The organism is Parvibaculum sp. (assembly GCF_030694575.1).
Lineage (GTDB): Bacteria > Pseudomonadota > Alphaproteobacteria > Parvibaculales > Parvibaculaceae > Parvibaculum.
In genome coordinates, this window is sequence record NZ_JAUYUS010000123.1 from 1 (window position 1) to 57,671 (window position 57,671).

The window sequence follows — 57,671 nt, forward strand, 5'->3', positions numbered from 1 at the left end:
AACAAAGCTGAATGGCAGAAGTATGAGCGCTAGTCCGGCCCAGACCAGATGCGCTGGTCGGATCGGGAGGCGTTCAAGCGTGTGATAGTAGAGGAATGCCAGGACCACGATGAACAGGGAGGCCTTGCTGCCGGTCAGCACCCAATAGAGGATGTTGGCAGCCAGCAGGAGGATCCAGAAGCGTTTGCGTGTAACGATTGCGCAGAGCAGAGCCGCTACTGTTACGATTTCGCGCGGGAGAAAGCGGATAACAAAATTCTCGGAGGCGCTGGTCTGCTTCACGCCGATATCCAGTGCGAGCAGAAGATAGCATATCGCGGTAATCGCGAGGCAGAGCATCTGGAACGAAGTACGCCGAGCGATAATTTCCGTTAATTCGCGGATGCGGGCCCTGTCGATCTTCGCGAGATATGCCGCAAACAGGAATACCACGACGAAAAGAACCAGGCATTGCATGCCTACGAGGAACTCCACGCCGAAATCCATCTGCACCCGCAACTTGCCGGGATAGGCGCCGAGCGCGTTGAGCAGCATTTGCGGCAACACAAAGAACATGAACAGAGCCAGGTTGACGATCACGAAACGTCCGCTCATGTCGTCACCTGAATCTGGCGTCGGATTGCCTGCAGGCTCAAATGTCGCCGCGCGTCGAGCAGTGCCGGCGATATCGCGAGATCGGCAGCGGGCAGAACGGAGCCATCCAGTTGCAGGATCGACCCTGTATGGCCGACCAGTTCGGGTGCTTCCGTCTTGCGGTCGTAGGAAACTAAAATCACCTCTATTCCCCAGTACAGACAGGCTTTGGCCAAGTGGAGCCGGTTGGTGATGACCACTGTACCCGGGTCAAGCGTCAAAGGTGCGGAATTTGGCACCAATGTCAGCTCAACGCGGTTGGACCATTCGTTGGAGATATGTCTGAAGCAGGGTTCAGCGTCATCGACATTTGCCGATGGTGAAACCGTTATTTTATGAATCTCGCGATTCAATGCGACGTGTCTGATCGCGTCCGCAATCCGTGCGGCATTTTGATTGTCGTTATACCCCTGTCCCCGGCCGAAACTGCGGGGAAGGACGATCAGGTGACATGGACCTTGGGGCTGAGCCGGCCCCGGCTCCAGCCGGAACCGGTCCACCGCCGGGAGAGCCCCCCTGCCTGGCGAACCATCGAAGGCCGGGTGCAGATAGAAGAGGTCGACCACCTGCCTTGTCGCTTTCCAGGGCATGACCTGCCGAAGTATGGCCGCGCTCTCTGCTGTGCGCACGGAGATGTCTGCCTTTGCGAGTACCAGCCACTGCAAGAGCCGGGTCAGCCGGCGCCGGGGCATGCCGGACATCTCGATGCTGACGAAGCGGATTGCTTTTCCCATCAGCAGAGCCGGAATCAATACACGGAGGTACGAACCGTGGCGCGGAGCGATGACATGCCCGCCGCACACCACAATCCTTTCAGCCTGCCATAGTAGGCTGAGCAGCTTTCCCATCGGGATTCCGCCCTCGACTATCCTTACGGTGCTGCCGGACAGCAAGCCGGCGGCGGCTTCGATCATCATTTCGTCGCCGAAGTTGCCTTTTCCTGCGTAACCAACAAGAAGGATCAACGAAGAGGAAGTCATCGCTTCAGAACCTTTGCCGTCAGGATCGCGGCCAGTTGCATTAGTCTCCAACCAAAGCCACGGCCTTGGCCCGACGGCCGACGCAAGGCTTGCAATGTGACCAGACACAGACCTGCGCCCAAGCGCCCAAGGTACGGATAGCGCCGGCTCCACTTCGTGTTCTGTTGCGGAGCGAACGGCTGCACTGTCCGGCTGAAGTGGCCGTCCGCCCAATCCGATCTCTCAAAGTTGTGAGGCGTAATCTCGATCGGTTCGGCCCGGCGGGCGATCCCGGCACGTTCGAGGCGTCGCAGCAAGCCGTCGCGATAGCTTTGGCTCGCCAGCTTTTCGTAACGCACAAGCATCAGCCGTTGGCGGCCGTAGTAGCGGGCCAGTCGCGCCACTTCCACATACTGCCGCGCCCAAAGAGCGAAAAGCAGCGCGACGTTGGAGCTGCCCCAAGGAGTGGCCCGGTTGCTCTGGATTACGTCGAAGGGATTGCGTATCAGGAACAACAACAAGGCCTCGGGGAAAAGCCATCTCAATGCGGTTGCGTGTTCGCCGTTGCGCGGGGTCTGCTCCAGAATCTGCCGGCCTTCGGTGTAGTGGTCGGCCGATATCAAAGCCTCGGCGAAGGCGCGAGGGGCGTCCAGAATCCTTCGATGAAGCAACGATCGCGGGAAGAGGATGGAGTGGGGCCTGTTGGCCCCATGCATCAGAAACTTATGCTGTGTGTGCTGAAAGGCCTCAAAGGTCATGGTTCGATGATCGCGGCCAATGCGATCGAGGATGCCCATGACATTGGTTTCCGGCGAACAGCGCAGGTCGAGGTCGCGGGCGAGCAGATGCGACAAGGCCGTTGTACCCGAGCGGGCAGGTGCGATAACGAAAACAGGGGCCGGGAGAGGCGAGGCAACAAATTCCGATGACATTAGCGACAGCGCTTCCCGCTTGCGTGTATCTCAGGCATTTCATCATAAATGGCGGCTCGCCGGAATTGGTTTCCAGACTGGCCCGACATTGAGCATATCGACTAACGTTCACGCAGCGGTCGATCGGATCGCCAGTGGAGCTAATCGCGCTTCAGACGGCCGGACGCCACGTCGCGGCGGCTCTTCAGCAAGACGTCTTTAACAAAAGTTTTTGCGCCTTTTGGCAGTATTGTGGAAATGCGGCCTTTGATTGTCGCCGCCTTTCTTTTTCCTGTCTGCTCAATAACAAAAGACTCCCAAGCCGGGTGCTTGGTTGTACGTGCTTCGTTATACCAGAAATTCCCATAAAGCTGCGTCCGCTGATACTTCAAATGGTCGTATCTAGCCTTCACGCCATGCAATGTATTATTTGCAGGCGAGAATATTACTATGCTGTTATTTTCGTTCTGAATTTTCTTCGTATCGCACCAGCTCCAAGGTACCCAGCACCTGTCGCTGTCCGGATTTCCCTCCCAGTATGACTGCACGTATTTATGGGAGTCCTTGAACTGAAGATAGTGTGTGTGGTGCTCGTTCTTTTCCGACTCGGGATCGGAATTGATGTTGACCATGTAGGTGAGAGCTTTCTTCCGAATGTCGGGGTGCGGGCTTATCTCGTAGCCATCCAGGTATTTTTGAATACCTGCATCGTAGAAGACCTCATCCATGGGAATGCCGAATTTTTCGGCAATCGCCGTGCGGAATTCTTCGCTATTCAGAAACTCCGTCAATTTTTGAATCGCAGCCGACTTGGGTTGCAACAGGCGAAGCGTCACACCGAAGCCTTCACAGGAGGTATTGTTGTATCTGTGGTCTGAACGTTTGTGCTGGTGCCAGTTCAGATAGACATCTTTGTCCGTGATGCAGCCGGGAAATTCGATAATCTTGTAGCCGCTCTTGAACAGCGCGTTGAACAGATCGCTGTCCGAGCTTTGCGGCGCGAGCTTGATCTCCGGCGATGCCGTAATTGCCTTGAAATCGTCTTCGTGGAAAAAATCGTTTATCTGAACATGCGCAAACGGCACATCCTGAACTCGGGCTTTTCGAATCTTTTCCAAAAGATAGGCGTAAGTCACGGATTCGTTCCACACAGGCATATAAAAAGTTACCAAAATATTATAACAGATAAGTATTCGAGCGTGTATTCCATCGGAACTGAATTCAAACGCCTTTCGGCTGGGGCTGCGACACCGGATCCGGCGGCCGGCCAGTTCGCGAGACCGTGATTTTCCATGGTCTGGCGGTCAGAAAATCGAGCTGCCTATGCCCAGCTTTCGACGGATCACAATGGTTAATATGCCCTTGTAGAGCATCAGCGCCGCAAACGTCGCGGTTGCCGCACCTTCGATACCCATGAACCGGATCAGCACGCTGTTCAAAATCAGATTGGCGGCAACCGCGGCGGAGATCGCGGCCAGCGTGATGCGTTCATTGCCGCTCATGTTCATGAGCAGAGCCGTGGACCCCAGGGCGGCGTTGATGGTCTGCGCACATGCGAGAATTACCAGTGCGGGATAGCCCGCCCGGAACGGTTCACCGAAGGCGACGCCCAGCCCCCATTGCCCTCCAAGTACGATCGCCGTGAGAACGCCCAGTGCCAAAAGGAAGGAGCGGCGGGCGTTGCGCTTGAGAAGCTGTTGCAGCTCGGCTTTTCTTCCCGCCGCATAGAGTTTGGCTACCTGGGGCATGATGACCACGGTCACCACTTGTTGTCCGAACAAGGCCAATCCCGCGATCGTCACCACCGGTTTGTATATGCCGACCTCAGTGGCGGACAGAGCCCGCGCGATCATGATGATGTCTATGTTGTTATTGATGGTGGTCAGGCCGGCTACCGCTCCGAGGGCCCCAGTCGCCAGAAGCAGGGCTCGGCCGTCGATTGCTTCAGTCCGCCCCGCTTCCATCGGCGGAGTGTGACGCAGCAGAATGGCTGTCCCGATGATGAAGGTCGCGAACGCCGCCGCAATGTGAAGCAACAATGCGTCAAAAGCCGTAAAGTTCGTTGTTCCCGCGATAACGGTCCAGAGCAGCACGGCTATGTTGAAGAAGAGCGGGCGCAGAATGCTGTCGGGCAGCTGACCGAATACCAAACGCCCCAAACCGCGCAGCGAAGCCCCACGGAGATTGCCGAGCGCGATAAGCGGTACCAGCAGGAGGCCCAGGAGAAAGGTATTTCGCGACGAGATGCCTGTGCCGAAAACGGCTACGGCGGCGATCGTCATAACGGCGATGGCAAAAGACGTGACCAGGATGACGCGATGGGCCCAGCTCCAGATGGCCCGGATCCGGGCCGTGTTTCCGGCCTGTAGGGCGAGAGCGGTTTCGCGGATCACCAGTTGAGGAAGACCAAGCGTCGTCGGGATGGCCAGCATGGTCATGATGGCGTAGACGAACGCATACTCTCCATACCCCTCCACGCCCAGAGTGCGAGCGAGAAGGACTGCCGTCAGAAAGCCCAGGAGTGCGTTGGCAATCTTGATGACGGATGTGATGGCGTTCGGACGCCGTGTTATCCGACCGAGGAGCCCGCGCGGCTTTATGCGGTCGCTAGGCATCGGTCCGCTTCCTTTGCATTCAGCGGGCACCGAAGCCGGTGATCACGGTGCGCAGCGTCTTGAGCAGGATCAGGAAGTCGAGCCAGGGAGAGAAATTCTTGATGTAGTAGAAGTCATAATGCAGCTTCTCCAGCACTTCGTCCGTCGATGCGACATGTCCCTGCATGACCTGCGCCCAACCGCTGATTCCCGGGCGGACGATGTGGCGATAGCGGTAGAAGGGAAGCTCCCTTTCGTACCACTCGGATAGAGGCACGGCCTCGGGGCGTGGCCCGATCCAGCTCATTTCCCCACGCAGGATGTTAATTATCTGCGGCAGTTCGTCGATCCGGGTCCGGCGCAGGAATCTCCCGAAGCGTGTTATCCGCGCATCGTTATTGAGCGTGATGGCCTTTTGGCGGCTGTCACCTTCCGTATCGTCTTCCATCTTCATGGTACGGAACTTGTACAGGGTGAAAATCTTTCCGCCGTAGCCCATGCGCGGCTGCCTGAATATGACGGGGCCCTTCGATTCAATCCTGATGACAATTGCGATAGCGGCAAGGAATATGAAACCGAAAACAATTACAAGCGCGGCCAGGAGCCAGTCAGCCACGCGTTTGAACTTCAGATAGACATCGTTCGGGTTCAGCGCTCCCAGCGTGTTCTCGGATAGATGCTCGATTTCCACCCGGCCCGTGAGTGTCTCGTACATCTGTTTCACGTGGTAGACGGGGGTGCCGACGATGGCCGTTTCCGTAATGAAGCGTTCCCACTCAGGCGGAAAATCCGCACGCAGGTCGGCCACCATCGCGTCCAGCCGGTTTTCCGGGAGCTTGGGTTCCGACAGCGTCTGCCAAATGATGTTTTTGAGCTGAGGCAACCTGTCGGTTTCTCCGCCCGGCACTATGCCTATCCGAAACGATCGAATTCTTGTCAGGACGATCGCGAGCGCCGTAAACCAGACAACCGACAATACGAAACTGGAGCCGAAGAGGTAGCGGCTGTAGTCCAGCCGCAAGAACAGAAACACGACGAGAACGGCCCCATACGACAGCATAAAGACGGGAACCGAATATGAAATTCCGTCGGTACCGGGATAGGAGGCCAAGCGTCCAAAAATAAAGAAGCCTACCGTCATTGCGACGGTCGCTCCGATAATTGTGTTATTCAGGCTCAGTGAGGTAAGGGGCATTTCAAGCAGGTCGAACCGCAGCAGGACCGGCAAGACAACGGCAAACAGAACCCCGCCCAGAAGCTGCGTTCTCTGCTTTAGCAGGGCGCTTTTCAGCACGCCGGAAACAGATAACGGCCCGGCTTCGAACATACTCTTCGACATTTCAGAGGCGGCGCCGTCGTTGTCCACGTGTGGACTTCCTTTCGCAGAATTTACCCCCACTCCTGTCTCGCCTCATGTCATCGAATGCACTATTCCCGCTTTTTGATATTATATAGAGATCGTCTAAAAATCATATCAGCTTCGTCGTGCCTGGCTGGCGAAAAGAGCCATCCGGCAACTCAATTTGGTCCGGCCAAGGCGTTGAGAGGCTGGATCGCGGAAGATTTCTAATCTAGTAATATTATGGGTTGGATCGGCTTCGGTCATCAGCGGAATTCAAGTGGAGATTGTGCCGTGCCGGCGCCATCCCGGACGATTTTCTGCCAATTGTTGTCGCAGCGGTCTCAGTTTTTGGGAAAACCGGCTTTGTCTTCGCCCGGTGTCATGTGGAAGAGACCATTGCCTCTAGTTCAGCCGACACGTCGACATACGCACCTTGTGGGGGACCGTCCCATTGCCCTGATTACCGGCGTGACGGGGCAGGATGGAGGTTATCTTGCGGCGTTGCTGCTTCAGAAAGGATATGTCGTTCACGGAATAGCCCGTGATCTGTCGCGCCTGGACAGGTCACGCTTCGAACATATTCTCGATGTTGATCGACGCCTCCATCTTCATGTCTGCGACATCGTGGACGCCGTCTCTCTTGCACGATTGCTGGATGAGATACGGCCCGACGAGATCTACAACCTGGCGGCGCAGACACATATCCAGACGAGCTTCGAGGACCCGGCCCGCACGACGGACGTGAACGCGACCGGCGCGGTGCGCCTTTTGAGTGCGCTGGTCAAGTCCGATCCAGGCCGGCGAACGAGATACTACCAAGCTTCCAGTTCCGAGATGTTCGGCGATGCGAACGGGCACATTCAGGACGAAAGCAGTCATTTCCATCCCATGAATCCATATGCGGTTTCCAAGCTGGCTGCATATGAGGCGACCGTCAATTTCAGGGAGGCATTCGGGGTGCACGCCTCCAACGGGATTCTGTTCAACCACGAAAGCCCATGGCGCGGTGAGCGTTTTGTGACGCGCAAGATTTCGCTCGCGGTTGCACGTCGCCATTTCGGCGACACCGCACTGCTCAAGCTGGGCAATCTCGATACGCGGCGCGATTGGGGCCACGCGCGTGATTATGTCGAGGGAATGTGGCTGATGCTGCAGCGTGACGAGCCCGACGACTATGTCCTTGCGACGTCAGAACACCACTCGGTCAGGGAATTTGTCGAGATCGCTTTCGGTGAGATCGGGCGCAAGCTTGTATGGGAAGGCGAGGGGGCCGACGAGGTGGGGTTCGATCTGGAGAGCGGCGACCCTCTTGTGGCTGTCGATCCAACCTTCTTTCGCCCGACGGATATCGGTCTGACGCTTGGAGATGCCTCCAAGGCCCGCCAGTTGCTCGGTTGGGAATGCCGGACGAGTTTTGCCCAGCTGGTCAATGAAATGGTGGCGGCCGATATCAGGCGGTTCGAATTGGCTAAGGCGAGCGGCGCGAACCAGCCGACAATCTGATTTGCCACGCAGCAGGTTTGCGGGTGACGTCAGGCTTCGTGTTCGGCGGTCGAAGGTGAAACGGATGAACGCCCTACCGAGTGATATTCGAAGCCGGCCTGGGCCATTTCCTCCAAAGTGTAGATGTTGCGCAGGTCGACAATACGCGGTGTTTTGACCGCGCGGCGAAGACGCTCGAAATCCAGCGCGCGAAACTCGTTCCATTCGGTGAGTATGAGGATCGCGTCGGCACCCGGCATCACGCTGTAGGCGTCTTCCACCCATTCGATATCCTGAAGATATTTCCGGGCTTCTCTCATGCCCTCCGGATCGTAAGCTCGTATACGGGCGCCGGCTTGCTGCAACAGGGGGATAATGTCGAGGCTTGGTGCATCTCGCATGTCGTCGGTATTCGGTTTGAACGTAACCCCGAGGACACCGATCGTCTTGCCCGTCAGGTCGCCGCCGCAGGCCGCGGCGATCTTGTTGGCCATTCTTTTCTTCCGCTCGTTGTTTGCGTCCATGACCGCTTCCACGATCTTGGTCGGACGCCCGGCGCGCCGCGCGGTACCGGCCAGCGCCAGGGTGTCCTTCGGAAAGCAGGACCCCCCAAAACCGGCGCCTGCCTGGAGGAACTTCAGGCCGATGCGGGTGTCGAGCCCTATGCCCCGGGAGACGTCCTGCACATCCGCGCCCACCACCTCGCATATGTCGGCTATCTCGTTGATAAAGGTGACCTTCATGGCGAGGAAAGCGTTGGCGGCGTATTTGGTAAGCTCCGCGGTGGCCACGCCGGTGTACAGGAAGTGCATTTCGCTCAGCATGAGCGGCCGGTAGATTGCCTGTATAACTGCACGAGCGCGCGGGCTGTCGGTACCGATGACGATGCGATCGGGTCGCATGAAATCGTCGATGGCGTTTCCCTCGCGCAGAAATTCCGGATTTGATGCAACGTCGAAGTCCGCATCCGGATTAATCTTGCGAATGATTGCCTCAACCTCCCTTGCCGTGCCGACGGGGACGGTCGATTTGTCGACGACGACTGTGTAGTTCATGAGATACGGGGCGATTTCGGCGGCCGCGGCGTAGACATAGCTCAGGTCGGCATCGCCATCCTCGCGAGGAGGGGTGCCCACGCAGATGAAGACCGCGTCGCTGGATGCGACCGCCGGTCCGGCCTCGCTGGTGAACGTCAGCCGTCCGGCTTCCACGTTGCGGGTGAAGACGTCCTCGAGGCCGGGTTCATAGATCGGAATTTCGCCTTGTTGAAGCCGTGCAACTTTGGCGGGGTCTTTTTCCACGCAAACGACTTCGTGGCCGATCTCGGCAAAGCATGTGCCGGAAACCAGGCCTACGTAGCCTGTGCCAATCATGGCGATCTTCATGCCGTTCTCCAGAGAAGGGCCAGCCGTCCCGATGCTACGATTAGCCGATCAGATTCAACAGAATCTGTCGGAACTTCGGTGCGATATCGGGGCGGTCCAGCGCAAGGGCCACGTTGGCCGTGAGGTAACCGATTTTGTCGCCGCAGTCGTAAGTTATTCCGTTGAAGCGGTAAGAAAAGAAATCCTCTTCGGACATCAGCGCGATCATCGCATCCGTGAGCTGTATCTCGCCGCCGGCTCCGGGCTTCTGGGTCGCAAGCTTGGCGAATATTCCCGGTTGCAGGATATACCGTCCCGAGATGATCAGGTCAGACGGCGCGTCTTCAATCCTGGGCTTTTCCACCATGCCGGTGATGCGATGCGTTTCATTGCCCAGATCTTCGGCGAGCGCCACGACGCCGTAGCGGTTCACGTGTTCATGCGGTACCTGCTCGACCGCAATGACGTTCCCGCCGTGTTTCGAATAGACATCGACCATCTGCGCGAAACATCCGCGCTCACCGTGGATGAGCATATCCGGCAAAGCCAGGGCGAAGGGTTCGTCCCCGACAATATCGCGTGCGCACCAGACAGCGTGACCCAGCCCCAACGGTTCCTGCTGGCGGACGAAGCTCGCGGTGCCGGCCTTCGGGCGGCTCTCCTGCATCATCTTGAGTTCCGCCGTCTTGCCGCGAGCCTTCAGCGTCGCTTCAAGTTCATAGGCAAGATCGAAATGATCCTCGATGGCGCCCTTGCCGCGTCCCGTCACGAAAATGAAATGTTCGATGCCCGCCTCAATAGCTTCGTCCACGGCATATTGGATGACGGGCTTGTCGACCACCGTCAGCATTTCCTTGGGAATTACTTTCGTGGCAGGCAGAAAGCGGGTGCCGAGACCGGCGACGGGAAAGACGGCTTTGCGGATGCGGGGGTAGGCAGAAGTCATAGCTGTTTTTCGCCCTTGGAAGCCCTCGTCGACAACGCGTGACAGGTGTTCTGGTTTCGCATTTATCCGCTTTTCCCGCAAGCGGCCGGCGCGTGGCAAGGCGTCGCTTCGTCGGGACCATGTTGGACCGTGTTAACCAGAAGCGCCGTTTTGAGGATGAATGATCCCCGGAAATCCATTATCGTTCCATCTGGTCCTCCGTCCGAGGGTTTCACGTCATCGGCGGCTTGTTTTAAATGAACTGAACGGTGCGCATGATTTATCCAGTCATTTTGTCTGGCGGTGTCGGCTCGAGGCTTTGGCCGACATCTCGCGCTCTTTATCCGAAGCAGCTTCTGCCTCTGGTGTCCGAGCGCGCAATGCTTCTGGAGACGGTGCTTCGGGTTGCGGCATCCGACACCGTGGCGGCACCTATCATCGTTTCCAATGACGAGCACAGATTCATCATCGCGCAGCAAATGCGCGAGGCCGGTATTTCGCCGCTGGCGCATATTCTGGAACCACAGGGACGGAACACAGCTCCCGCGGCAGCTGCCGCTGCTGTCTTTGTGCAGACCTTCGATCCTTCCGGCATCCTTCTCATTCTTCCCGCGGATCATCATATCGGCGATGTCGCCGCTTTTCACGAAGCTATCGCGCGTGGCGCTCTTCTCGCCGAAGCAGGCAAGCTGGTGACGTTCGGCGTCCTGCCGTCGGCGCCAGAGACCGGTTACGGTTATGTAAAGCGTGGGGCGCCGCTTTTGGACGGTACGGCCTATGCGGTCGACCGGTTTGTCGAAAAGCCCGACCGTTCGACGGCAGAGGCCTATTTGGCAGAGGGCGGGTATGACTGGAATGCCGGCATCTTCATGTTCCGGGTCGATCGCATTATCGACGAAATGCACCGCTATTGTCCGAAGATTGCGGCGTGTGCTGCCGAGTCCGTGATAAAGGGATCGCGCGATCTCGATTTTCTGCGTCTCGACTCGCAATCCTTTGCGGCAAGTCCATCGGACTCAATCGACTACGCAGTCATGGAACACACATCCGACGCGGTGGTTGTGCCTGTCGACATGGGCTGGAGCGACATAGGTTCCTGGTCGGCGCTTTGGGAAATCGGTGAGAAGGACCAGAAGGGAAACGTCTTCGCCGGCGACGTTCTGGCCGAAGGCACGCGCGATTGTTTTGTGAGGGCCGAATCCGGCCTTGTCGCGACGGTTGGCGTTGAAAATCTCATCATCGTGGAAACGGGCGATGTGTTTCTCGTTGCCTCACGGGATAGCGTTCAGGATGTGAAGAAGGTTGTGGAGCGTCTGGCGGCTGCGGGACGAACGGAACATCAGGCGCACAACCGCGTTTATCGGCCGTGGGGTTTCTACGAAAGTCTCGATGCCGGAGACAGGCATCAGGTGAAACACCTCATGGTTCATCCGGGCGCGGCTCTTTCCCTCCAGATGCACCATCATCGCGCAGAACACTGGGTCGTCGTCAAAGGCAAGGCCCAGGTGACGGTGGGCGATGTGGTCCGGATTCTCAATGAGAACGAGTCCACCTATATTCCTATCGGCACCAGGCACCGTTTGGAGAACCCGGGATCCGAGCCACTCAGCATCATCGAAGTGCAATCGGGCTCCTACCTTGGCGAGGACGATATCGTACGCTTCGATGACGTCTATGGCAGGGATATAAAGCCGGCCGCGGAGTAGATGCAGCCGGAAATTCCGGGTTCGCAGTATCGAGTATTTGGATTGCATTTGGACGCCAACAGACTGGCCGGCATCTTGTTGCCCCGGCTCCCCCTCCTCATGAGGCTTCTGATGCTTCTGTGGGCGAGCTCCTGTCTGATGGTGCTTGCCGGTTCGCTGTTGCCGGGTTTTGGTCCGCCATCGCTCTTTCCGTATTTCGACAAGTTGGTGCATTTCGGTGCGTGGCTGGTTCTCGGCGCTCTTACACAGCTTCTTTTCCGTCATGTCCGGTGGCCTCTGATGACGGCCGGTGTCCTTGTGTCGGCGAGCGCCGCGATTGAGATCATGCAGCTCATTGTGCCGGGGCGGTCGGCGTCGCTGGGTGACTTCGCCGCCAATGTCGGCGGCATTGCCATCGGGACCTCGCTGGGGTTTGTCGTTGCGCGCTGTCTGAAGATTCTGCGCGCGCGACAGGAGCGATCGCGCTTCGATCAAAGCGGCACGAATTCCGGGACAGTCGCCTCGCGAACTATTTGATTGCATCGTTCCGGGCCCGCAGTTGGGGGGACTGCCAGGCAGCCGCTTCGGGGTGTCAGGCGCATCCATCGAGCGATGCCGGAGGAAGTCGAATGGAGAGCGCCATGATTGGTCTGAGCGGGAGCATCACCCTCGAAAGGGCGATCGTGATTGCCGCCGAAGCGCATGCGGGCGAAACCGGGAAGGACGGGGGGCCTTATATCCTCCATTGTCTCCGCGTCATGATGGCGGTGGAAGGGCAAGATGCGCGCGTCGTCGCTGTGCTGCACGATCTTCTCGAGCATGCGCCTCAGTGGAATCTCGGTCGGTTGCGAACCGAAGGTTGTCCGGAAGAGGTGCTGGACGCCATTGATGCGATGACGCGCCGCGATGGCGAAGACTATTTCGATTTCGCGAGACGTGCCGCCGCCAATCCTCTCGCGCGGCCGGTAAAGATCGCCGATCTCACGGATAATCTTGCCACCACGCTGAAGCATACCTCGCCGCCTGTGCGCGACGAGAAAGCCGCCCGCTATGCGAAGGCTCTGCGCATCGTGAGAAGCGTTTCCTGAGCGGCGGTCCCAGGAGCGCGACGCCACTACATTCCGAAATCTCGCCATATCGGTTTTTGTTCGAGCCGAATTCGCTCCGTATCGGTTGCGATTTACGGTAACCGAAAGGTTTTTTACATCGCTTCGACGCAAGTTAGTGCATGCGATCGGCGATAGTGGGATATCCGTCTCATGTTCTCCGTACACGAATATAGCCGGCAGTTGCTCGAGGCCCGATCAAGCTTCGGCAGCCGTTGTGTGAAGGCCATTCGTCGAGCGCAGAAACGGGTCATGGGTTATGCGAACAGGAGAAGAGAAGTGACACTCACAAATTCAAACGCGGCGACCGGCTCGGCGACCGGGATCGGCCCCAAGGGCGATGCCGGTCATTCAAGCCGGCAGGATACGCCGGTCCGTCTTTTGAGGGCGGGCAACGAGGATATAACGATCGGAGAGAACAGCGTTCTTGAGGGGTCGTTCGACACGCAAGGCTCCATGTTCGTCGACGGAGCCGCGATCAACGCCGACCTGCGGGCCGCACAATTGTCCATCGGCGCCACCGGACGGGTCGAAGGACAGGCGACGGTGCTTCGCGCCGAAATCGCCGGTACGTTCGACGGCACGCTCATGTGCTCCGGCGAAGTGATCCTGCGCTCCTCCAGCCGGATCAGCGGCGAACTCAAATGTGCGAAACTCGTCACGCATCGTGGCGCGGTCATCGCCGCCGAAATCCGCATCATCAACGATGAGGGCGCCGGCGACGATATGATACCCGGTCTTTCGGGCCTTCCGCCTGCATGGCAGTCTCCTTCATGGAGCCGGCGCCGGGTAAAGAAGGTGCTTCCTTTCGCTTATGGAGCCTTCGCCACCCTGGGTATGGTCGGTATCGGTTCGTTCTTCTTCTGAGTGGCCGGGCGCATCACGCGAGGAATTCGGCGGCCTGGACGAATTCTTCGCGCGCGCTTCCCTTCTCCCGCGGGATGAATTTTCCGGCGGAATTCCGGTCGCCATCACGATAGGATGGCGGCGAAGCGGGCCGTGTTCCGGTTCGCCTTTCGGAGTTCTTCCTCGTGAAAATCGCCGGGCGATGGTTTGAGCGCAAGGAGATGGCTGACGGCGTCACGCTGTTGTGGGAGCCGCATGTCCATCCGCTCATTCGCTGCAATATCTGGTTCGTGCGCGGCCGTGACCGGGACTTGCTGATCGATACGGGCGTCGGCGTCGCATCGCTCAGAGACGAGATCGCCGATCTCATCGACAAGCCGCTCGTCGCGGTGGCGACCCATATCCATTACGATCATGTGGGGTGCCTGCATGAATTCGAGACCCGGCTCATGCACCGGCTTGAGGCGCCGCGCATGGAGCACTACCGGGAATTCGCGGCACTTACCGTTTCAGGCTTTCCGCCCGAACTCCGGGCCAGCCTTTCCGGTTACGGCCTCGGCGATGGCGACGCCGTCCTCCTCGATGCCCTGCCGCATGAAGGTTACGACATAGCCACCTATCGCGTGACCTCGACACGGGCCACGGGCCTCATCGGCGAAGGCGACGTCGTCGATCTCGGTGACCGGCATTTTTCGATCTTCCATCTGCCGGGTCATTCTCCGGGTTCAGTCGGTCTTTGGGAGCAGGCGTCGAGGACGCTCTTTTCAGGCGACGCGATCTATGACGGTCCGCTGCTCGATGAACTGCCCGATTCCGACATCGCCACCTATCTCGCGACGATCCGGCGGCTGCGGGGCATGGATGTGAATGTCGTCCACGGCGGACACGACCCGAGTTTCGGCCGCACGCGGCTCGTCGAAATCTGCGACGCCTATCTCGCGCTGCGCGGCTGATGTCTCAGGCGGCGGACGATACGGCCTGCGACGGCTCCTCGCCATGTTCCGCTTTCCACGCGGCCACAAGTTCGCGGTTGTCGTGCTGCCACGGATGGAAACTCGGGCGGAACCAGTCGAGATAGGCGGGAATCGCCTTCCGCAGCGAGCCCGGATAAATCCAGAGATAGCGGAAGAGCCGGCCCCAAGCGCGCGGGCTCCAGTGCAGCCCATCCGCTTTCAGCAGGTCGCGGATATGCATGAACAGGTTAGCGTTGAAGAAGAGCGTGGTCATCAGCAATGCGCGCACGCGGTTGAGATAAAAGGCGGGCTTCGAGGAGACGGCTTTCAGCACGTCGAAGGCCACAGCCTTGTGTTCCGTCTCCTCCACCGCGTGCCACATCCAGAGTTCGTATTCCTCCGGCGTCGCCTCTGCGCGGAATATTTCCCGGTCCGTCAGCAACTGGTCGGCGAGGATCGCGGTGAAATGCTCCAGCGCGACGGTCTGGCCGAGTTGCGCACGCGGTGGCAGAATCTTCTTCGCCAGCGCCAGCATCCGGGCGGAGCGCGCCTCTATCTTGCGCATCGGGTATCCCAGCTCCGCGATCCGGTCGTTATATGACTGGTGCTCGCGGGAGTGAACCGCCTCCTGTCCGAGAAACTCCCTGATCTCCGCCTGGAGCTTCGGATCGCCGATCCGGTGTTTCTGCATCCGCACCGTGTCGCAGAAGAAGCGTTCGCCGTCGGGAAACATCGCCGACAATGCGTTGAAATAGGCGGTAATGACGGGATCGCCCTTGTACCAGTAGCGTTCCTTCCCTGCGGCGAACTGCCGGTTTCTTGTCTTGAAGGCGAGCTGGCTCCCGCTTTGGCTATCGGCATTCCCGGCGGCGCGCATGAAAGGCTCCTCTGGCGTGAATTTCTCCTCTACATCTTTGTCAGTGGGCGTCTATCTTCAAGAGCGGCCACAAAATCCTACAATCGGAACGCCGGAATCCCGGCCGGCCATGCGTATCTTGCGGGGAGAGGCGATGGCCGACCCGGCGAACCGTGAGTACGGCACATGAAGATCAGGATCGGCAAATATCGCATTCCGGTACCGCGCAGCCGCATCGGCCGCGTCGGCGCCGGCATTGGTCTTGTCATTCTGGGCGTCATCCCGGGTCCGCCGGGACCTGCCGCCATTCCCGTCGGCCTCACCATCCTCACGCTGGATCATCCGCGCGGCCGCCGCTGGCGGCGCATCACGATCGTCAGGGTCGGGCGGCGGTGGCAGACCATGAAGATGAAACGGGAAATGCGCCGCACGGTGAAGCGCGACGCATCCGTCGATATAGGCGTGAAGCCTGAAATCTAGTCCCGCTCAGCAGGCGCCCCGGCGAAGCAGCACGGCGGGGAACGTCTTGAACATGATGGCGATGTCCTGCCACAGCGACCAGTTCTTCACGTACCAGGCGTCGAGTTCGACGCGGCGCATATAGGTCGTGTCGTTGCGGCCGCTCACCTGCCAGAGGCCGGTGATGCCGGGCTTGGCGGAGAGGTAGTATTCAGCGTCCTCGCCATAGCGCAGCACTTCGGAATAGGTGACCGGGCGCGGGCCGACGAGGCTCATCTCGCCGCGGATCACGTTGATGAGCTGCGGCAGCTCGTCAAGGCTCGTCTTGCGCAGGAATTCACCCACCCGCGTCACGCGCGGATCGTTGCGCAGCTTCTGGTCGCGCGCCCATTCGGCGGCGCGGAGAGGATCGTTCTCGAGTACGTCCTTCAGGATCGCTTCGCCGTCGACATGCATCGTGCGGAACTTCCGGCACATGAAATCGCGGCCCTTCTCGCCCACGCGGCGGTGGCTGAAGAAAGCCGGGCCGCCGTCGAGGCGGATCAGCGCCGAAACGGCCCAGAAGAAGGGCGCGAGCAGAACCAGCGCCAGCGAGGCGACGGCGAGGTCGAAGCTGCGCTTCATGATGCGCGCCATCGGCCGGTTCAGGTTGTCGGCGAGCGTCAGCATCACGAGGTCGTGGCTGAAGAAATTGCCGGCTTCGAGCGCCATCACGCCGATGCCCTTCACCGGCGGGATGATCGAGAAGGCGATGCGGGCGCGGTGCAGCGCGCGCAGGATGTGATCGAGGCTCGCCATTTCCTCGGGCGAGGGGGCGAGGACGACGAAGCGGGCGCCGTGGCGATCGCAGGCGAGCTTCAGCGCGGCGGAGAGCTGGCCGCCGGCGCGGTAGAGCAGGCTCGCGGGATTGGCGGCATTGCGCTCCGAGGTCAGTTCGGCAAGGTCCAGCGTGCCCGCCACCTCGTAGCCAAGATAGGGCTCCGACTCGAGCACCTGGGCGGCTTCGAGAGTGTTCTCTTTCGAGCCAATGAGCAGCACCGGCGCGGTCCAGCTTCCGTACCGCTTCAGGACATGTCTCATCGCGATACGTGCCGTCGGCACAAGGATGAGGGCCCAGAGCCATGCCTGGAGCATCCAGAGACGCGAGAAATAGTCCTTGGTCAGGTATTGCAGGAAGCCGTCGACGAGCGCGACAAGGGCGATGCCTTTCACGATTTCCTTCGCTTCCGCCCAGAAGGGGGTGCGCTTCGAATAATGGCCCTTGGCGGCCCACCAGAGGATCGGAAGCATCAGCAGGAAACCGATGCGGATGAGGCGGCTGGTCAGCTCGCCGGCCTCCAAGGCCCCGAATTCCGTATTCAAAACCTGCACATTGATGCCGAATGCGATCGACCCGGCGATCGCCTGCGCCACCGCCAGCGCGCCCAGGTCGCCGACCAGCAGCATGAAACGGTCGGCCAGCGGGGTGAGGCGAGTGCCCGTGCCCGTTTCCTCGCGATAGGTGGCCTCAAGGCCGGCGACGCCCGCCGCCGGGACGGGGGTCCCGGTTTCAAAGGCCGAAATCTGCTTTTCCAGTACGCTCACGATGCCCACGCTGCTTGTATCCGAATGCGACAACTGGTTCGTGAGAGCGCAAAGGGCGCGCCAATACGGACTGTCCCGTTCCGGTTCTTGCGGGCGTGGTTAAGAATTGGTGAGCGCGGCTATAGTGGTGCCGGGCAAACAGGGGAGGCCGATCTGTACACGCTGAGGGAACACCGTCTGCCGGGCGGCCGGGACCTGCTGCTCTACGGCCGCGCCGTTCATGACGAGGCACCCGGCCTGGCGCTCCCGGCGGAGCCGTCCGGCGCGGAGCCTCATCTGCGGTGGCACCCGCTGCAGGGCGAATGGGTCGCCTATGCGGGGGCGCGGCAGGCGCGGACCTTCCTGCCGGAGGCGGCCGCCTGTCCGCTCTGCCCGGCGAAGGAAGGACGGCTGGGCGAAATTCCCTTTACCGGGTTCGAGGTGGCCGTGTTCGAGAACAGGTTTCCGGCCTTGGCCGCGGCCTCCGCCGCGCCGGTGCTGGCGAGCGTCGAAACGGCACCGGCGGCGGGGCGCTGCGAAGTCGTCGTCTTCTCCGCCGATCATACCGGCGGGCTCGGCAGTTTTTCGCTCGACCGGCTGGCGCTGTTGATCGAGGTCTGGGGCGCGCGGGTCGAGGCGCTCGGCAAGACCTATCCCTACATCCTTCCCTTCGAGAACCGGGGCGAGGAGATCGGCGTCACGCTGCATCATCCGCATGGGCAGATCTATGCCTTTCCCTTCGTGCCCGTGCGTGCCGCCCGCGCGGCCGGCGCGCAGGCGGAAGCGCCTGTCGTCGCGCGGCTGATCGAGACCGCCGACTCTGCGCTCGTGCTCGACGATGACGGCGAGGCGCTGGCATTGGTACCGCCCTTCGCGATGTATCCCTATGAGACCTGGATCGTGCCGCGCCGGCGGGTGCCCGGTCCCGCGGCGCTTCGCCCGTCCGAGATCGAGGCGATGGCGCGCCTGCTTCGCCGCGGCGTGCGCCGCCTCGACGGACTTTTCGGCAGGCCGATGCCCTATATCCTCATCGTCCAGACGGCGCCGCGCGGCTTCGAAAACAGTTTCCACATGACGATCGAAATCCGTCCCTTCCTTCGCGACGCGAACAAGCTCAAATACCTGGCGGGCGTCGAGCAGGGCTCCGGCGTCTTTCTCGTCGATGTGCCGCCGGAGCTTGCGGCGGAGCGGCTGCGGGCGGTTTCGCCGGGCGGTGAGGCGTGAGGGAAATCTTCAGCGGGATATTCGGCCGCGACGCGGTGGCGGAAGCCTCGGCGCCCGGCCGCGTCAATCTCATCGGCGACCACACGGATTATGCGGAGGGCTTCTGCCTGCCGATGCCGCTCGCGCTCGAAACGCGTGTGGCGATGGCGCCCGCGCCGGCTTTCCGCGCGCATAGTCTCGATCTCGACGAGACGGCGCCGTTCGATCCCGCCGCGACCGCGCGTGGCGACTGGACGGATTATATCGCGGGTCCGCTTGCCGAACTCCTGCAGGCGGGTTTCGCCATTCCGCCCGTCGAGGTGCTGGTCAGTTCCGACGTGCCGCAAGGGGCGGGCGTCTCGTCTTCGGCCGCGCTCGAGGTCGCCACGTTGCGCGCGGCGCTGATGCTGACCGGCGCCCATCTGCCGGACGTGGAAGTGGCGCGGCTCGCGCAATCCGCCGAGAACGCCTATTGCGGCGTCCAATGCGGCATTCTCGACCAGATGGCGAGCGCCGTGGGCCGTCCGGGTCAGGCACTGCTTCTCGATTGCCGGAGCAACGATACGCGCCTCGTGCCGGTCCCGCCTGAATTTCATTTCGCCGTCATACATTGCGGCGAGGCCCGGCGGCTTGTCGATGGCGCTTATAACGAACGCCGCCGTTCGGTCGAGGAGGCCGCGCGGCTCCTCGGTATCGCTTCGCTGCGCGATGCAGTCCCGGCCGATCTTGCCGCGCTTTCCGATCCGCTGATTCTCAAGCGCGCGCGTCACGTCGTCGGTGAGAATGCGCGGGTAACGGCTGCCGTGGCGGCGCTCGAAATGCGCGACCTGCGCGGCTTCGGCTCCTTGATGACGGAGAGCCATCGTTCGCTTGCGGAGGATTTCGAGGTATCGACGCCGGCACTCGACCGTCTGGTCCGGGACGCGCTCGATGCCGGTGCGTTCGGCGCGCGGCTCACCGGCGCCGGTTTCGGCGGATGTATTGTCGCGCTGCTGCCGGCCGGACGGGAGGTGTGGTGGAAACGGGTTGCCGCGGGCAATCCCGCTGCCTGGCTCGTACAGGCCTGACGGAGATCAGCCGGCGGCCGTCCCGTTCTCTTCCGCATGCTGCGCCAGCCGGTCGAGAAGCCTGTAGAGGAAAGCGCCCGCGAAGATCGCCGCGATGCCCAGCGCCACGGTGAGGTCGACATTCATCGGGACATAGGGATGCGCCGCGACGAGGCGCGCCTTCTCGCCGATTATTTCGTACTCGCGATCCTTGAACGGCCACACGGCAAGCAGCGAGCCGCCAAGCACGCCGATCACCGTCAGCAGCGTCTTCTGGTAGAAGCGGTCAAGCAGCCACGAGATGGCGCGCGAAAAAGTAAGGGCGCCGACAACGACACCGGTCCCAAGCGGCAGCAGGAAGCCGAGGTCCAGCCGGCCGAGCGCGTCGATGGCATCGGTATATTTGCCGAGGATCAGCAGCACGAAAGAGCCCGAAATGCCCGGCACCAGCATGGCGGCGACCGCGACCATGCCGCACAGGAAAATGAACCACGCGGCGTCCGGCGTCTTCACCGGGACAAGGATGGCTGCGAACAGACCGAAGCAGATGCCGAGCGCGATCCATGCCCAGCTTCCAGGGCCGCGTATGTCGACATGCGAGAGCAGGCCCACGATGGAGGCTGCGATCAGTCCGAAAAAGAAGCCGAAGGTCACTTCGGGAAACTCCGCGACCAGCAGCGACAGCGGCACGATACGGCTGAAGATGATGAGCGAAAGCACCACGCCGATACCGAGCGGCAAAACGAACATGAAGTCGATGTGGCGCGCGGCGGCGAGGAATTGCCGGCGCATGAGAAGGTTCAGCATTTCCTTGTCGATATGGGCGATGGCGCCGATCAGGCGTTTGTAGATGCCGAGAATGAGTGCCATCGTGCCGCCGCTGACACCCGGTACAAGGTCGGCGGCGCCCACGCACATGCCGCGCAAGACCTGCCGCGTCGGATTGGGATTGTCGTGGCCCTCGGGGCTCAACTCCGCGACGAAGCGTTGCCAGTGCGAGATCGTCCAGTCGGTCGGTCGCAGCGCCGCCCGGTATATCCACCATGCGACCGGCGTACCACTGGTTAGTGCCAGCGCCAGTATCGCGATTGCGCCGCCGCCGATCAGGGCATCTGTCGGCCAATGCGCACCCGCTGCTATGGGCGGCAGCACGCACAGGAGAGCAAGCGCGGCGCCTGCCAGGCCGAGACGCCATGTGAAGCCGCGCCACCAGAGAACCGCCAGAACGATCGTCGCGGTCATCCAGTTGTCGGCCGAGCTGGAGGCGGATCCTTCTCCTGCCATCGACCAGGGCACCAGCGCCTTGATCGAATGATAGCTGTCGAGAGCAAGAGAGGGAGAGGGGCGCGAATAGGCGACAAGCTCCTGCAGCACGACCGCTGCGAGCACCAGGATCGCGGTGAGGACCGCGAATGCGGCACCGTGCCGGAAGCGCGCAAGGTCCGCGCGTCCGATGAAATAGAAATAGACCGCGAGAATCGTCACCAGCAGGAAGGGACCGAATTGCCGTCCGCCCGTCAACGCCCAGAAGACGGCAATGCGCTCGTCCCGCGCGACTGTGCCGTTGATGGCCCGGAAGACTGCAACATCGAAGATGTCCCAGTAGCCCCGCGTCGGCTGAAAGAGCCATGATGCGACGAGAAGAAGAGCGGCGGCGGTCCAGCCCAGAAGCGGTTTCCACTGCCATTCCTTCGACAGGGGAAAGTCGCTCAGGTTCTTGTTTGGCGCCATGCGTCGTCTCCGGTGGGAGGAATCACGCGATTCTATATTCGCGGGCCGGAAATGACACCGAAATCGGCTTGCGTCACCGGTAGGCGGGCAGCCGGTCGCCATGCGCCTCGATCAGGTCGTCGACGAGCGCCCATATCTGGTCGAGCGAAAGTTCCGCCGCCGTGTGCGGGTCCATCATGGCGGCATGGTAGATATGTTCGCGCTTGCCGGTGGCGATGGCTTCCATCGTCAGCGATTGCACATTGATGTTGGTCTGCATCATGGCGGCGAGATGCGGCGGCAGTGCGCCCACCCGCGTCGGCGTCACGCCGTTCGCATCGACGAGGCAGGGTACCTCCACGCAGGCGCCCGCCGGCAAATTGTCGATGAGGCCGTTATTGGCGACATTGCCGTTGATGACGGTCGGTTTGCCCGACACGACCGCGCGCATGATCTTTGCGCCGTACTCGCCGGAGAACTTCACCTCCAGCCGGTTCGCCGACACGAGTTCGCGCTCCTGCGCTTCCCAGGCCGCGATCTGCTCCTCGCAGCGGCGGATATATTCGTCGAGCGGAATGTTGAACTTCTCTATCAGGTCGGGCCGGTCGCGCTTGATGAACCACGGCACATATTCGGCGAAGTGCTCGCTCGATTCGGTTACGAAATAACCGGTCCGGCGGAGGATTTCGTAGCGCACCTTGTTCCAGCCCGGTTCCTCGTCCCTCGCCGCGATTTCCTTCAGCTTCGGATAAAGGTCTTCGCGCGTGCCGTCCTCGCGTTCGCGTTCGAACTTCGTATAGAAGGCCATGTGGTTGATGCCGGCGCATTGGTAACGCAGCGACTTGTAATCGACATCGAGGTCCTTCGAGAGTTCGTAGGCCGTGCCCTGTACCGAGTGGCAGAGGCCGACATGGTCTATGTCGGGCGCCAGCCGGTTCAGCGCCCAGCAGTTGATCGCCATCGGATTCACATATTGCAGCATCAGCGCCTTCGGGCAGAGCTCGCGCATGTCCTTCGCGATATCGAGCAGCACGGGCACGGTGCGCAGCCCGCGCATGATGCCGCCAACGCCGAGCGTGTCGGCGATGGTCTGGCGCAGGCCGTATTTCTTCGGAATTTCAAAGTCGGTGACGGTGCCGGGCTTGTAGCCCGCGACCTGGATCATCACGATCACGAAGTCGGCGCCCGTCAGCGCCTCGCGCCGGTCGGTCGTCGCCGTGATCGCCGGGGAGACGGAGAGCGCATCGGCGATTTTCCCTGCCACGATGGCGGAGGTTTTCAGCCGCGCCTCGTCGATGTCGTGGAGAGCGATTTCGCAATCCGCGAACATCTCGTTCAGCAGGATGTCGCCCACCAGATTTTTCATGAAGACGGTGCTGCCCGCGCCGATCATGCAGACTTTGGTCATGTCGTTTCCCCTTTTTGGCGGGGCCAGCATTGGACATGAGGGGCGCTCTTGCAAGCGCCCGCATTTCCGGCAATCTGGCGGGAGAGAGGGAGGAACCATGCCGCAAGCCCAAGGCCCCACCGACGTCTCCATCGGCGTCTGCTACTACCCCGAGCACTGGCCGGAGGCCATGTGGGCGGAGGATGCGCGGCACATGCGCGAGGCGGGCATCTCCCGCGTCCGCATCGGCGAATTCGCCTGGTCGCGGCTGGAGCCGGAACCTGGAACCTGCGATTTTGCCTGGCTCGGCCGAGCGCTCGACACGCTGCATGGCGAGGGGCTTCAGGTCATCCTCGGCACGCCGACGGCGACGCCGCCCAAGTGGCTGGTCGATTCGATGCCCGACATGCTGCCGGTGGACAGGCATGGGCGGCCGCGCGGCTTCGCGTCGCGCCGTCACTACTGTTTTTCCCATGCGGGCTACCGGCGCGAATGCGCGCGCATCGTCAGGGCGCTGGCGGAGGCGTTCGGGCAGCATCCCGCCGTCGTCGCCTGGCAGACCGACAATGAGTATGGCTGCCACGATACGGTGCTTTCCTATTCCGACGAGGCGAGGCTCGGCTTCCGCCACTGGCTGAGAGATCGCTACGGTTCGGTCGCCGCGCTCAACGAGGCATGGGGCAACGTCTTCTGGAGCATGGAATACCGGAGCTTCGAGGAGATCGACCTGCCGGCAGGCACCGTCACGGAGGCGAACCCCGCGCACCGGACGGATTTCCACCGCTACTCGTCGGACCAGGTCGCGGCCTTCAACCGCGTGCAGACGGACATCCTCCGCGCGCTGTCGCCCGGCCGCGACATTCTCCACAACTTCATGACCTTCTTCCTCGACTTCGACCACTTCGAGGTGATGAAGGATCTCGATATTGCGACGTGGGATTCCTATCCGCTGGGCAGTCTCGACGTCTTCCCGGGCGATGCCGCCTACAAGGCCGCCTTCATGCGCACGGGCGATCCCGACCTGCAGGCCTTCCATCACGATCTCTATCGCGGTGCCGGGCGGGGCCGCTTCTGGGTGATGGAGCAGCAGCCCGGCCCGGTGAACTGGGCACAATACAACACCGACGCGCTGCCCGGTCTCGTCCGCCTCTGGGGCATGGAGGGCTTCGCGCATGGCGCGGAAACGATCTCCTATTTCCGCTGGCGGCAGGCGCCCTTCGCACAGGAGCAGTTTCACGCCGGGCTCAACCTGCCGAACGGCGAGCCGGACCGCGCCTTTCACGAGGTGAAACAGCTCTCGGCGGACCTGGCCGCGCTCGGCCCGCTCGGCGCGCCTATATCAGCCCGCGTGGCGCTCATCTTTTCCTACGAGGCGGCGTGGTTCCTGCGCGTGCAGCCGCAGGGCCGCAATTTTTCATACGTGGAGCAGGTTTTTGCGATGTATCGCTCGCTCCGCCGTCTCGGGCTCGATGTCGATGTGGTCGGTCCCGACGCCGATGTGAGCGGCTATGCGCTTGTCCTCGTTCCCTCCATGCCGCATGTGCCGGACCGTCTTGCCGCGTCGCTCGCCGCCTGCGAAGGAACCCTCCTCGTCGCCGCGCGCAGCGGCAGCCGCACCGCCGCTCACCGGATCCCCGATAACCTCGCGCCGGGCATCCTTGCCGGCCTTCTCGGCATCAAGGTGACGCGCGCCGAGAGCTTCCGGGCCTACGGCGCCGTCTCCGTCCGCTATGACAACGAGGCGCACCGGTTCGACCGGTGGCGGGAATTTGTCGTGCCCGCCTCCGGCACCGAGGTTCTGGCGGAAACGGAGGACGGGCATCCCGCGCTCACCCGCAAGGCCCGCGCGCATTACCTCGCCGGCTGGCCGGACGATGCCTTCCTCGACCGTCTCGTCGAGCGTCTTGCCCGCGAGGCGGGGCTTGCCGTTCTCGACCTGCCGGCCGGCCTGCGCACGCGGCGGCGGGGGCCTTACCGCTTCGTATTCAACTACGGGCCAGTGCCTGCCGACATCTCGCCTCATTTCCCGGCTAGGGAAGTCGTGCTCGGGCAGCCGCTGCTCGACGTCGGCGGCGTCGCGGTTCTGCATACGGACGTTTAGGGCGAACGGTTAACGGATTAACGATGGGAGGAAGCTATCTGCGATTTTTTTCCGGAGCGTGATAGCGTCCTGCCCATGTCATCCGTTGGAGTGCGTTCGATGCCCGGTTCCCGTCCTTCCCGGTTCCGCTCGTTTGTGCGGCTTGCCGCGCCGCTTGGTGCGGTGTTCGGTCTCGCGCTTGCCGGCTGCGGCGCCACCGCCTCGCCGGATGTGCCGCGCGGCGTGCCGCTCTCGCCGCCGGTCAGCGCCGACGCACCGGCCTTCGCGGACTGGCTCACCGCCTTCCGCGAGGATGCGCTGAAGGCCGGTATCGCCCCCGCCATTTTCGACCGCTCGATGAAGGGCGTCCGGCTCGACGAAGCGGTAATCGCGGCGAACGAGAGCCAGCCCGAATTCACCAAGCCGGTCTGGGAATATCTCGAAGGCGCGTTGTCCGACAAGCGCGTCGCGACCGGGAAGCAGCTTCTCGTCGAGAACAAGGCGCTGCTCGATCGCATCGAAGCCCGGTATGGCGTCGACCGGCATGTGCTGGTCGCGATCTGGGGGCTCGAATCGAATTACGGTTCCTTCCAGGGCCATATGAGCGTCATCCGCTCGCTCGCCACGCTCGGCTTCGAGGGGCGGCGCGTCGAGTATGGCCGCACGCAGCTCATCGCCGCGCTCCAGATCATCCAGAACGGCGACATCACGCCCGAACGCATGACCGGCTCCTGGGCCGGCGCCATGGGCCACACCCAGTTCATTCCCACGACCTACAACGTCCACGCGGTCGATTTCGACGGCGACGGCCGGCGCGACATCTGGAACTCGGAGGCCGATGCGCTCGCTTCCGCCGCGCATTATCTGGGGAACTCCGGCTGGCAGCGCGGCGCCGTGTGGGGCTATGAGGTGAAGCTGCCGCAAGGCTTCGACTATGGCACCGCCGACATGTCGGTTTCGCGGACCGTCGCCGAGTGGCAGAAGGCCGGCGTCGCCCGCATCGACGGCCGGCCCTTCCCCAGTGGCGAGACGGCGGAGAAGGCGTCGATCTTCCTGCCGTCGGGCTATCGCGGTCCGGCCTTCATCGTCATGAACAATTTCCGCACTGTGCTCGCCTACAACGCCTCCACCTCCTATTCGCTGGCGGTGAACCTCCTTGCCGACCGCTACAAGGGCAGGGGGCAGATCGTCGCTTCCTGGCCGCGCGGCGACCGGCCGCTCGGGCGGCAGGAACGGCAGGACCTCCAGCAGCTCCTCGCCGACAGGGGCTACGAGACGGGCGGCGTGGACGGGATCATCGGCTTCAATACCCGCAAGGCCATCCGTGCCTATCAGGCGAGCCTCGGCCTGCCGGCGGACGGCTACCCGACCCATGAATTGCTGGAGCGGCTGCGCGGCCGTTGAGCGGGTTGCCTCTTTTCGCGGCGGTTGGCCCCGGCGCCGATCAAAAACCGGTCAGGCGCCCGCATATTTCCGGGGCAAATGCCGTCAATGCCGCGGTTACGGGCGTGGCATCGCTTTTGCTCTCCCTGTAGTCTCAAAAGGCGCAACAAACGCCGCAAGTGGCAGGAGAGTCGATGGCGCAGGCCATCTTTGATGAAATGGGGGCGCCCGGCAGCGACGTTCGTCTGGCTTACAGGACGTTGCAGACTTGGCTGGACGAGACGCCGCTTGAAATTCTCACGCTTCGCCGCGAAGAGGCAGAGACGTTCTTTCGCCGCATCGGCATCACTTTCGCGGTCTATGGCGAGGGCGGCGATCCCGAGCGCATCATCCCCTTCGACATCATCCCCCGCATCCTCGAGGCCGCCGAGTGGCGGCAGATTTCGGACGGGCTGATCCAGCGCGTGAGGGCGCTCAACGCCTTCATCGCCGACATCTACGGCAAGCAGGAAATCCTGCAGGCGGGCATCGTCCCGCGCGACAATGTGTTGCTGAACGACACCTATCGCTACCAGATGCAGGGCGTCGCCGTTCCGCACAACGTCTATACGCATATCGCGGGCATCGACATGGTGCGGGTGGGCCCGGAAGAGTTCTACGTTCTCGAGGACAATTGCCGCACGCCGTCCGGCGTCTCCTACATGCTGGAGAACCGCGAGATCACGATGCGGCTCTTCCCCGATCTCTTCTCCCGCTACAATGTCGCGCCGGTCGATCATTATTGCGACGATCTGATGCGCACGCTCACCTCCGTCGCGCCGCGCAACTGTCCGGGCGAGCCCACCGTCGTCGTGCTCACGCCCGGCATCTACAACAGCGCCTATTACGAACACTCCTTCCTTGCCGATCAGATGGGCGTCGAGCTTGTCGAGGGGCCGGACCTCTACGTGATGGACGATGTTGTCTATATGCGCACGACGCAGGGGCCGAAGCGGGTCGATGTGATCTACCGCCGCGTCGACGACGATTTCCTCGATCCTCTCACCTTCAAGGCGGATTCGGCGCTTGGCGTCGCGGGGCTGATGAACGCCTATCGCGCCGGCAATGTGAACCTCACCAACGCCGTCGGCGCGGGCATCGCCGACGACAAGGCGATCTATACCTATGTGCCGAAAATGGTGGAGTTCTATCTGGGCGAAAAGCCCATCCTCAAGAACGTGCCGACATGGCGCTGCGGCGAAAAGGACGACGCGGCCTATGTGCTCGAACATCTCGCCGAACTGGTGGTGAAGGAAGTTCACGGCTCCGGCGGCTACGGCATGCTTGTCGGTCCGAAGGCCGCGAAGGAAGAACTCGAACTCTTCGGCGCGCGGGTGAAGGCGTGCCCGGAGAAATACATCGCGCAGCCGACGCTTGCGCTCTCCACCTGTCCGACCTTCGTCAACGAGGGCGTGGCGCCGCGCCATGTCGATCTCCGGCCCTTCATTCTTTCCGGCAAGGAGATCAAGGTTGTGCCCGGCGGGCTCACGCGCGTCGCCATGCGCGAAGGCTCGCTCGTCGTCAATTCGAGCCAGGGCGGCGGCACCAAGGACACCTGGGTGTTGAAGGACTGACGAGATGCTGAGCCGCACCGCCGACAGCCTGTTCTGGATCGCCCGCTACATGGAGCGGGCCGAAAATCTCGCGCGCACGCTCCGCGTCACCGACCGCCTGTCGCTGATGCCGTCGACGGCGGAGGCCGATGGCAGCGAATGGCATTCGACGGTCGTCGTCTCCGGCTGCGAGGAAGGCTTCTACGAAAAGCACGAGGAGGCGACGCCGGAAAACGTCATTTCCTATCTCGCCTTCGATCCGGAAAACCCGTCCAGCATCCGCGCCTGCATCGAAACCGCGCGGCGCAACGCGCGTGCCGTGCGCACCGCGCTCACCACCGAACAATGGGAATGCCTCAACGCCGCCTGGCTCGCGCTTCCGGGCTGGAACGAGGCGCGCGTGCGCGGCAGCGGCCTCCACCGCTTTCTCGACTGGGTGAAGGATTGCTCGCTCCTCTTCACCGGCGGCACCGTCGCCACCATGCTCCGCCGCGACAGCTATTACTTCACGCGGCTCGGCACCTTCATCGAGCGCAGCGACAACACCGCCCGAATCCTCGACGTGAAATATCACGTGCTGCTGCCCGAACATGCCGAGGTCGGCGGCGGCATCGACTATTATCAATGGGCGTCGATCCTGCGCGCGGTCTCCGGCTACCGCAGCTACAACGCGGTCTATCGCGAGGGGCTCAAGCCCTGGCTCATCGCCGAGTTCCTCATCATGCGCGAGGAGATGCCGCGCTCCCTCATCAGTTGCTCGGCCGAGATCAAGGAATGCCTGGACAAGCTCGCCGAGGAATACGGCCAGCGGCATGAGTGCCACCGCATCGCCGGGCAGAATTATTCGCGGTTGCGTTTCGGCAAGGTGGAGGATGTCTTCCGCCAGGGCCTGCACGAGTTTCTGAGCGAGCATATCGAGCAGAACGACCGGCTCGGCGTCGAAATCAGCCGCAGCTATCTTATGTGATACGATCCCGGCCATGCGGATTCAAATTCACCAGGAAACGGCGTATCGCTACGAAGCGGCCGCCAATTATTCGATGCAGATGCTGCGTCTGCGCCCCCTCGACAGCGGCTGCCAGAAGGTCCTTTCCTGGCGCTTTACGCCGCCTTCCTTCGGAACGGTCACCGAAAGCCGGGATGCCTATGGCAATGTCCTGCAAACGCTCTACATCGAACGCTTGCACAGCGAGATCACGCTCACCGTTCATGGCGAGGTCGAGACGAAGGACACGGGCGGCGTGCTGGAGGGAACTTACGAGCCGTTCCCGCCGGTCTTCTTTCTGCGCCAGACGGAGCTCAGCGCACCCGACGACAAGATCCGCGCCCTCAGCGAGGCCGCGAAGGCGGTGTCGGACGGGACGCCGCTCGACCTTGCGCACCGGCTGATGGATGCGGTGCGCGACGCGGTGGACTACCGGATCGGCGAAACGCACGCGGCCACCACGGCGGCCGAGGCGCTGGCGCATGGCTATGGCGTCTGCCAGGACCATACCCATGTCTTCATCTCGGCGGCCCGCCATGCCGGGCTTCCTGCGCGCTATGTCAGCGGCTATCTCTGGGTCGAGGGCGATGCGGAATATGAGGCTAGCCACGCATGGGCGGAGGCCTATATTGACGGCCTCGGCTGGGTCGGATTCGATGTCGCCAACCGCATCTGCCCGACCGCCGCCCATGTTCGCGTCGCGTGCGGTCTCGACTATCTGGAGACGGCGCCCATCCGGGGGCTCCGGCGCGGCGGCGGCGAGGAGACGATGGAGGTCCGCCTCAAGGTGGACGACGCTGCCGCCCAGCAGCAGTAGCGCTAACGACAAACAGGTAGGGTCCGGCAGGCGCCGGGCGAAACCGGGAGACGCGACCCGATGACTTATTGTGTGGCCCTTCGGCTCAAGGACGGGCTGGTGATGCTGGCGGATACGCGCACCAATGCCGGCGTCGACAACATTTCCACCTTCCGCAAGCTTGCCACGATCGAACATCCGGGCGAGCGGGTCATCGGCATCATGACGGCGGGCAACCTCGCGGTCAGCCAGGCCGCCGTCAACATGGCGGTTGAGCAGGGCGTGCGGGTGCGCGACAGCGACGAACTCGAAACCCTCCACACCGTTCCCACCATGGTCCGCGCGGCGCAGCTCATGGGCCAGGCCGTGCGCGAGGTCTACCGCATCGATGGGCCGTCGCTCGAAGCGCAGGCGGGCGATTTCAACGTCTCGATCCTGATGGGCGGACAGGTCGGCAATGGCGAGATGCGCCTCTTCCAGGTCTATTCCGCGGGCAACTACATCGAGGCGACGGAGGACACGCCCTATCTCCAGATCGGCGAGCACAAATACGGCAAGCCCATCATCGACCGCGCGCTCGCCTACGACACCGCGCTCGCCGACGGGCTCAAGCTCGCGCTGATCTCTATGGATTCGACGATGCGCTCCAACCTCTCGGTCGGCATGCCGATCGACCTCATGGTCTATCGCCGCAACGCGCTCAAGATCGCCATGCAGCACCGCATCAAGGACGACGACGCCTATTTCACGGGCCTCCGCCGTTCGTGGTCGGATGCGCTGACGCAGGCCTATCGGACCATTCCAGGACCCGGCTGGGAATTCTGAGCCGATAAAGTAATCCCCGCTTCCTGCGGCCGCTCCAGACTGTCCTTCGCCTCAGGACAGGAGCAAACGCATGTCTTCCATCGAACGAATGATCTCTTTCCCGCTTGCCGGCGAGGTCGCCTGGCGGCTCGGCGCGCCGCCTTCGTGGCGCCGCTTCAAGCCGCCGCTGTCCGCGCTCGCGATAGAGGATGACCCCGTCGTCTGGTCCGCCGATTTTTCAGGCGGGGCCTATCTGCGCAATGGCGCGGGTGCGGCGCTTGCTGGAATGCTCGCCTGCGTCCGCTCCTCCGAGGCCCTCATGCAGGGCACGGATGCCGGCTTTCACAGCTTCGGCCCCGATGCCGCGCCCGTTCTGCCGGGCATCGGTCTCGATGTCTGGGGGCAGTTCCCGTCGTTGCTGCGAAGCGGAAACAATCCCGCCGCCGCGGACTGGTCGAATACGGGGCTTTCGATCGTCGATTCCGAAACGACGGTTCTCGGCATCTTCAATGAAACGATCCTGGTCAGCGGCGGGACACTTGCCGCCCGGCGCGTCCAGAATCTGGTGCTCACGAGCGGCGTTCCGGTTTCCGTGTCGTTCCTCTACAAGGCCGGCACGAGCGGCCGGGGACGTATTCTTCTTTTCGGCAGCGGGTCGGACAGTCTGATCCTGCGCGGCGTGGCGGGAAACCTGCTGGGCTCGTCGGTCGTGGGCGGAACGCTTTCGCGCCTCGTCAACAGCGACCTCGGTAGCGGCATCTATTGTTGCAGCTTCACATGGACCCCATCCAATCCCGGCACCGGGACAGGCGTGGGCATCGGCCCCGACAGTGCCGTTGCAGGTTCAACTCTCGTCGCGCTCGGCGTGGATGTCGTCCCGGCATCCATTCCCGTGCCGTGGATTTCCAATGCGGCATCGTCGGTCACGCGCCTCGCCAGCGACGTCGCCATACACGACTTCGCCGCGCTCTCGGCAGCCCATGGTCTTGCCGCCGGGTTCGCCGGGCGCGACGTCGTCGATCTCCGGCGGCTCTCGGACGCCGTTCCGCGCACCGTGTGGAGCCGCGGCACGGATGCGGATAACCGCATCGCTCTCGAAATCGGCACCGGCAACAAGGTCCGTCTGACCGTTCGTCTCGGCGGCGCGGATGTGCTCACGCTCGAAACGGCGGACGGCTTTGCCACGACCGGCCTGAAGACGATCGATTATGTCTGCGCGGACGGGCTCTGGTCGCTCGCCGCCACCGGTCTTGCCGGCGCCGTCTCGGCGGCTTCCGTGGCGGTCCCGGCCCTTGGCGTCGCTCATATCGGCCGCAACTTCGGCGCAACGCCCGCCTATCTCAACGGCGCCATTGCCTTTTCCCGCATCGAGAGGACCGTCTGATGCACATCTATACGCTGAAAGCCGAAAGCCCCGCTGCGCTCGCCGCGATGCTCGATGCCGCGCAGGCAGGCAAGCCCCGGCCTTTCGTGACGTGGGACGGCGGCAGCCCCGTCTTCGACGGTGCCCGCATCGTCTATCCCGTCCCGGAAACCGTCGCCGGCGAACCGCAACCGGATCCCGAAACCGGCGAGCCCGTCACGCCGTTCGAACCGACCGGGCTCTGGCTCTGCGAGGTGCGCCTCAGGGAGGCGGATGCGGAGCTGGCGGCGATGATCGAAGCCTAGGCGGCCAGTGCTTCCGTCTTCGAGCTGTAGCCGAGACCGCCATAGAGGTCGAAGCCGCGCTTCAGCCAGTCGTTCAGCGTGTCGTCCCTTTCGAGGGGCGGCAGCGTCAGCACGGAGGCCGCCCAGAGAAAGCCGCTCAGCGCGATGTAGTCGGCATAGTTCGGCTTCTCGCCGCCGAGCCATGGCTGGTTGCCGAGCGTCATGCGGAGCGGCCTCAGTGCGTGACGCAGTTCCGGCAGCTTCTCCTCCCGGCCGGCCACAAACTGTTCCATCGTTGCGCCGCGCATCATCTTCTCGCGGCTCTCGCGAAAATAGGGCTGGTCTTCGGGCCGGGCGCGGTCGTGAATGTCGAGCACGAACATGCGAAACATGCGCGTCATGATTTCGAGCGAAAACCACGTATCGAAAAAACGCACGCCCGCCTTTTCCTGCGGCGAGGTGAAGAGCGGCCGTTCGCTGTAGGTCGCGTCGAGATAGTCCGTGATCGCCCAGCTGTCGCACACCGTCTTCGCGCCGTCCTCGATGATCGGCACGGTCTTGTACTGCCCGCCGCAGAGCTTCGGGATGTCGGTGAAGCCCACGGGTGCCGTCTCGAAATCGAGGCCCTTGTGCGCCAGTGCATATTTGATGCGCCAGCAGAAGGGGCTGAGACGGCGGTCTTCCGTCGCGGCGAGATCGTAGAGACGAATGGTCATGGGTCTTCTCCCTGTCAGCCAGCGGCCTTGCTGAATGTCTGCAGATCGAAATAGTCGCGCCACACCTTGATCTTGCCGTCCGCCATTTCAAAGACGCCGCAGCAGGGCAGCGCAACCGGCTTGCCGCCCACCTTCATGCGGTCCACGCGCTCGGCGAAGACGAGGTTGCCCTTCGACACGATGTTGACGAGTTCCCATTTCGTGTCCGTCCAGTTGCCGGCGAAGGCGCCGATGAATCCCTTCAGCGCCTCGCGGCCCTTTACCGGCTCCAGCATCATGTTGTGATAAACGCCGTCCTCGGCGAAATAGCTCACGATTTCGCCCACGTCGAGGCGCGGCCATGCGTCGATGAAATCGCGGATGGTCTTTTCGTTGTCGCTCATTTCCTGTCCTCCCAAAGAGTTCGGGGCGGCCCTTGCGGCGCCGCCCCGTCGTTCGATCAGAAGTCCGAGAACTTCTTGCCTTCCGCGACGATCTTCTCCAGAAGCGCGGCGGGCTTGAAGTCGTCCCCCATCGTCGCCTGGAATTCCTTCATCTTGGCGAGCACCTTGTCCGCGCCCACCGTGTCGCCATAGAACATCGGGCCGCCGCGATAGACGGGGAAGCCGTAGCCGTTGATCCAGACGATGTCGATGTCCGACGCGCGGATCGCCTTGCCCTCCTCGAGGATCTTCGCGCCCTCGTTGATCATCGGATAGATGCAGCGCTCAAGGATTTCGTCGTCCGAAATCTTGCGGCGGTTGATGCCCTTCTTCTGGGCGAAGTCGAGGATGATCTTTTCCACGACCGGCGAGGGCTTCGCGTTGCGGTTCTCGTCGTAATCGTAGAAGCCCGCGCCCGTCTTCTGGCCGCGGCGGTCCATCTCGCACAGCACGTCGCGGATGGTGGCGCCCTGCGATTTCTCCTTCGACCAGCCGATATCGAGACCGGCAAGGTCCGACATGGCGAAGGGGCCCATCGGCAGGCCGAAATCGTAGAGCACGCGGTCGACATCCCAGGGCATCGCGCCTTCGAGGATCAGCTTCTGCGCCTCGCGCTGGCGCTGGGCGAGAATGCGGTTGCCGACGAAGCCGGGGCAGACGCCGACAAGCGCGGCGATCTTGCCGATCTTCTTCGCGAGCTGCATGGAGGTCGCGATGACGGGCTTCGAGGTCTTGTCGGCGCGCACGACTTCGAGAAGCCGCATGACGTTGGCGGGCGAGAAGAAGTGAAGGCCGATCACCGCCTCCGGCCGCTTCACGGCGGTTGCGATCTCGTCGATGTTCAAGGCGGAAGTGTTGGTGGCGAGGATCGCACCCTGCTTCACGATGGCGTCGAGCTTCGAGAAGACCTGCTTCTTCACGTCCATGTTCTCGAACACGGCCTCGATCACGAGGTCGCTGTCGGCCAGCGCCTCCATCTCGAGCGAGCCCTTGAGAAGCCCCATGCGCTTCTCGACTTCCTCCATGGAGAAGCGGCCCTTCTTCGCCGAGTTCTCGTAATTCTTGCGGATGGTGGCGATGCCCCGGTCGAGCGCTTCCTGCTTCGTCTCCACGATGGTGACGGGGAGGCCGACATTGAGGAAGTTCATCGCGATGCCGCCGCCCATGGTGCCGGCGCCGATGATGCCGATCTTGTTCACGGGGATGGTCGGCGTGTCCGCCGGCACGTCCGGCAGCTTCCAGACCTGGCGTTCGGCGAAGAAGACATGGCGCTGCGCGGCGGACTGCGTGCCCGTCACCAGTTCGCGGAAGAGCTTCTGCTCCACCTTGATGCCTTCCTCGAAGGGCAGGTTCACCGCCGCCTCGATGCATTGGATGTTGTATTCGGGCGCGAGGAAGCCACGGAACTTGCGGGCGTTCGCCTTGCGGAACTCGGAGAAAATCTCCGGCTTGCCGCGCGCGGCTTCCACCTTGTCGCTCAGGTCGCGCACGCGCTTCAGCGGCCGCTTCTCGGCGACGATCTTCTTCGCAAAGGCGATGGCGCCGTCGCGGAGCTTGCCTTCTTCCGTCAGTTCGTCGACGAGCCCCATCTCCAGGCACTTCTTCGCGCCCACATGCTGCCCGCTCGTCACCATTTCGAGCGCCTTTTCGGGCCCGACGATGCGCGGCAGGCGCTGCGTGCCGCCCGCGCCCGGCAGCAGGCCGAGGTTCACTTCGGGCAGTCCGCATTTGGCGGATGGCACCGCCACGCGGTAATGGCAGGTCAGCGCCACTTCGAGGCCGCCGCCCAGCGCCGTGCCGTGGATCGCGGCGATAACGGGCTTCGAGGCGAATTCGATCATGTTGAGCGCGTCGAACAGGCTCGGGCCCTTCGGCGCCTTGCCGAATTCGGTGATGTCGGCGCCTGCGATGAAGGTCTTGCCCTCGCAGATCAGCACGATCGCCTTCACGGCGTCGTTCTCCATCGCCTGTTTGATGCCGTTGTTGATACCCTCGCGCACGGGCGCGGAAAGGGCGTTCACGGGCGGCGAATTCAGCGTGAGGACGGCGACTTCGCCCACCGTCTCAAGCGTGGTGACATCGTTGATTGCGGTCATGGCGCTCCCTGCCTCTTTTATCGTTCTGGATTATATCCCGGGGTTTCGAGGCGGGGATTATAGCGCCGCACGGCCCCGGCGCTACCGCCACCCATGTGCAACGGCGTTCGGGCCCCGGTCAGGGCATGAACAGGGGCGGCGGCTGTGCTAGCGTCGGGCCCGGTTCGCGTCGCGGCATGAAGGGGCAGGCGTTGAAAGGCAGCAGCGAAAAATCGGGAGGGGGCGGCCGCGCCGTCGGGCGGCCCCGCAGCGCCAATGCCGCGCCCTCGGCCGATCCGCGCGCCGACATCATCGCCGCCGCCGCCCGGCTTTTCCGCAAGCAGGGCTTTGCCGGCGCCTCCGTGCGCGAGATCGCGTCGGAGGCCGGGCTGAAGAAGGCGTCGCTCTACTACTACTTCCCCTCCAAGGAAGAGATCGTCTATGCGATGGTCGAGGATGTGCTCGCGCCCGCGCTTGCCACGCAGCGGCGTCTCGGCAAGGCGGCGCTTTCCGAGGCCGCGCGGCTCTATCTCTATCTCCGTTCCGATATCGAGCTGCTCTGCGCCGCGCCTTACGACTGCACCTGGCTTCTCTCGCATGGCAGCCTCAGCGACGCGCGCATGGGTGCCTACTGGAAGCAGCGCCAGAAGCTTCTCGCCTGGCTCGCCGCGCGATTGAAGCAAGGTCACGCGAAAGGCGAATTCGCGGCTTGCGACGCCGCCACGGTCGCGCAGGCCATGCTTGCCGCAACGGAATACTCGGTTACATGGGCCGAGCGCGAAGACCGTGAACGCATGGCGCAAACCGCGGAGCAGGTCGCCACGCTCCTTGTGCGCGGCGTGCTGGCGGATGGACGGGACATGGACGCGGTGAAGGCGGAAGCGGCGGGGGAAGGGTGAATCTGTCGCGCTGGATTCTTTCCGCGCCTGGCCTACATTAAACCCAGCAACCTGGAGGAGGCGGCCATGAGCGAGCAAGTTTCGGTAGGACGGGATTACACGCGGAGCAACGCGGATCTCGCGGCGCAGTGGAAGATCGACGTCAACCGAGATCCCTGGTCGATCCCTCTGGAAGAACTCGATCCCGCGCATGACGAGCTTTTCGCCGCCAACAAGGTACTCCCCTATTTCGAGCGGCTGCGAAAGGAAGACCCGGTTCACCTGAACGAGACCGGGCCTTACGGCCGCTACTGGTCGGTGACGAAATATGAAGACATCATGCATGTCGACACCAACCACAAGATTTTCTCCTCCGACATCCGAAACGGCGGCATCCGCCTCGGCGGGCAGCGCATCGAGGGCGAGCCCGATCCGCTCACCTATCTGCCCATGTTCATCATGGAAGACCCGCCCAAGCATGACGAGCAGCGCAAGGCCGTGCAGCCGATGTTCACGCCGCAGAACCTTGCGGAGCTCGAACCGCTGATCCGCGAGCGCGCCGGGCTCATTCTCGACGCGCTGCCGCGCGGCGAGGCCTTCAACTGGGTGCGCCAGGTATCGGTGGAACTGACGGGCCGCACGCTCGCCACGCTTTTCAACGTGCCGCAGGAAGATCGTCACAAGCTCATTCACTGGTCGGACACGGTGGAGCGGCTCGGCGATCCGGAATATTTCGAGACGCCGGAGGAAGGCTTCAAGGAACTCTGGAACTGCTGGGAATATTTCGACGGCGTCTGGAAGGACCGGCTCGCCAATCCCGGCTCCGATCTCATCTCGCTGCTCGCGCACAGCGAGTCGACGAAGAACATGCCGCCGAACGAATATCTCGGCAACATGCTGCTTCTCATCGTCGGCGGCAACGACACCACGCGCAATTCCATCACCGGCGGCGTCCTCGCGCTCAATCAGTATCCGGATGAATATGCCAAGCTGATCGCGAACCCGGACATCATCCCGAACATGGTTTCGGAGATCATCCGCTGGCAGAGCCCTGTCGCGCATATGTGCCGCACGGCGCTCGAGGATACGGAAATCCGCGGCAAAAAGATCAAGAAGTGGGACAAGGTCGCCATGTGGTACGTCTCAGGCAACCGCGACGACGAGAAGATCGAGCGTGCCAACGAATTCCTGATCGACCGCGAAGGCGCGCGTCACCACCTCTCCTTCGGCTTCGGCATCCATCGCTGCATCGGCAACCGCGTCGGCGAAATGCAGTTGCGCATCCTCTGGGAAGAAATCATGAAGCGCTTCAAGAAGGTCGAAGTCGTCGGCGATCCCAAATATCTCCGCTCCAACTTCATCCGTGGCATCACCGAGCTCCCGGTCATCGTCCGGGAGTAGGGGAGGGCAATTGCGCTCATAGAATCTGCCACCCTCCCCCTGCGGGAGGAGCCTGCCCCCGGGCTTGACCCGGGGGTCAAACGGCTGAAAGCCGTTTGGGGAGGGGTTCTCCGTGATCCATCTCCGTCATTGCGAGCGAAGCGAAGCAATCCAGGAGCGGCAAACTCCGCATATGCGGCTTCTGGATTGCTTCGTCGGCTCCGCCTCCTCGCAATGACGGTGATTTGACACTTTTTTCGCCGCCATATGTCCGCATTTGACACTCCCCCGCCTCCCATCCTAATTTCAACCGAACGGTCGAAATAGGAGGGGGTCATGCAGCCGGTCGCGAAACTCATGAAGGAAGGCGAGGCCGCCGTGATGCGGCCGCTTGCGGACGCTTCCACGCTGCCGCCTGCATTCTACACCTCGCCCGAGGTGTTCGAGCGGGAGCGGGAAACGGTTTTCCGGCGCAACTGGGTTTCGGTCGGCCATGCCGCCGAAATCCCGAAACCGGGCGACCGTTTCCGCATCGATGTCGCGGGCGAGCCGCTCCTCATCGTGCGCGGTCGCGACGGCGTCGTGCGCGCGCTCTCCGCCGTCTGCCGCCACCGCTGGATGATGCTTGGCGAGGGAGCGGAAAGTTCGGGCACGATTTCCTGCCCCTATCACAAATGGACCTATGCGCTGGACGGCTCGCTGATGGCCGCGCCGCTGATGGAGCAGGCGGAGGGGTTCGACCGTGCGGAATGCGCGCTTCCCTCATTCGCCTGCGAGGTCTGGAACGGCTTTATCTTCGTCAATCTGAGCGGCGATGCCGCGCCGCTTGCCGGCGAGCTTCAGCCACTCGCAGAGGAATTCGGGCCCTGGAAGATGGACGAAATGGACATCGTGGGACGGATAGAGTTCGACCAGGCTTACAACTGGAAGGTGCTGGTCGACAATTTCATGGAGGCCTATCACCACTTCGCCATCCACCCGGAAACATTCGAGCCGAATTATCCTGCGGCAATTTCCTTCTGCGATCCGTCGAACGGGCCTTATGCGGTTCTGCGCATGCCGCACAAGGACAATGAGTTGACCCATCCGCTGTTCAAGCCGGTCGACGGCATTCCGGATCGGGCGCGGCGCGGTTTCTCGGTCTTCAATATCTACCCTTCGATGCTGATCGCCGTGCTGTCGGACAGCGTCATCTGGTACCGGATGGAAATTTCGGGGGTCGACCGCTTCAAGCTCACGGTCTATCTGCTCGCCCATCCTGCCTCGACAGATGTGCCCGACGCGGAAACTCTCAAGCATTTTCTGCGCGAGGCGACCGTCGCCGTCCATATGGAAGATCTGGTCGCCTGCGAGGGCGTGCAGCGCGGTCTCCGGAGCGGCGTGGCGCAGGCCGGCCGCCTCAGCCATCTCGAAGCGGCGATCCACCAGCACCAGCAATGGCTCATGGCCGAACTTGGCCGGGCGTGAGCGGCTTCCCCTGCTTTCCCCGGCGTCCGGCCTCGTTCACAATCGTTCAGGGCGCCCCGGATTTTTGATGTGGCGCAGGCTTGCGCCCCCTGTGCTACCTTGCGGCTCAATGGAAATCGCACATCAGGGAAGGGGTGCTCCGCGCCTCTCGTCGTTCAGTTGAACAAAGTCGAAGAAAAAAGCGCCGTCGCGGAAATCGAAGCCGTCCGCAAGGGCTTCGAATCGCGCGGCTATATCTGTAACGCCCATATCGCCACCTCGCTTTTCCTCGCGGAGCGGCTGCAGAAGCCGCTGCTGATCGAGGGGCCGCCCGGCGTCGGCAAGACGGAACTCGCCAAGGCGACGGCGGAACTTGTCGGCAAGCCGCTCATCCGTCTCCAGTGCTACGAAGGTCTCGACGAGGCGAAGGCGCTTTACGAGTGGAAATACGGCAAGCAGCTTCTCTATACGCAGGTGCTGAAGGAAAAGCTCGGCGATCTCATGTCGGGCGCGCAGGGCCTGAAGGAGTCCATGACGCGGCTGCACGATTTCGACGACACCTTCTTCTCGGAAGAATTCCTGGAGCCGCGCCCGCTCCTCAAGGCGCTCTGGCAGCCGGGCGGCGCGGTGCTGCTGATCGACGAGATCGACAAGTCGGACGACGAGTTCGAGGCGTTCCTGCTGGAGCTTCTCTCCGACTATCAGATTTCCGTACCCGAGCTCGGCACGATCAAGGCGCGTACCACGCCCATCGTCTTCCTCACCTCCAACAACACGCGCGAGATCGGCGATGCGCTGAAGCGCCGCTGCCTGCATCTCTACATTCCGTTCCCGGATACGGAGCTGGAACAGCGCATCATCCGCTCCCGCGTGCCGGAAGTGGAAGAGCATCTCCGCAAACAGCTCGTCGCCTTCGTGCAGGGGCTCCGCACGCTCGACCTCAAGAAGCTTCCGGCGGTCAGCGAAACCATCGACTGGGCGCGCACCCTCGTGTTGCTCCACGCCCGCGAACTCGACGCCGATCTCGTCCGCAACACGCTCAATGTGCTGCTGAAATTCCAGGACGACATCGACAATGTCGACGGCGAGATCAACGCGCTGGTCACGAAGGCCGTGCAGGCGGGGTAGGGCGATGCTTTTCCATTCGCCGGTCTTGCAAGAAATCCGGTGTCACCCCGGCGAAAGCCGGAGTCCACTCGCAGCGCCTCTTGCCGCAGCGCGCGATGCTGCGTGCTGGCTCCGCGCGCGATCGTTTCTGCTGAGGGAGCCAATGGATCCCGGCTTTCGCCGGGATGACACTTTTTTGTTTGGTGTATTGCATGCGGCAATTCGCTAGAGCCTCCCGCCCATGACGGAAGTCCTTGGCGATTTCATCCGGGCGCTTCGTGCCGCCGATATCCGCGTTTCGACCTCGGAGTCGATCGATGCCGGCCGCGTCGTCGGCATTGTCGGTCTCGACGACCGCCGCACGCTGAAGGATGCGCTGGCGCAGGTGCTCGCGAAGAGCGAGGACGAGAAGACCGCCTTCGGCGAGACCTTCGACAGCTTCTTCGCCTTCGACCAGTTCAAGTCGCGTCCGCCCGCCGCCAATGAAAACGACAACGATGCGTCCGAGGCCGGCGAGGCGGATGGCGGCGAGGGGCAGGAAGGCGAGCAGGCGGAATCAGGCGGCATGCCTTCGCCCGGTTCCGGCGGCATGTCGGGCGAGCGGCAGGGCGAGGGTGAGCCCGGTTCATCGCCCGATCTCGTCTCGCTGCTTGAGCGCGGCGATCAGGCGGCTCTCCAGATGGCACTGGCGGAAGGCGCGCGTCAGGCGCAGCTCAACCGTATCCGTCTCTTCACGCAGCGCGGCATGTTCACGCGCCGCATCATGGAAAACATGGGGCTCGACGGTCTCAACGAGGAAGTCGAGCGCCGCGAAACGTCGGGCAACATGCCAGGCGCGGAGCGGTTGCGCGCGGCCCGCGACGAGTTGCGCGAGCAGGTGCGCGACTATGTCGAGAAGCAGCTCGAAATCTTCACCGCGAATTCCGGCCGCCAGTTGCGCGAGGAAGTGCTGGCGCAGGTGCGGTTGTCGAATATCGACCGTTCCGACATGAAGATCATGCGCGAGCTTGTGCGCAAGATGGCAAAGCGCCTGATCGCGCTTCACTCGCGCCGCAAGAAGGTGGCGCGGCGCGGCCAGCTCGATGTCCGCCGCACCATCCGCGCCAATATCGAATTCGACGGCCTGCTGTTTCACACGATCTGGAAGAAGACCAAGGTCGACCGTCCGAAAGTCATGGCGGTTTGCGATGTGTCGGGCTCGGTCGCGCAGGTCGCGCGCTTTCTTCTGATGTTCCTTTATTCATTGCAGGAAGTTCTGCCCGCCGTCCGCAGCTTCGCCTTCTCCGGTCATCTCGGCGAGACGACGGAACTCTTCGAGCGCGAGAAGCTCGAAGAGGCGCTGGTCGAGGTGCTGCGCGATTTCGGCGGCGGCTCCACCGATTACGGTCAGGCGCTGATGGATTTCGAGGAGATCGCGCTCGACGACATCGACCATCGCACCACCATTCTGATCCTCGGCGATGCCCGCTCCAATTACGGCGATCCGCGCGGCGACATCCTGAAGAAAATTCACGCCCGCGCGCGGCGCGTCATCTGGCTCAACCCGGAACCGCAGACGATGTGGAATTCGGGCGACAGCGAGATGCGCCGGCTTCAGCCCTATTGCGACAAGGCGGTCACCTGCGCCTCGCTGAAGGATCTCGAGCGCGTCGTTTCCGAACTTCTGCGGAGCGCCGTGTAGGCGAAAACCGGGGATTATTTATTTTTGCCGGTCGTGTCGCGGCGGGCGCGACTCGCCGCATGACATTTTCATTACAGTTCGATGACAGAAGCCCTCCAGCCTAGGCAAGCGGGCGGCCGGCGGATAGACTTTGTCCCATTCCGGGGCAGGGTGCCGGGGCACAACCTGTGCAGGTTAAAGCTCATTCGGCGGTACGTTCCGGCGGTAATTTGTGCCGGAATGGCGCGGAATCCTTTGTGTTTTTGAGTGTTCGGGGGCGAAATGGCGGGGCGGGCCGTCGTGAAATCGGAATCGGACAAGGGGCGGCGCCTCGCGCTGGCGCTCGCCTTTGCGTTGCCGCTCGTCCTTTTCTGGTGGGCCGCCGCGCAGGCAGAGCCGATGCGTCTGACGCCGCCCGGCGTCGAGAGCGCCGCACTGACCACGCAGCCAATTCCCGAACAAAAACAAATGCTTGCCGCTCCCGCCGCAGCCGTCAAAAAGGAGCGCTACAACGTCGTCGTGCTCGGCGACTCGCTCGGCGACGGCATGTGGGCCGGCCTCTATCACGTGCTTCGCAAGGACAGCCGTTTCAACGTCATCAAGAAATCGCGCGTTGCCACGGGTTTTTCGCGTCAGGACTATTACGACTGGAACGAGGCGGTACGGGAGATCGCGGCGGAGACGAAAATCGACATCGCCGTCGTCGTCATGGGCACCAACGATCGTCAGCCGATCGTGGAAAACGGCGTCCGCCATGCGCTTTTCGACGACAACTGGCGCGAAATCTACAAGCGCCGCGTCGACGATTTCACGGCCACGCTGCAGGCGACGGGTGCGCGTATCTACTGGCTTCAGTTGCCGGTCATGCGCAGCCCGCGCTTCGGGGCCGACATGGCGAGCTTCAACGACATATTCGAGGAGCGCGCACGCGCAAACGGTATCGCATTCGTACGCACGGAAGGCCTCGCCGCCGGTGCGGATGGAAGCTACACCGCCTACGGCGAAGACCGCTTCGGCCGCACCCGCCTCCTCCGCGCAGAAGACGGCATCCATTTCACAATGGCAGGCTATGAGCTCTTGGGCGACAAGGTGGCCGAGGCCATTCTGACCGACACCGATGGCGGTGCTGCTGCATCGCGCGTCGCGGCGGCGCCTCTCGCGCTTCGCGTGGTGGACGATGCGGCCGCAACGGCCGACGAGGCGACATATGACATGGTGGACAGACGTCCGGGCCGGTCGGATGACTGGCTCTGGCTCGGCGCGACCAACTGAACGGCGGCGTGCATTCTTTCGCGTCGCATGCACAACGCTGATTGCAATGGCCGTGTTTGTGGCGCCACTTCGGGCGGCGGAATGCGAAAACCCATCCGCGCCGCGCGGCCTTGAATATTTTCATTCGGCGATAGGCGAAATCGAGACGGGGCAGCGCTCGCGGCCGCTTACGGTTCTCCATCTCGGCGACAGCCACATTTCTCTCGATACGTTCACGCGCGGATTGCGGACGCGCTGGCGGGAAGAGTTCGGCAATGCTGGGCGCGGGCTCATGCCGGGCGTACCGTTCCGTTACTACGCGCCGGATGGCTTCAAGCTTGCGATGACAGGCCCGTGGAGCGTTGCTTCGAGTTTGCCTGCCGATGCCTCTGGTCCCTTCGGCATCCAGGGTTTTCGTGTGAGCGGCGCGGCGCCCGAGGCCATCATGACATTTGAGGCCGCCGATCCTTTCTCGCGCATCGAACTTGAACTCTACGGCGGACCGGACACCGGCGCGGTGTTGCTGAAAATCGGCGATGCCGCCGCGCTGAAGCTTTCCACCCGTATGGTGGAGCCTGGGCTCCTGCGGCTCACGGTTCCGGCTTCCGCCGCGCATCGCGCCACGTTGCGGCCGGCGGGCACGGGGCCTGTGCATGTTCTCGGCTGGGCGACCGGAAATAACGGCGCCGGCGTCCGCTACGACAGCTATGGCATCGTCGCCGCGACGGCGTCTGTCACGACGCGTTGGGACAGGAGCATCGTCAGCGCGCAGGTCGCCGCGATGAAGCCGGACCTTGTGATCTTCGGTTACGGCACAAACGAGGGCTACAACGACGGCCTCGACATCGGGAGCTACCGGGCGTTGCTCAGGGACTTCATCGATCTTGTGGCTTCGGCGGCGCCCGGAGCGTCGCTTGTCCTGCTCGGCCCGTTCGACGGCGCAAGGCGCGGCACAGGCTCGGACTGCGGGGGCGGCTGGGCAACGCCTCCGAAGCTCGTGCTCGTGCGCGAAGCACAGCGGAGACTGGCAGCGGAGCGGGGTGCCTTTTTCTGGGACGGGGAAACGGCGATGGGCGGGCTGTGCAGCGCAAATCGATGGGCGCTGGCCACGCCGCCGCTCATGCATGCCGACAGGGTTCACCTGCGACCCGAGGGTGCGGACCGGCTCTCCGCAAATTTATGGGAAACACTCATGCGTGAGGCAAGTTCGGCGAGCACCAGCCAATGCGGCAAGCAGGCCCAGCCTCCCGGCCCGTAACGCGGGTAAAAAAACCTGTTTTCGGGTGCTTTGAAAGTTTTTCGTTCGGCATCGTTTTTTTTGCGACGGAAACCTTGCTTCACTGCGTGAAATCTCTATCTCGGGGTTTCATTCAAGGGGCGGGGGAAATATGCAGTCAATTTGTGAGCGCAACCGTGCGCGGAAAATGCGCGCGTCGGTGTTTGGCGTCTCTTTGCTCGGGACGATGGCACCGCTTGGTGCCTCCGCGGGCGACCTTTCCATCTCTACAGCCACCACGACCCCGGTTGTAACGTCCAATGCCGACGGTGCAGGTGCGGGCGATGTAGAGGTTACGTCGTCCGGATCCCTCACAGTCGGGGCGAGTGAAACCGCGATCACGATCGACAGCGACAACTCCGTTACCAATGCCGGAGCCATCAATGCACTTGCGGCGGATGGTGTCGGCATCGAGGTTTCATCGGATACGACCGGCGGAATCGTCAATACGGGCACCATCACCACCGGCACTGCGCAAACCGACACCGATGCCGTTGTCGAGGGTGGACCTGCGGTCCAGGTGAATGCCGATCTCGGCGAGGGCGTCAGCAACAGCGGCACGATCCGGAGCTACGGAAGCGTTGCGGTCCTGTTCGAACCAAGCCTGGCAAATATTACCGTCGGCGCAACCGCCGACGGAGCGAGCCTCTATAACGAGGGCGGCATTTATGCCTATGCCTACGATTCCTCGGCGGGGGGAACGACTGCAGTCCGGATTGGAGGCGGCGGCTTCACGACGACACTGACAGATGGAATCGTCAATGACACGGCCGGTGTCATCGGTGCGTACGGTTACGATCAGGATGCCACAGCCATCTCCATACAGAGCGGCGCCGTCATCGGCGGTGCTGTTTCGCTGTCGAATCTCGGCACGATCCGGGCCTCGACGGCTGCCGGCGGCGGCGACGTCGGTGGCGAAGCCGTGGCAATCGACATCGCTCTTGGTGGCGACCTCGCATCGATTGAAAACGAGGGATCGATCACCGCCACGGCGAGTGTCGACGGTACGAATGCAACGGCCATACGCGATGCTTCCGGAACGCTGACATCGATCGTCAACTCCGGATCGATTACGGCGACGGCAACCGACACCGGTCAGGCGATCGCCATCGATCTTTCTGCCTCAAGTGCGACCGTCCTTATTGAAAACGAAGGTAGTATTTCAGGCGACATGCTCTTCGGCGCCGGGGCATATACCCTCAATTCGACCGACGGCACGATTGGCAGCGATATTGCCGTTGACGGCGGCAGCCTGACGATGACGCTGTCGGGGGGAAGCGTTTCCTCGATGTCGAGTACTCTCACATCCGGTGGCACGCTGTTCCTCACGGTGGACGACGCGATTTTCTACGTACCCGAAGGGGAAGTGTTCGAAGCGACGACGGCGAATTTCGGAGCGGATTCCACTTTCTTCACAACTTTCGATCCGGTGAACCTGACAACGTCGGGTTATGTGCTCACCACGGGCGCGACGACGTTCGATGTCGGTGCAACCGTCGACGTCAATTTCACCAGTTATCTGGCCACGACCGCCAGTCTCTTGATTGCCGAAGGCGGCAGCATCGTTGGGGATGCCGGCATCGAACTCGGCGGTGTCACGGCTGGATATAACGCCGTTCTCAATCTGATCGGAAACCAGCTCTATCTCGACCTTGAGCGGAAGACGGCGGCGGAGCTTGGGTATTCGGGCTATCTCGCCGCCATTTACAATGCAGCCCCCACGGCGCTGGAATCGGACGATGTTCTCGGTTCGGCCATAGGCGGCATAGGAACGGAAGCCGAGCTGGAGGCGGCTTATACGCAGTTGCTGCCAGACCTTACAGGTGCGCGCGAAAAGAGCGCTGTCATGGCGCAGAACCTGGCTAACGATGCAATCGCGTCGCGGCTTTTCGTTCTTCGCAATGGCGAAGGCGGCACAGCCAGCAGAGGCAAGCGGTCCCATACAGAGGGCTGGTGGGCAAAGGAGACCTTCTCGACCATCAAGAGGGACGGGAACAACGTCACTGGATATGACGGTGACACCTTCGCGCTTTCGCTCGGATACGACAGCTTCGACGGGAATGGTGGCGCCGGCATTTCCTTTACCTATGCAGGCTCGACCATCGGAAACGATAGAAGCGGTTCTGAAGACAGCAGCTTCGTTTCCTATGCGCTTCAGCTTTACAAGTCCTTCAACGCGGGTCCGGCCTACTGGGACCTGATCGGTGGCGTTGCGCTCAACGAATATGAGATGAGGCGCCAGATTCTGATCGGCGCTGTCGACTACCTCGCCGAGGCCGACTCGATGGGCTATCAAGGCATGGTCTCCACGGATGCGGGCTACCGCATGGACATGGGCGCGCTTATGCTCGTGCCGTCCATTCGGGCCGATTACACTTATCTTCTGATGGAGAGCTATTCGGAGAGTGGGGCTGGCGGCGCAAATCTGGACATCGACTCGGGCGATTTCCAGTCGCTCCGGGCGCGGGCGGCGCTCCGGGCTTCGCTCGGTCTGGGCGAAAAGCGGACTGTCGAGCCTTATGTCGAGGGCGGCTACTCGGCGGAATTGCTGGCTGAAGATGTGGTGGTGGACGGCCGCTTCCATTCGGGCGGAGCCTTCTCGCTGACCGGTGAACAGGCCAATGAGAGCGCGGCGTTTGTAAACGCCGGCGTTATCTATCGAATGGCGCGCGGCTCACTGTCCGGAGGATATGGCGGCGAGTTCGGGTCCGATTCTTCTTCTCATCAGCTATCCGTGACGGCCACGCTGCAGTTCTGAGCTGCTTCCTGAGGGCGCGCCCGGAGCGGACGAAAAATCCGCCCGGGCGCGTGCCGCCGGTTGGTTAACTAACAATGCAGGCGCCCGTTGAGCTTTTGCTCCGGTTGGACGATGATCCCCCATGCCGTCATGCCCCCCTGATGGTTAATTTGGGCGACACGTGCGTGAGTGGCGGGCGGCATGCTTTTTCCGACCATTGAGTTCGGCATATTCTTTCTGATCGTGTTCGCGGTCAGCTGGGCCGTGCGCTGGACGCCGGGAGTCCGCAAGCTTGTACTGCTTGCGGCCAGCTATTTCTTCTACGGTTGGTGGGACTGGCGGTTTCTCGGTCTGCTTTTTCTCTCTACGCTCATCAATCATATCGCCGGTCTGGCGCTGGTGCGCACTGAACACGCAGCACTTCGCAAGCTGATTGTCGGATTGGCCGTGACTGCCGGTCTTTGCATTCTCGGCTTCTTCAAATATTACGACTTCTTTCTCACGTCGTTTGCCGTGGTTCTTGAGACCGCCGGGCTCGAGCGCGACTTGCCTTTCATGCAGGTGATCCTGCCGGTCGGCATTTCCTTCTTCACCTTCCAGGGCATTTCCTATGTGGTCGATGTCTATCGCGGTCACGTGAAGGCGGAGCAGTCTCTCGTCAACGTCATGCTCTACATCTCCTTCTTTCCACAGCTCGTGGCGGGGCCGATTGTGCGGGCGGCCGATTTCCTGCCGCAGTTGCACCGCCCGGTCGGCCTGACCCGCGCGCATGTCGGCGTCGGCGTGGTGCTGATCCTGTCGGGACTGGCGAAGAAGATGGTGGTCGCGAACTATCTCGCAACCGAACTTGTCGACCCCGTCTTTTTCGATCCGTCGGCCGTCGGCGCGCTCGATCTGCTGGTCGGCGTCTATGGATATGCGATTCAGATCTACTGCGACTTTTCCGGCTACAGCGATATTGCCATCGGCGTTGCGGCATTGCTCGGCTATCGGTTTCTCGAAAATTTCGACCAACCGTATCGGGCCTCGAGCCTTCAGGATTTCTGGCGCCGCTGGCACATCTCGCTGTCAACGTGGCTTCGCGACTATCTCTATGTACCGCTCGGCGGCAACCGTCATGGCGACGGCAAGACCTACCGCAATCTCTTTCTCACCATGTTCCTCGGCGGCATCTGGCATGGCGCCGCCTGGACATTCGTCGTCTGGGGCGCATTTCATGGCGGCATGCTCGCACTTGAGCGCTTTGCGCGGAAAAAGCTCGATGAATACGCGCCGGCGCATCCCGGTCACTACGGCCTCCTGACCGCGATCGGCAACGGGGCGCAGCACTTCGTCGGCATCGTCTGGACGTTTCATCTCGTTTGCTTCGCCTGGATATTCTTTCGTGCCGACAGCCTCTCGACGGCGGGAAGCTACCTTGCCGGTCTGTTCCGCTGGTCGGATGCCAATCAATACGTCACACCCTTTGCGGTTGGGCTCATTTTGCTTGCCATGTTCTTCCAGTTCACCCCGCGTCATCTCGGCCGCTGGCTTGCGCGTGGTATCCAGTGGCTGCCGTCGCCTTTGCTCGGGCTTCTGCTGGGTGGTGGTATCTGGCTCATCTGGGCAGTTGCGCCCGAGGGCGTCGCTCCCTTCATCTACTTCCAGTTCTGAGGTGCCATGCTCGATTTGCTCCGCGAGATCGAAAGGGAACTGGAAGACGGATGGGAAGCCGCGTCGCGCGCCGAATTGCAGCAGGCCGAGGAGACGCGACGTTCGGTGGCGCGGGTCGCGCGCACCTTCCTGATCGTCGTACTCATTCTTCTCGTCTTCAGCAGCGACCGGCTGATGAACTGGGTCAATGGCTTCGAAGTCGGGCCGTTGCAGAACGGTGTGGTGGCGCTGGCGGGCACATGGAGCGAACAGATGTCGAAAAACGGTTTCAACGAACCTGCCGGCCAAGTGCGCGACGGGATGACCGAACTGCGCGGTACGGGCTGGCCGGAGGTGAGGTCGCGTTTCGACAATGAACGCGCGCGGACCAGAGAAGGTGCGAAACTTTTGCGCGGCATGTTGAGCGACCAGCCTGGCTAGCGCTGCTACAGAGCCGCCTGCAAGATCCAGAGCGTGCCCATGCCGACGGCGAGCGTCGCGAGAACGCTCTTCGTCTTCCAGGCGATCAGCGTTGCGACGACGCTCGCGATGAGACGCGGATTATCGATCCCGAAATAGAGGCTGCCCGCCTCACCGCGCAGGACGGCCGGCACAATGATTGCCGAAAGCACGGCGGCCGGCAGGAAGCGCAGCGCCTGCGTCACAGGGGCGGGCAGCGTGAAGCGGCCGCCAAGCTCGATGAAACAGGCACGCAGCGCGAAGGTGCCGATGCCTATGGCGACGATGGCAAGCCAGACCGTTTGAGCGTCCATCAGGAGTTCTCCCGGGATTGTGGCATCAGCCTTTCGACCGCATAGCCCGCGGCGACACCGGAAATAGCGGCGAGGAAGAGACCGAGATTGAAGGGCAGGCTCCATGCAAGCACGGCGACCGCGCCGCCTGTCAGGGCCGCGGCAGCGTTCGCCCGGTCGCGGATTGCGGGGACGATCAGCGCGAGGAAGCTCAGAGGTACGAAGAAGTCGAGCGACCAGCTTGCCGGAATGCTGTTGCCCAGGAAATATCCGGCTGCCGTCGCCGCCAGCCAGACGATCCACATGACTGCCGCGCCGCCCATGTAGAAGGCGTATTTCGCGGCGAGACTCATCTCCGGCCGGGCGGCATAGCGCAGGACGCTCAGCGCGTAGGATTGGTCGGTCATCAGATAAGAGACGAGCCAGCGTCTCCCGCGCGGCAAGGCCGCCAGATGCCCGGCAAGCGCGGCGCTGTACATCGCAAAGCGCAGATTGATCACAAGGCCCGTCAGGATGACCACGAGAACGGGAGCGGCGTCGGCGATGAGTTGCGTCGAGGCAAGCTGCGACGCGCCCGCAAAGATTACGACCGATTGGCCGATGCCTGCCAGTGCGTCGAGCCCGGCATTGGAAGCGACGACGCCCGCGATCATACCGAAGGGTATGGCGCCCGGCAGCAGCGGCGCCATGACGCGAATGCCGTCGATCCAGTCCTGTCTTGTGGTCTCGTTCATCGGGTTCATCGTTCTTTCATCCAGCTCACGAAAAAGCCCCCGTGATACGTGTCACGGGGGCTTTGTCTTCGATCTTCTTGCGCTTTGATCGGATCAGCGCGGAAGCGTTGTTTCCCCCATGAGAAAGAGATCTACCTCGCGAGCAGCCTGACGGCCCTCGCGGATCGCCCATACCACGAGCGACTGTCCGCGCCGCATGTCGCCGGCGGCGAAAACCTTGCCGAGACTCGATTTGTAAGTCGCGGTGTCGGCAGCCACGTTGCCGCGGGGATCGAGCTGGACACCAAGTTCCTTGAGCATGCCCTCGTGCACGGGATGTACGAAGCCCATTGCGAGAAGCACGAGATCGGCTTTGATTTCGAATTCGCTGCCGGGAACAGGCTGCATCTTCTCATCGACCCGCGTGCATTCGATGGCCGTCACATGGCCGTCCTTGCCGAGGATGCGGCGGGTCATCACGGCGAAGTCGCGCGTGGCGCCTTCGGCCTGGCTCGATGAAGTGCGCATCCTGAGTGGCCAGTCCGGCCAGGTTAGGAGCTTGTTTTCCTTCTCGGGCGGCGCCGGCATGATTTCGAGCTGCGTCACCGATACGGCGCCCTGACGGAACGAGGTGCCGATACAGTCGGAGCCGGTGTCGCCGCCGCCGATCACGACGACATGCTTGCCGCCGGCGAGAATGGGCTCGACCTGACCGATCGGTTCATCCGAAACGCGGCGGTTCTGCTGCGGCAGGAATTCCATCGCGAAGTGAACGCCGGAAAGCTCGCGGCCTTCCACCGGCAGATCGCGCGGCTTCTCCGATCCGCCGGTGAGGATGACGGCGTCGAATCCGGACAGGAGTTCCTTCGCATCCTTGTTGACGCCGACATGGACGCCGTAGTGGAAGGTGACGCCTTCCGCCTCCATCTGTTCGACTCGGCGGTCGATGTGAAGCTTCTCCATCTTGAAGTCGGGAATGCCATAGCGGAGCAAGCCGCCTGCCTTCTGGAACTTCTCGAAAAGATGGACATCGTGGCCGCGCCGGGCAAGCTGCTGGGCGGCGGCGAGGCCTGCCGGGCCCGAGCCGACAATGGCGACGCGCTTGCCGGTTTTCTTCGCGGGTACCTGCGGGGCAATCCAGCCTTCCTTCCAGCCACGATCGACGATCGCACATTCGATCGTCTTGATCGTAACCGGGGCATCGGTGAGGTTCAGGGTGCAGCTCGCCTCGCAGGGGGCGGGGCAGATGCGGCCCGTGAACTCAGGGAAGTTATTCGTCGAATGGAGATTGCGGCAGGCTTCCGCCCAATCGGCCTGATAGACGAGGTCGTTCCAGTCCGGGATCTGGTTGTTCACCGGGCAGCCATTGTGACAATAGGGGATACCGCAATCCATGCAGCGCGCCGCCTGATCGCGCAGCGCCTCTTCGGCGAGCGGGATGACGAACTCGTTGAAATTGCGAACGCGGTCCGCGGCCGGCAGGTACTTCCGGTCCTGCCGGTCGATTTCCAGGAAGCCTGTAATCTTGCCCAACACTTACTCTCCCGCTGCGGCCATGGCTTGCGCAGTTTCCTGCGCCCGCTGCATTTCCTTCAGGGCGCGGCGATATTCCACCGGCATCACCTTGCGGAATTTGGGCAGCATGGCCTCCCAGTTATCCAGAATGGTCCGCGCACGGGCCGAATTGGTGTAGTGCGCGTGGTTTTCGATCAGTTGATGCAGGCGCTCTGCATCGAAGCGCGTCATGTCGCTCATGACATCGACGCGGCCATGGCTTTCGAGATCGCCGGTCTGGTGGCGATGCCGCTCCATGATGTCGTGCTCTTCCTTCACCGGTTCGAGATCGACCATGGCGAGGTTGCAGCGGCGTTCGAACATGCCGTCCTCGTCCAGCACATAGGCGATACCGCCCGACATGCCGGCCGCGAAGTTGCGGCCCGTTTCGCCGAGTACGACCACGATGCCGCCCGTCATGTATTCGCAGCCGTGATCTCCCGTGCCTTCGACAACGGCGATGGCACCGGAGTTGCGTACTGCGAAACGTTCGCCGGCGACGCCCCGGAAATAGCATTCGCCGCTGATCGCACCGTAAAGCACGGTGTTGCCGACGATGATGCTTTTCTCCGGCACGATACGGCAGTTGGCCGGCGGATAGACGATCAGCCGGCCGCCTGACAGGCCCTTGCCGACATAGTCGTTAGCCTCGCCTTCCAGCTCGAGCGTTACTCCCGAGGCGACCCAGGCGCCAAAGCTCTGGCCTGCGGTGCCCTTCAGTTTGACGTGGATCGTCTCGTCGGGCAGGCCCGCATAACCGTGACGCTTCGCGATCTCGCCTGACAGCATGGCGCCGGTCGCGCGATCCGTGTTGTTGATCGGCAGTTCGATCTGCACGGGCTTCCGGTGCTCGATTGCATCCTTCGCCTTTTCGATAAGCGTGCGGTCCATGACGCCTTCGATGCGGTGATCCTGCGCTTCCGAGCGGTAGATCTCCACGCCGGGGCTCGGCGGCGGCTTGTGAAAGAGCCGCGAGAAATCGAGCCCCTTCGCCTTCCAGTGTTCCACGACCTTGCGCTTGTCGAGCATCTGCATCTGCCCGATCATTTCATTGAATGTGCGATAGCCCATGGCCGCCATCAGTTCGCGCACTTCCTCGGCGACGAAGAAGAAGTAGTTGATGACGTGTTCGGGCGTGCCCACGAACCGCTTGCGCAATTCGGGATCCTGCGTCGCGACGCCGACAGGGCAGGTGTTCAGATGGCACTTGCGCATCATGATGCAGCCGGCCGCGATCAGTGGCGCCGTCGCGAAGCCGAATTCGTCCGCGCCGAGCAGGGCGCCGATGATGACGTCGCGGCCCGTGCGAAGGCCGCCGTCGACCTGGACGGCGATGCGGCTGCGCAGATGGTTCATTACGAGCGTCTGGTGCGTCTCGGCGAGGCCGATTTCCCACGGGCTGCCCGCATGCTTGATCGAGGTCAGCGGGGAGGCGCCTGTGCCGCCCTCGAAGCCGGAGATCGTCACGTGGTCCGCGCGCGCCTTCGACACACCGGCCGCGACAGTGCCCACGCCTACTTCCGACACGAGCTTTACGGAGATCATGGCGGCGGGGTTGGTGTTCTTCAGGTCGAAGATGAGCTGTGCCAGGTCTTCGATCGAATAGATGTCGTGGTGCGGCGGCGGCGAGATGAGGCCGACGCCCGGCGTCGAGTGGCGCACCTTGGCGATCACCGCGTCGACCTTGTGCCCGGGCAATTGTCCGCCTTCGCCGGGCTTCGCGCCCTGCGCCATCTTGATCTGGATCATGTCGGCGTTGACGAGGTATTCCGTCGTCACGCCAAAGCGGCCCGAGGCGACCTGCTTGATCGCCGAGCGCATGCTGTCGCCGTTCGGCATTGGCACGAAGCGATCCGCTTCCTCACCGCCTTCGCCCGTGTTGGAGCGTCCGCCGATGCGGTTCATGGCAATGGCGAGCGTCGTATGGGCTTCGCGGCTGATCGAACCATAGGACATCGCGCCGGTCGCGAAACGCTTGACGATCTCGACGGCGGGCTCGACTTCATCGACGGCGATGGGCTTGCGTCCGTCATCCTCGGCGTTCTTGATCTCGAACAGGCCGCGAATGGTAAGCAGGCGCTCGTTCTGCTCGTTGATCTGGCGTGCGAACGAGCGGTACTTGTCGCGGCTGTTGCCGCGCACAGCGTGCTGAAGGTCGCGCACGGATTCAGCTGTCCATGCGTGGTCTTCGCCGCGAACGCGATAGGCATATTCGCCGCCGACATCGAGCGCGTTCCTCAGAACGGGCGCGTCGGAGAAGGCGAGCTTGTGGCGAAGGATCGTTTCTTCCGCAATCTCCTCGATACCGACACCTTCGATCATCGAGATCGTGCCCGTGAAATACTTCCTGGTGAAATCGCTTCTGAGCCCGATGGCGTCGAAAATCTGCGCGCCGCAATAGGACTGGTACGTCGAAATGCCCATCTTGGACATGACCTTGAGCAGGCCCTTGTCGATCGCCTTGATGTAGCGCTTTTCAACTTCGTAGCGCGTCAAGCCTTCGTCGAGGTGCGGCGCCATGTCGGCAAGCGTCTCGAAGGCGAGATAGGGGTTGATCGCTTCCGCGCCGTAGCCGGCGAGACAGGCAAAATGATGTACCTCGCGCGCTTCACCCGTTTCCACGACGAGGCCGACCGACGTGCGAAGCCCCTGCCGGATCAGGTGATGATGCACGGCGGACGTCGCGAGCAGCGCCGGGATGGCAACACGATCCGACGAAACCAGACGGTCCGACAGGATCACGATGTTGTAGCCCTGCCTCACCGCCTCTTCTGCACGCGCGCCGAGCCGTTCCACCATTTCCGCCATGGCTTCCGCGCCGCGGCTCACGTCATAGGTGATGTCGAGCGTCTGTGTCCGGAAATGATTGTCGGCCACTTCACCGATCATGCGGATCTTTTCGAGGTCCTCGTTGGTCAGGATTGGCTGGCGCACTTCGAGGCGCTTCACCGACGACATGCCTTCAAGGTCGAGCAGGTTCGGCCGCGGCCCAATGAACGAGACCAGCGACATCACCAGTTCCTCGCGGATCGGGTCGATCGGCGGGTTCGTCACCTGCGCGAAGTTCTGCTTGAAATAGGTGTAGAGCAGCTTCGACTTCGAAGAGAGTGCGGAGATGGGCGTGTCGGTGCCCATCGACCCGACGGCTTCCTGGCCTTCCATGGCCATCGGCGTCATCAGGAACTTGATGTCTTCCTGCGTGTAGCCGAAGGCCTGCTGCGTATCGAGCAGCGACGCATATGTCGGCTGCGTCGCGGGCTGCAGGGGCGCCGGCATATCCTCAAGCTGGATCTGCGTGGCGTTCAGCCACTCCTGATAGGGATGAAGCTTTGCGAGCTGCGCCTTGATTTCGGCATCGGAAATGATCCGGCCCTGCTCAAGGTCGATCAGCAGCATCTTGCCGGGCTGCAGCCGCCACTTCTCGACGATCTTTTCTTCAGGCGCGGGCAGCACGCCCATTTCGGACGCCATCATCACGTCGCCGTCGTCGGTGACGTAGTAGCGCGCGGGCCGCAGGCCGTTGCGGTCAAGCGTGGCGCCGATCTGGCGGCCATCGGTAAAGGCCACGGCGGCGGGGCCGTCCCACGGCTCCATCAGCGCGGCATGATATTCGTAGAAGGCGCGGCGTTCCGCATCCATGAGGGGGTTGCCCGCCCAGGCTTCGGGAATCAGCATCATCATCGCGTGCGACAGCGAATAGCCGCCCATGACGAGAAGTTCGAGCGCGTTGTCGAAGCATGCCGTGTCCGACTGGCCTTCGACGGCGATCGGCCACAGCTTCTTGAGATCGTCGCCCAGAAGCTCCGACTGCATCGACGAATAGCGCGCCTGGATCCAGTTCACGTTGCCGCGCTTCGTGTTGATCTCGCCGTTGTGGCAGACCATGCGGAAGGGGTGCGCGAGGCTCCATGTCGGGAAGGTGTTGGTGGAGAAGCGCTGATGAACGAGCGCGAGTGCCGTCACCATCTCCGGATCGGCCAAGTCCTTGTAGTACTTGCCGACCTGCGCTGCCAGCAGCATGCCCTTGTAGACGACGGTGCGTGACGAGAGAGAGGCGATGTAGAGCCCCTTCGGAATCGTGCCGCCCTCGTGGAAGAGGGTGTTGAAGATGCGCTTGCGGATGACGAAGAGCTTCCGCTCGAAGGCATCCTGGTCCTTGCAGGATGCGCCCCGGCCGACAAAGACCTGCCGGTGGAAAGGCTCTGTCGGCTTCACGGAATAACCGAGATCGGAATTGTCGACCGGTACGTCGCGCCAGCCGAGGAAGGTCTGGCCTTCCTCCGCGATGACCTTTTCGGCGAGCGCGCAAATCTTTGCCCGCTCGGCGCTGTCCATCGGCAGGAACAGGTGGCCAATGCCGTAATGGCCTTCGGCGGGAAGCTCGAATCCGAGCTTCTTCGCTTCCTTGCGGAAAAAGGCGTCCGGAATCTGGATGAGGATGCCCGCGCCGTCGCCCGCCTTCGGGTCGGCGCCGACCGCGCCGCGGTGCTCGAGGTTCTCGAGAATCCGCAGGCCGTCCTCGATCATCTTGTGGGATTTTCGGTTGTGGATATTCGCCACGAAACCGATGCCGCAGGCATCGTGCTCGTTACGGGGGTCATAGAGACCCTGCGCCGCCGGCAAACCCGCCAGATGCGTGGCCGGATCCCGGCTCATGTCTTCCCGCTTCTGCGTCATACCCATCATCCTTCCACCCAGACCCGCTCATGGGGGTTACGGCCCCATTCACGACGCAGGTCGCCTCGACGTATTCAATTCTTCACTCGCGCGCGCCGCCCTTCCCCCGAACCTTTCCGGCCGGGCCCCGATTCCTCGGGGCGGGGGACGCTAGCGGACCGCGCGTTATCGCAAAAGTCCCAGCCTGCAAATTCGGCCTGAAAATCCCGGCCAAAATTCCGGCGAGACAAGTCGCCGCCGGACCGCTTCGGCGGTCCACCTTCCGGCACGCCCGGGCGCCGCCGTCAGACCCGACGAATGGCGCTCTTGCATGCCCTTGCAGTGTGCCGCCATCTCAGACGGAGCTTTCTGCTGGGCGCTCCCTATTGCCCGGAGCGGAGGCTTTTACTGAGGCCGGCAGACCATCGTTTTCGGTCGACCGTTCGCACCTGAAAAGTCACGCTTTCCCGGCTGCCGGATCATGCCAAACCTAGCCCCCTGAATCAAGTAAATAAGACAGGATTGCTGACCTATAGACGGCAGCCGATCTTTTCAATAATTATGGAATATTTCAGGCGGTTCCGTCGTGGGTCCGTCTCTGACATGCTTTCCCGGCAAGAACAAGCGGGAGAGGCGAATGCTGAGCAGAATAGACAGGGTGCAGCTTGCTGTGCCGGATGCCGATGCGGCGGCGCGGGGCTGGATCGATATTCTGGGCGCGGAGCCTGCAGGCCGGGACAAGGTGGCCGGTCTCGGTGCGCAGCGGCTGACGCTGCGGATCGGTACGGGGGCCATCGAATTGCTGGCGCCGGACGGCACGGGGCGCATTGCGGATGCCGTATCGCGTCGTGGCGCGCATCTTTATGCGGCGGGCGCGGCAAGCCCGGACCTCGCGGGGCTGGAAGCCCGTCTTCGCGGCAAGGGCATCGCACCGCTCAGCGAGGGGGGCCAGCTTCATCTCGACGTCGCCGATACCGGCATTGAGGGGCTTCGCGTCGTACTCAGCAAGGACCAGCCGCTGAAGCCTGTCGGCCATGTCGACTTTCTTTATGAGACGACGCTCCTTTCGGCCGATACGCCCGGCGTCGCACGGCAGCTCAATGAG

General features: G+C 62.3%; 47 protein-coding genes (1 of these 47 running past the window's edge). 28 read left to right on the forward strand and 19 right to left on the reverse strand.

The annotated features are described in order from the left end of the window. From Q8S60_RS17355 to Q8S60_RS17380, 6 genes are all read right to left on the reverse strand, one after another. Nucleotides 1-594: hypothetical protein (locus tag Q8S60_RS17355; protein WP_305668748.1), on the reverse strand; the 594-nt coding region annotated here is incomplete at its 3' end. Beyond that, on the reverse strand, nucleotides 591-1,613 hold the full coding sequence (locus Q8S60_RS17360) for a hypothetical protein (protein ID WP_305278452.1): 1,023 nt from the start codon (nucleotides 1,611-1,613) through the stop codon (nucleotides 591-593). The genes Q8S60_RS17360 and Q8S60_RS17355, both read right to left, overlap by 4 nt. Continuing rightward, on the reverse strand, nucleotides 1,610-2,524 hold the full coding sequence (locus tag Q8S60_RS17365; protein ID WP_305278451.1) for a sulfotransferase: 915 nt from the start codon (nucleotides 2,522-2,524) through the stop codon (nucleotides 1,610-1,612). Before Q8S60_RS17365 ends, Q8S60_RS17360 begins: the two co-directional genes overlap by 4 nt. Nucleotides 2,525-2,664: 140 nt before the next feature. Further along, nucleotides 2,665-3,639, reverse strand: a complete 975-nt coding sequence (locus tag Q8S60_RS17370) for a hypothetical protein (RefSeq protein WP_305278450.1) — start codon at nucleotides 3,637-3,639, stop codon at nucleotides 2,665-2,667. 168 nt (nucleotides 3,640-3,807) lie between these two features. Next, entirely contained in the window at nucleotides 3,808-5,118 is a 1,311-nt protein-coding gene (locus tag Q8S60_RS17375; protein ID WP_305278449.1) for an oligosaccharide flippase family protein, read from the reverse strand. A gap of 19 nt (nucleotides 5,119-5,137) precedes the next feature. Then, nucleotides 5,138-6,463: a sugar transferase gene (locus Q8S60_RS17380; protein WP_305278448.1), complete on the reverse strand. Its 1,326-nt coding sequence runs from the start codon at nucleotides 6,461-6,463 to the stop codon at nucleotides 5,138-5,140. Between the two features lie 267 nt (nucleotides 6,464-6,730). On the opposite strand from Q8S60_RS17380, the gene gmd reads away from it, so the two are divergent. Beyond that, the gene (gene gmd, locus Q8S60_RS17385) at nucleotides 6,731-7,942 is read left to right on the forward strand and encodes a GDP-mannose 4,6-dehydratase (protein WP_305325768.1); all 1,212 of its coding nucleotides are present in this window, start codon (nucleotides 6,731-6,733) and stop codon (nucleotides 7,940-7,942) included. 29 nt (nucleotides 7,943-7,971) lie between these two features. Here gmd and Q8S60_RS17390 read toward each other — a convergent pair whose 3' ends face one another. Both Q8S60_RS17390 and galU read right to left on the reverse strand, forming a co-directional pair. After that, the gene (locus Q8S60_RS17390; RefSeq protein ID WP_305278446.1) at nucleotides 7,972-9,306 is read right to left on the reverse strand and encodes a UDP-glucose/GDP-mannose dehydrogenase family protein; all 1,335 of its coding nucleotides are present in this window, start codon (nucleotides 9,304-9,306) and stop codon (nucleotides 7,972-7,974) included. Between the two features lie 40 nt (nucleotides 9,307-9,346). Beyond that, nucleotides 9,347-10,231 carry a UTP--glucose-1-phosphate uridylyltransferase GalU gene (galU, locus tag Q8S60_RS17395; protein ID WP_305278576.1) on the reverse strand — a complete coding sequence of 295 codons (885 nt, stop codon included), beginning with the start codon at nucleotides 10,229-10,231 and terminating at the stop codon, nucleotides 9,347-9,349. A 254-nt stretch (nucleotides 10,232-10,485) separates the two neighbouring features. Between galU and Q8S60_RS17400 the strand changes: the two genes are divergently transcribed. The 5 genes from Q8S60_RS17400 to Q8S60_RS17420 all read left to right on the forward strand — a co-directional run bounded on the left by Q8S60_RS17400 (nucleotide 10,486) and on the right by Q8S60_RS17420 (nucleotide 14,800). Then, entirely contained in the window at nucleotides 10,486-11,916 is a 1,431-nt protein-coding gene (locus Q8S60_RS17400; RefSeq protein WP_305278575.1) for a mannose-1-phosphate guanylyltransferase/mannose-6-phosphate isomerase, read from the forward strand. Beyond that, entirely contained in the window at nucleotides 11,917-12,432 is a 516-nt protein-coding gene (locus Q8S60_RS17405) for a VanZ family protein (protein ID WP_305278445.1), read from the forward strand. A 104-nt stretch (nucleotides 12,433-12,536) separates the two neighbouring features. Next, on the forward strand, nucleotides 12,537-12,983 hold the full coding sequence (locus Q8S60_RS17410; protein WP_305278444.1) for a metal-dependent phosphohydrolase: 447 nt from the start codon (nucleotides 12,537-12,539) through the stop codon (nucleotides 12,981-12,983). A gap of 297 nt (nucleotides 12,984-13,280) precedes the next feature. Further along, a complete protein-coding gene (locus tag Q8S60_RS17415) occupies nucleotides 13,281-13,868 on the forward strand; it encodes a polymer-forming cytoskeletal protein (RefSeq protein ID WP_305278443.1) in 588 nt (195 codons plus the stop codon). A gap of 164 nt (nucleotides 13,869-14,032) precedes the next feature. Next, nucleotides 14,033-14,800 carry an MBL fold metallo-hydrolase gene (locus Q8S60_RS17420; protein WP_305278442.1) on the forward strand — a complete coding sequence of 256 codons (768 nt, stop codon included), beginning with the start codon at nucleotides 14,033-14,035 and terminating at the stop codon, nucleotides 14,798-14,800. Nucleotides 14,801-14,804: 4 nt separating this feature from the next. Here the strand turns inward: Q8S60_RS17420 and Q8S60_RS17425 are convergent, their stop codons facing one another. After that, a complete protein-coding gene (locus Q8S60_RS17425) occupies nucleotides 14,805-15,677 on the reverse strand; it encodes a metal-dependent hydrolase (RefSeq protein ID WP_305278441.1) in 873 nt (290 codons plus the stop codon). Nucleotides 15,678-15,842: 165 nt separating this feature from the next. Between Q8S60_RS17425 and Q8S60_RS17430 the strand changes: the two genes are divergently transcribed. After that, the gene (locus Q8S60_RS17430) at nucleotides 15,843-16,136 is read left to right on the forward strand and encodes a hypothetical protein (RefSeq protein WP_305278440.1); all 294 of its coding nucleotides are present in this window, start codon (nucleotides 15,843-15,845) and stop codon (nucleotides 16,134-16,136) included. Nucleotides 16,137-16,142: 6 nt separating this feature from the next. On the opposite strand, the gene wbaP is transcribed toward Q8S60_RS17430, so the two are convergent. Continuing rightward, nucleotides 16,143-17,708 (reverse strand): undecaprenyl-phosphate galactose phosphotransferase WbaP, encoded by a 1,566-nt coding sequence (gene wbaP / locus Q8S60_RS17435; RefSeq protein ID WP_305278439.1) that lies wholly within the window; start codon nucleotides 17,706-17,708, stop codon nucleotides 16,143-16,145. A gap of 78 nt (nucleotides 17,709-17,786) precedes the next feature. Between wbaP and galT the strand changes: the two genes are divergently transcribed. Together galT and galK are read left to right on the forward strand one after the other, a co-directional pair. Next, nucleotides 17,787-18,902: a galactose-1-phosphate uridylyltransferase gene (galT, locus tag Q8S60_RS17440; protein WP_305278438.1), complete on the forward strand. Its 1,116-nt coding sequence runs from the start codon at nucleotides 17,787-17,789 to the stop codon at nucleotides 18,900-18,902. Beyond that, nucleotides 18,899-19,948, forward strand: a complete 1,050-nt coding sequence (gene galK / locus Q8S60_RS17445; protein ID WP_305278437.1) for a galactokinase — start codon at nucleotides 18,899-18,901, stop codon at nucleotides 19,946-19,948. The genes galT and galK overlap by 4 nt, the downstream gene beginning before the upstream one ends. Before the next feature lie 6 nt (nucleotides 19,949-19,954). On the opposite strand, the gene Q8S60_RS17450 is transcribed toward galK, so the two are convergent. Both Q8S60_RS17450 and Q8S60_RS17455 read right to left on the reverse strand, forming a co-directional pair. Beyond that, nucleotides 19,955-21,658 (reverse strand): DUF368 domain-containing protein, encoded by a 1,704-nt coding sequence (locus Q8S60_RS17450; protein WP_305278436.1) that lies wholly within the window; start codon nucleotides 21,656-21,658, stop codon nucleotides 19,955-19,957. A gap of 73 nt (nucleotides 21,659-21,731) precedes the next feature. Further along, a complete protein-coding gene (locus Q8S60_RS17455; protein ID WP_305278435.1) occupies nucleotides 21,732-23,045 on the reverse strand; it encodes an alpha-glucosidase/alpha-galactosidase in 1,314 nt (437 codons plus the stop codon). Between the two features lie 97 nt (nucleotides 23,046-23,142). On the opposite strand from Q8S60_RS17455, the gene Q8S60_RS17460 reads away from it, so the two are divergent. The 8 genes from Q8S60_RS17460 to Q8S60_RS17495 all read left to right on the forward strand — a co-directional run bounded on the left by Q8S60_RS17460 (nucleotide 23,143) and on the right by Q8S60_RS17495 (nucleotide 32,332). Beyond that, nucleotides 23,143-25,125, forward strand: a complete 1,983-nt coding sequence (locus tag Q8S60_RS17460; protein WP_305668749.1) for a beta-galactosidase — start codon at nucleotides 23,143-23,145, stop codon at nucleotides 25,123-25,125. A 99-nt stretch (nucleotides 25,126-25,224) separates the two neighbouring features. Further along, on the forward strand, nucleotides 25,225-26,508 hold the full coding sequence (locus Q8S60_RS17465) for a lytic murein transglycosylase (protein ID WP_305278433.1): 1,284 nt from the start codon (nucleotides 25,225-25,227) through the stop codon (nucleotides 26,506-26,508). 173 nt (nucleotides 26,509-26,681) lie between these two features. Then, on the forward strand, nucleotides 26,682-28,100 hold the full coding sequence (locus Q8S60_RS17470; protein ID WP_305278432.1) for a circularly permuted type 2 ATP-grasp protein: 1,419 nt from the start codon (nucleotides 26,682-26,684) through the stop codon (nucleotides 28,098-28,100). Between the two features lie 4 nt (nucleotides 28,101-28,104). Further along, on the forward strand, nucleotides 28,105-29,046 hold the full coding sequence (locus Q8S60_RS17475) for an alpha-E domain-containing protein (protein ID WP_305278431.1): 942 nt from the start codon (nucleotides 28,105-28,107) through the stop codon (nucleotides 29,044-29,046). 13 nt (nucleotides 29,047-29,059) lie between these two features. Next, a complete protein-coding gene (locus tag Q8S60_RS17480) occupies nucleotides 29,060-29,881 on the forward strand; it encodes a transglutaminase family protein (RefSeq protein WP_305278430.1) in 822 nt (273 codons plus the stop codon). A 60-nt stretch (nucleotides 29,882-29,941) separates the two neighbouring features. Continuing rightward, complete coding sequence (locus Q8S60_RS17485; RefSeq protein ID WP_305278429.1) at nucleotides 29,942-30,685, forward strand: peptidase; 744 nt, start codon at nucleotides 29,942-29,944, stop codon at nucleotides 30,683-30,685. A 70-nt stretch (nucleotides 30,686-30,755) separates the two neighbouring features. After that, a complete protein-coding gene (locus Q8S60_RS17490; protein WP_305278428.1) occupies nucleotides 30,756-32,048 on the forward strand; it encodes a hypothetical protein in 1,293 nt (430 codons plus the stop codon). Further along, entirely contained in the window at nucleotides 32,048-32,332 is a 285-nt protein-coding gene (locus tag Q8S60_RS17495; RefSeq protein WP_305278427.1) for a hypothetical protein, read from the forward strand. Before Q8S60_RS17490 ends, Q8S60_RS17495 begins: the two co-directional genes overlap by 1 nt. Here Q8S60_RS17495 and Q8S60_RS17500 read toward each other — a convergent pair. From Q8S60_RS17500 to Q8S60_RS17510, 3 genes are read right to left on the reverse strand one after another with little or no spacing between them, the layout of a single operon-like run. Continuing rightward, nucleotides 32,329-33,027: a glutathione S-transferase family protein gene (locus Q8S60_RS17500; RefSeq protein WP_305278426.1), complete on the reverse strand. Its 699-nt coding sequence runs from the start codon at nucleotides 33,025-33,027 to the stop codon at nucleotides 32,329-32,331. The two genes, Q8S60_RS17495 and Q8S60_RS17500, sit on opposite strands and share 4 nt — an antisense overlap. Nucleotides 33,028-33,041: 14 nt before the next feature. Beyond that, nucleotides 33,042-33,410 carry a limonene-1,2-epoxide hydrolase family protein gene (locus tag Q8S60_RS17505; RefSeq protein ID WP_305278425.1) on the reverse strand — a complete coding sequence of 123 codons (369 nt, stop codon included), beginning with the start codon at nucleotides 33,408-33,410 and terminating at the stop codon, nucleotides 33,042-33,044. Nucleotides 33,411-33,466: 56 nt separating this feature from the next. Continuing rightward, on the reverse strand, nucleotides 33,467-35,536 hold the full coding sequence (locus Q8S60_RS17510; protein WP_305668754.1) for a 3-hydroxyacyl-CoA dehydrogenase NAD-binding domain-containing protein: 2,070 nt from the start codon (nucleotides 35,534-35,536) through the stop codon (nucleotides 33,467-33,469). 200 nt (nucleotides 35,537-35,736) lie between these two features. Between Q8S60_RS17510 and Q8S60_RS17515 the strand changes: the two genes are divergently transcribed. The 10 genes from Q8S60_RS17515 (at nucleotide 35,737) to Q8S60_RS17560 (ending at nucleotide 49,332) form a co-directional block, all read left to right on the forward strand. After that, nucleotides 35,737-36,423, forward strand: a complete 687-nt coding sequence (locus Q8S60_RS17515; protein ID WP_305278424.1) for a TetR/AcrR family transcriptional regulator — start codon at nucleotides 35,737-35,739, stop codon at nucleotides 36,421-36,423. A gap of 66 nt (nucleotides 36,424-36,489) precedes the next feature. Next, entirely contained in the window at nucleotides 36,490-37,803 is a 1,314-nt protein-coding gene (locus tag Q8S60_RS17520; RefSeq protein ID WP_305278423.1) for a cytochrome P450, read from the forward strand. Nucleotides 37,804-38,118: 315 nt separating this feature from the next. Continuing rightward, the gene (locus tag Q8S60_RS17525; RefSeq protein ID WP_305278422.1) at nucleotides 38,119-39,249 is read left to right on the forward strand and encodes an aromatic ring-hydroxylating dioxygenase subunit alpha; all 1,131 of its coding nucleotides are present in this window, start codon (nucleotides 38,119-38,121) and stop codon (nucleotides 39,247-39,249) included. A gap of 159 nt (nucleotides 39,250-39,408) precedes the next feature. Continuing rightward, a complete protein-coding gene (locus tag Q8S60_RS17530; RefSeq protein ID WP_305278421.1) occupies nucleotides 39,409-40,356 on the forward strand; it encodes a MoxR family ATPase in 948 nt (315 codons plus the stop codon). Between the two features lie 220 nt (nucleotides 40,357-40,576). Further along, a complete protein-coding gene (locus tag Q8S60_RS17535; protein WP_305278420.1) occupies nucleotides 40,577-42,016 on the forward strand; it encodes a VWA domain-containing protein in 1,440 nt (479 codons plus the stop codon). 279 nt (nucleotides 42,017-42,295) lie between these two features. Beyond that, nucleotides 42,296-43,267: a DUF459 domain-containing protein gene (locus Q8S60_RS17540; protein WP_305278419.1), complete on the forward strand. Its 972-nt coding sequence runs from the start codon at nucleotides 42,296-42,298 to the stop codon at nucleotides 43,265-43,267. 46 nt (nucleotides 43,268-43,313) lie between these two features. Continuing rightward, nucleotides 43,314-44,504 carry a GDSL-type esterase/lipase family protein gene (locus Q8S60_RS17545; protein ID WP_305278418.1) on the forward strand — a complete coding sequence of 397 codons (1,191 nt, stop codon included), beginning with the start codon at nucleotides 43,314-43,316 and terminating at the stop codon, nucleotides 44,502-44,504. Between the two features lie 166 nt (nucleotides 44,505-44,670). Further along, nucleotides 44,671-47,280 carry an autotransporter domain-containing protein gene (locus tag Q8S60_RS17550; protein ID WP_305668750.1) on the forward strand — a complete coding sequence of 870 codons (2,610 nt, stop codon included), beginning with the start codon at nucleotides 44,671-44,673 and terminating at the stop codon, nucleotides 47,278-47,280. Nucleotides 47,281-47,460: 180 nt separating this feature from the next. Then, on the forward strand, nucleotides 47,461-48,912 hold the full coding sequence (locus Q8S60_RS17555; protein ID WP_305278416.1) for an MBOAT family protein: 1,452 nt from the start codon (nucleotides 47,461-47,463) through the stop codon (nucleotides 48,910-48,912). Nucleotides 48,913-48,918: 6 nt separating this feature from the next. Further along, entirely contained in the window at nucleotides 48,919-49,332 is a 414-nt protein-coding gene (locus tag Q8S60_RS17560) for a hypothetical protein (RefSeq protein WP_305278415.1), read from the forward strand. A 5-nt stretch (nucleotides 49,333-49,337) separates the two neighbouring features. Here the strand turns inward: Q8S60_RS17560 and Q8S60_RS17565 are convergent, their stop codons facing one another. The 4 genes from Q8S60_RS17565 to gltB form a co-directional block, all read right to left on the reverse strand. Next, nucleotides 49,338-49,664, reverse strand: a complete 327-nt coding sequence (locus Q8S60_RS17565) for an AzlD domain-containing protein (RefSeq protein WP_305278414.1) — start codon at nucleotides 49,662-49,664, stop codon at nucleotides 49,338-49,340. Beyond that, the gene (locus Q8S60_RS17570) at nucleotides 49,664-50,377 is read right to left on the reverse strand and encodes an AzlC family ABC transporter permease (protein WP_305278413.1); all 714 of its coding nucleotides are present in this window, start codon (nucleotides 50,375-50,377) and stop codon (nucleotides 49,664-49,666) included. The genes Q8S60_RS17565 and Q8S60_RS17570 overlap by 1 nt, the downstream gene beginning before the upstream one ends. A 93-nt stretch (nucleotides 50,378-50,470) precedes the next feature. Continuing rightward, nucleotides 50,471-51,889 carry a glutamate synthase subunit beta gene (locus tag Q8S60_RS17575; RefSeq protein ID WP_305278412.1) on the reverse strand — a complete coding sequence of 473 codons (1,419 nt, stop codon included), beginning with the start codon at nucleotides 51,887-51,889 and terminating at the stop codon, nucleotides 50,471-50,473. A gap of 3 nt (nucleotides 51,890-51,892) precedes the next feature. Beyond that, nucleotides 51,893-56,587, reverse strand: a complete 4,695-nt coding sequence (gltB, locus tag Q8S60_RS17580) for a glutamate synthase large subunit (protein ID WP_305668751.1) — start codon at nucleotides 56,585-56,587, stop codon at nucleotides 51,893-51,895. 616 nt (nucleotides 56,588-57,203) lie between these two features. Here gltB and Q8S60_RS17585 point away from each other — a divergent pair. Beyond that, nucleotides 57,204-57,671: the 5' portion of a hypothetical protein gene (locus Q8S60_RS17585; RefSeq protein WP_305278410.1), read on the forward strand. Its footprint extends 399 nt past the window's final position; the window shows 468 of its 867 coding nt (coding positions 1-468); the start codon lies at nucleotides 57,204-57,206; the stop codon falls past the right edge of the window.

Excerpts from the sequence above, each read along its gene's own strand:
- Q8S60_RS17490 (WP_305278428.1), top strand. The coding sequence starts at position 30,756 with ATGTCTTCCATCGAACGAATGATCTCTTTCCCGCTTGCCGGCGAGGTC.
- Q8S60_RS17365 (WP_305278451.1), bottom strand. The coding sequence starts at position 2,524 with ATGTCATCGGAATTTGTTGCCTCGCCTCTCCCGGCCCCTGTTTTCGTT.
- Q8S60_RS17460 (WP_305668749.1), top strand. The coding sequence starts at position 23,143 with ATGCCGCAAGCCCAAGGCCCCACCGACGTCTCCATCGGCGTCTGCTAC.
- Q8S60_RS17400 (WP_305278575.1), top strand. The coding sequence starts at position 10,486 with ATGATTTATCCAGTCATTTTGTCTGGCGGTGTCGGCTCGAGGCTTTGG.
- Q8S60_RS17545 (WP_305278418.1), top strand. The coding sequence starts at position 43,314 with ATGGCCGTGTTTGTGGCGCCACTTCGGGCGGCGGAATGCGAAAACCCA.
- Q8S60_RS17505 (WP_305278425.1), bottom strand. The coding sequence starts at position 33,410 with ATGAGCGACAACGAAAAGACCATCCGCGATTTCATCGACGCATGGCCG.
- Q8S60_RS17480 (WP_305278430.1), top strand. The coding sequence starts at position 29,060 with ATGCGGATTCAAATTCACCAGGAAACGGCGTATCGCTACGAAGCGGCC.
- Q8S60_RS17500 (WP_305278426.1), bottom strand. The coding sequence starts at position 33,027 with ATGACCATTCGTCTCTACGATCTCGCCGCGACGGAAGACCGCCGTCTC.
- Q8S60_RS17525 (WP_305278422.1), top strand. The coding sequence starts at position 38,119 with ATGCAGCCGGTCGCGAAACTCATGAAGGAAGGCGAGGCCGCCGTGATG.
- Q8S60_RS17405 (WP_305278445.1), top strand. The coding sequence starts at position 11,917 with ATGCAGCCGGAAATTCCGGGTTCGCAGTATCGAGTATTTGGATTGCAT.
- Q8S60_RS17565 (WP_305278414.1), bottom strand. The coding sequence starts at position 49,664 with ATGGACGCTCAAACGGTCTGGCTTGCCATCGTCGCCATAGGCATCGGC.
- Q8S60_RS17535 (WP_305278420.1), top strand. The coding sequence starts at position 40,577 with ATGACGGAAGTCCTTGGCGATTTCATCCGGGCGCTTCGTGCCGCCGAT.
- Q8S60_RS17470 (WP_305278432.1), top strand. The coding sequence starts at position 26,682 with ATGGCGCAGGCCATCTTTGATGAAATGGGGGCGCCCGGCAGCGACGTT.
- Q8S60_RS17455 (WP_305278435.1), bottom strand. The coding sequence starts at position 23,045 with ATGACCAAAGTCTGCATGATCGGCGCGGGCAGCACCGTCTTCATGAAA.
- Q8S60_RS17465 (WP_305278433.1), top strand. The coding sequence starts at position 25,225 with ATGCCCGGTTCCCGTCCTTCCCGGTTCCGCTCGTTTGTGCGGCTTGCC.
- Q8S60_RS17560 (WP_305278415.1), top strand. The coding sequence starts at position 48,919 with ATGCTCGATTTGCTCCGCGAGATCGAAAGGGAACTGGAAGACGGATGG.
- Q8S60_RS17570 (WP_305278413.1), bottom strand. The coding sequence starts at position 50,377 with ATGAACGAGACCACAAGACAGGACTGGATCGACGGCATTCGCGTCATG.
- Q8S60_RS17520 (WP_305278423.1), top strand. The coding sequence starts at position 36,490 with ATGAGCGAGCAAGTTTCGGTAGGACGGGATTACACGCGGAGCAACGCG.
- gltB (WP_305668751.1), bottom strand. The coding sequence starts at position 56,587 with ATGACGCAGAAGCGGGAAGACATGAGCCGGGATCCGGCCACGCATCTG.
- Q8S60_RS17550 (WP_305668750.1), top strand. The coding sequence starts at position 44,671 with ATGCGCGCGTCGGTGTTTGGCGTCTCTTTGCTCGGGACGATGGCACCG.
- galU (WP_305278576.1), bottom strand. The coding sequence starts at position 10,231 with ATGACTTCTGCCTACCCCCGCATCCGCAAAGCCGTCTTTCCCGTCGCC.
- Q8S60_RS17475 (WP_305278431.1), top strand. The coding sequence starts at position 28,105 with ATGCTGAGCCGCACCGCCGACAGCCTGTTCTGGATCGCCCGCTACATG.
- Q8S60_RS17430 (WP_305278440.1), top strand. The coding sequence starts at position 15,843 with ATGAAGATCAGGATCGGCAAATATCGCATTCCGGTACCGCGCAGCCGC.
- Q8S60_RS17495 (WP_305278427.1), top strand. The coding sequence starts at position 32,048 with ATGCACATCTATACGCTGAAAGCCGAAAGCCCCGCTGCGCTCGCCGCG.
- Q8S60_RS17555 (WP_305278416.1), top strand. The coding sequence starts at position 47,461 with ATGCTTTTTCCGACCATTGAGTTCGGCATATTCTTTCTGATCGTGTTC.
- Q8S60_RS17485 (WP_305278429.1), top strand. The coding sequence starts at position 29,942 with ATGACTTATTGTGTGGCCCTTCGGCTCAAGGACGGGCTGGTGATGCTG.
- Q8S60_RS17360 (WP_305278452.1), bottom strand. The coding sequence starts at position 1,613 with ATGACTTCCTCTTCGTTGATCCTTCTTGTTGGTTACGCAGGAAAAGGC.
- Q8S60_RS17410 (WP_305278444.1), top strand. The coding sequence starts at position 12,537 with ATGATTGGTCTGAGCGGGAGCATCACCCTCGAAAGGGCGATCGTGATT.
- Q8S60_RS17375 (WP_305278449.1), bottom strand. The coding sequence starts at position 5,118 with ATGCCTAGCGACCGCATAAAGCCGCGCGGGCTCCTCGGTCGGATAACA.
- Q8S60_RS17425 (WP_305278441.1), bottom strand. The coding sequence starts at position 15,677 with ATGCGCGCCGCCGGGAATGCCGATAGCCAAAGCGGGAGCCAGCTCGCC.
- Q8S60_RS17390 (WP_305278446.1), bottom strand. The coding sequence starts at position 9,306 with ATGAAGATCGCCATGATTGGCACAGGCTACGTAGGCCTGGTTTCCGGC.
- Q8S60_RS17450 (WP_305278436.1), bottom strand. The coding sequence starts at position 21,658 with ATGGCGCCAAACAAGAACCTGAGCGACTTTCCCCTGTCGAAGGAATGG.